This window comes from Streptomyces sp. SID8352, from assembly GCF_009862265.1.
Taxonomy (GTDB): Bacteria; Actinomycetota; Actinomycetes; order Streptomycetales; family Streptomycetaceae; genus Streptomyces.
The window spans coordinates 1-57,671 of record NZ_WWGX01000006.1 but is presented as its reverse complement, the minus strand read 5'-3'; the positions used below and the strand labels follow the sequence as shown (position 1 = coordinate 57,671).

The 57,671-nt window shown below is 74.3% G+C and carries 45 protein-coding genes and 4 riboswitches (1 of these 49 running past the window's edge); of the genes, 17 read left to right on the top strand and 28 right to left on the bottom strand.

Annotated features, from left to right (window positions below):
- The 4 genes from GTY84_RS01435 to GTY84_RS01420 all read left to right on the top strand — a co-directional run.
- Nucleotides 1-1,036, top strand: the 3' end of a protein-coding gene (locus GTY84_RS01435; RefSeq protein ID WP_161224163.1) for a type I polyketide synthase. It extends 2,834 nt beyond the left edge of the window; the window shows 1,036 of its 3,870 coding nt (coding positions 2,835-3,870); the start codon falls outside the window, past its left edge; it ends in the stop codon at nt 1,034-1,036.
- A gap of 47 nt (nt 1,037-1,083) precedes the next feature.
- Nucleotides 1,084-8,493: a non-ribosomal peptide synthetase gene (locus tag GTY84_RS01430; RefSeq protein WP_161224449.1), complete on the top strand. Its 7,410-nt coding sequence runs from the start codon at nt 1,084-1,086 to the stop codon at nt 8,491-8,493.
- A 303-nt stretch (nt 8,494-8,796) separates the two neighbouring features.
- Nucleotides 8,797-9,021 (top strand): hypothetical protein, encoded by a 225-nt coding sequence (locus GTY84_RS01425; protein ID WP_161224162.1) that lies wholly within the window; start codon nt 8,797-8,799, stop codon nt 9,019-9,021.
- Between the two features lie 478 nt (nt 9,022-9,499).
- A complete protein-coding gene (locus GTY84_RS01420) occupies nt 9,500-10,246 on the top strand; it encodes a class I SAM-dependent methyltransferase (protein ID WP_161224161.1) in 747 nt (248 codons plus the stop codon).
- Nucleotides 10,247-10,444: 198 nt separating this feature from the next.
- On the opposite strand, the gene GTY84_RS01415 is transcribed toward GTY84_RS01420, so the two are convergent.
- Entirely contained in the window at nt 10,445-11,083 is a 639-nt protein-coding gene (locus GTY84_RS01415; protein WP_161224160.1) for a response regulator transcription factor, read from the bottom strand.
- Nucleotides 11,080-12,300, bottom strand: coding sequence for a sensor histidine kinase (locus tag GTY84_RS01410; RefSeq protein ID WP_161224159.1), 1,221 nt, complete (start codon nt 12,298-12,300; stop codon nt 11,080-11,082). Before GTY84_RS01410 ends, GTY84_RS01415 begins: the two co-directional genes overlap by 4 nt.
- A gap of 169 nt (nt 12,301-12,469) precedes the next feature.
- Between GTY84_RS01410 and GTY84_RS01405 the strand changes: the two genes are divergently transcribed.
- Nucleotides 12,470-13,744 carry an ABC transporter permease gene (locus tag GTY84_RS01405; RefSeq protein ID WP_161224158.1) on the top strand — a complete coding sequence of 425 codons (1,275 nt, stop codon included), beginning with the start codon at nt 12,470-12,472 and terminating at the stop codon, nt 13,742-13,744.
- Complete coding sequence (locus GTY84_RS01400; protein WP_161224157.1) at nt 13,741-14,424, top strand: ABC transporter ATP-binding protein; 684 nt, start codon at nt 13,741-13,743, stop codon at nt 14,422-14,424. The genes GTY84_RS01405 and GTY84_RS01400 overlap by 4 nt, the downstream gene beginning before the upstream one ends.
- Before the next feature lie 135 nt (nt 14,425-14,559).
- Here GTY84_RS01400 and GTY84_RS01395 read toward each other — a convergent pair whose 3' ends face one another.
- The 6 genes from GTY84_RS01395 to GTY84_RS01370 all read right to left on the bottom strand — a co-directional run bounded on the left by GTY84_RS01395 (nt 14,560) and on the right by GTY84_RS01370 (nt 22,874).
- Nucleotides 14,560-15,123, bottom strand: coding sequence for an EF-hand domain-containing protein (locus GTY84_RS01395; protein ID WP_161224156.1), 564 nt, complete (start codon nt 15,121-15,123; stop codon nt 14,560-14,562).
- Nucleotides 15,124-15,218: 95 nt separating this feature from the next.
- Complete coding sequence (locus GTY84_RS01390; protein ID WP_345943301.1) at nt 15,219-16,865, bottom strand: aldehyde dehydrogenase family protein; 1,647 nt, start codon at nt 16,863-16,865, stop codon at nt 15,219-15,221.
- 440 nt (nt 16,866-17,305) lie between these two features.
- On the bottom strand, nt 17,306-19,132 hold the full coding sequence (locus tag GTY84_RS01385) for a glycoside hydrolase family 3 protein (RefSeq protein ID WP_161224155.1): 1,827 nt from the start codon (nt 19,130-19,132) through the stop codon (nt 17,306-17,308).
- A 585-nt stretch (nt 19,133-19,717) separates the two neighbouring features.
- Nucleotides 19,718-20,794 (bottom strand): helix-turn-helix transcriptional regulator, encoded by a 1,077-nt coding sequence (locus tag GTY84_RS34830; protein ID WP_161224154.1) that lies wholly within the window; start codon nt 20,792-20,794, stop codon nt 19,718-19,720.
- A 122-nt stretch (nt 20,795-20,916) separates the two neighbouring features.
- The gene (locus GTY84_RS01375) at nt 20,917-21,864 is read right to left on the bottom strand and encodes a ricin-type beta-trefoil lectin domain protein (RefSeq protein WP_161224153.1); all 948 of its coding nucleotides are present in this window, start codon (nt 21,862-21,864) and stop codon (nt 20,917-20,919) included.
- Nucleotides 21,865-22,145: 281 nt separating this feature from the next.
- On the bottom strand, nt 22,146-22,874 hold the full coding sequence (locus GTY84_RS01370; protein ID WP_161224152.1) for an SDR family oxidoreductase: 729 nt from the start codon (nt 22,872-22,874) through the stop codon (nt 22,146-22,148).
- 202 nt (nt 22,875-23,076) lie between these two features.
- On the opposite strand from GTY84_RS01370, the gene GTY84_RS01365 reads away from it, so the two are divergent.
- On the top strand, nt 23,077-23,607 hold the full coding sequence (locus GTY84_RS01365) for a hypothetical protein (protein WP_161224151.1): 531 nt from the start codon (nt 23,077-23,079) through the stop codon (nt 23,605-23,607).
- Nucleotides 23,608-23,675: 68 nt separating this feature from the next.
- On the opposite strand, the gene GTY84_RS01360 is transcribed toward GTY84_RS01365, so the two are convergent.
- Genes GTY84_RS01360 through GTY84_RS01350 form a run of 3 tightly spaced genes read right to left on the bottom strand, consistent with a single transcriptional unit; the run spans nt 23,676 to nt 27,261 of the window.
- A complete protein-coding gene (locus GTY84_RS01360; protein ID WP_161224150.1) occupies nt 23,676-24,812 on the bottom strand; it encodes a bifunctional 2-methylcitrate synthase/citrate synthase in 1,137 nt (378 codons plus the stop codon).
- Between the two features lie 32 nt (nt 24,813-24,844).
- Nucleotides 24,845-25,750 carry a methylisocitrate lyase gene (gene prpB, locus GTY84_RS01355; RefSeq protein ID WP_161224447.1) on the bottom strand — a complete coding sequence of 302 codons (906 nt, stop codon included), beginning with the start codon at nt 25,748-25,750 and terminating at the stop codon, nt 24,845-24,847.
- A 2-nt stretch (nt 25,751-25,752) separates the two neighbouring features.
- Nucleotides 25,753-27,261: an MmgE/PrpD family protein gene (locus GTY84_RS01350; RefSeq protein WP_161224149.1), complete on the bottom strand. Its 1,509-nt coding sequence runs from the start codon at nt 27,259-27,261 to the stop codon at nt 25,753-25,755.
- A 211-nt stretch (nt 27,262-27,472) separates the two neighbouring features.
- Between GTY84_RS01350 and GTY84_RS01345 the strand changes: the two genes are divergently transcribed.
- Nucleotides 27,473-28,960: a helix-turn-helix transcriptional regulator gene (locus GTY84_RS01345; protein ID WP_161224148.1), complete on the top strand. Its 1,488-nt coding sequence runs from the start codon at nt 27,473-27,475 to the stop codon at nt 28,958-28,960.
- On the opposite strand, the gene GTY84_RS33300 is transcribed toward GTY84_RS01345, so the two are convergent.
- The 6 genes from GTY84_RS33300 to GTY84_RS01320 form a co-directional block, all read right to left on the bottom strand.
- Nucleotides 28,928-29,296: a hypothetical protein gene (locus GTY84_RS33300; RefSeq protein WP_237531961.1), complete on the bottom strand. Its 369-nt coding sequence runs from the start codon at nt 29,294-29,296 to the stop codon at nt 28,928-28,930. The genes GTY84_RS01345 and GTY84_RS33300 overlap by 33 nt on opposite strands.
- Before the next feature lie 92 nt (nt 29,297-29,388).
- A complete protein-coding gene (locus GTY84_RS01340; protein ID WP_161224147.1) occupies nt 29,389-30,168 on the bottom strand; it encodes an enoyl-CoA hydratase in 780 nt (259 codons plus the stop codon).
- A complete protein-coding gene (gene mmsB / locus GTY84_RS01335; protein ID WP_161224446.1) occupies nt 30,165-31,061 on the bottom strand; it encodes a 3-hydroxyisobutyrate dehydrogenase in 897 nt (298 codons plus the stop codon). The genes GTY84_RS01340 and mmsB overlap by 4 nt, the downstream gene beginning before the upstream one ends.
- Nucleotides 31,058-32,122 (bottom strand): enoyl-CoA hydratase/isomerase family protein, encoded by a 1,065-nt coding sequence (locus tag GTY84_RS01330; RefSeq protein WP_161224146.1) that lies wholly within the window; start codon nt 32,120-32,122, stop codon nt 31,058-31,060. Before GTY84_RS01330 ends, mmsB begins: the two co-directional genes overlap by 4 nt.
- Nucleotides 32,119-33,267, bottom strand: coding sequence for an acyl-CoA dehydrogenase family protein (locus GTY84_RS01325; RefSeq protein ID WP_161224145.1), 1,149 nt, complete (start codon nt 33,265-33,267; stop codon nt 32,119-32,121). The genes GTY84_RS01330 and GTY84_RS01325 overlap by 4 nt, the downstream gene beginning before the upstream one ends.
- Nucleotides 33,268-33,272: 5 nt before the next feature.
- The gene (locus GTY84_RS01320; RefSeq protein WP_161224144.1) at nt 33,273-34,796 is read right to left on the bottom strand and encodes a CoA-acylating methylmalonate-semialdehyde dehydrogenase; all 1,524 of its coding nucleotides are present in this window, start codon (nt 34,794-34,796) and stop codon (nt 33,273-33,275) included.
- Between the two features lie 180 nt (nt 34,797-34,976).
- Nucleotides 34,977-35,166, bottom strand: a riboswitch (cobalamin riboswitch).
- Nucleotides 35,167-35,442: 276 nt separating this feature from the next.
- Nucleotides 35,443-35,514: riboswitch (cobalamin riboswitch) on the top strand.
- Nucleotides 35,515-35,695: 181 nt separating this feature from the next.
- On the opposite strand from GTY84_RS01320, the gene GTY84_RS01315 reads away from it, so the two are divergent.
- Complete coding sequence (locus GTY84_RS01315) at nt 35,696-36,199, top strand: DUF4430 domain-containing protein (protein WP_161224143.1); 504 nt, start codon at nt 35,696-35,698, stop codon at nt 36,197-36,199.
- Between the two features lie 121 nt (nt 36,200-36,320).
- Here GTY84_RS01315 and GTY84_RS01310 read toward each other — a convergent pair whose 3' ends face one another.
- Nucleotides 36,321-37,739 (bottom strand): hypothetical protein, encoded by a 1,419-nt coding sequence (locus tag GTY84_RS01310; RefSeq protein WP_161224142.1) that lies wholly within the window; start codon nt 37,737-37,739, stop codon nt 36,321-36,323.
- Between the two features lie 130 nt (nt 37,740-37,869).
- A riboswitch (cobalamin riboswitch) is annotated at nt 37,870-37,945 on the bottom strand.
- Between the two features lie 93 nt (nt 37,946-38,038).
- Nucleotides 38,039-38,174: riboswitch (cobalamin riboswitch) on the top strand.
- A 212-nt stretch (nt 38,175-38,386) separates the two neighbouring features.
- On the opposite strand from GTY84_RS01310, the gene GTY84_RS01305 reads away from it, so the two are divergent.
- Genes GTY84_RS01305 through GTY84_RS01285 form a run of 5 tightly spaced genes read left to right on the top strand, consistent with a single transcriptional unit; the run spans nt 38,387 to nt 45,753 of the window.
- Nucleotides 38,387-41,140 (top strand): prenyltransferase/squalene oxidase repeat-containing protein, encoded by a 2,754-nt coding sequence (locus GTY84_RS01305; protein WP_345943320.1) that lies wholly within the window; start codon nt 38,387-38,389, stop codon nt 41,138-41,140.
- Entirely contained in the window at nt 41,137-42,132 is a 996-nt protein-coding gene (locus GTY84_RS01300; protein WP_345943300.1) for a hypothetical protein, read from the top strand. The genes GTY84_RS01305 and GTY84_RS01300 overlap by 4 nt, the downstream gene beginning before the upstream one ends.
- A 38-nt stretch (nt 42,133-42,170) precedes the next feature.
- On the top strand, nt 42,171-43,307 hold the full coding sequence (locus GTY84_RS01295) for a CbiQ family ECF transporter T component (protein ID WP_345943299.1): 1,137 nt from the start codon (nt 42,171-42,173) through the stop codon (nt 43,305-43,307).
- Nucleotides 43,304-44,941, top strand: a complete 1,638-nt coding sequence (locus tag GTY84_RS01290; protein ID WP_161224140.1) for an ATP-binding cassette domain-containing protein — start codon at nt 43,304-43,306, stop codon at nt 44,939-44,941. Before GTY84_RS01295 ends, GTY84_RS01290 begins: the two co-directional genes overlap by 4 nt.
- Nucleotides 44,938-45,753: an ECF transporter S component gene (locus GTY84_RS01285; RefSeq protein ID WP_161224139.1), complete on the top strand. Its 816-nt coding sequence runs from the start codon at nt 44,938-44,940 to the stop codon at nt 45,751-45,753. Before GTY84_RS01290 ends, GTY84_RS01285 begins: the two co-directional genes overlap by 4 nt.
- A gap of 176 nt (nt 45,754-45,929) precedes the next feature.
- On the opposite strand, the gene GTY84_RS01280 is transcribed toward GTY84_RS01285, so the two are convergent.
- The 10 genes from GTY84_RS01280 to lysW all read right to left on the bottom strand — a co-directional run bounded on the left by GTY84_RS01280 (nt 45,930) and on the right by lysW (nt 55,501).
- A complete protein-coding gene (locus GTY84_RS01280; RefSeq protein WP_161224138.1) occupies nt 45,930-46,220 on the bottom strand; it encodes a DUF3040 domain-containing protein in 291 nt (96 codons plus the stop codon).
- 150 nt (nt 46,221-46,370) lie between these two features.
- Nucleotides 46,371-47,669 carry an ArsB/NhaD family transporter gene (locus GTY84_RS01275; protein ID WP_161224137.1) on the bottom strand — a complete coding sequence of 433 codons (1,299 nt, stop codon included), beginning with the start codon at nt 47,667-47,669 and terminating at the stop codon, nt 46,371-46,373.
- Between the two features lie 663 nt (nt 47,670-48,332).
- Nucleotides 48,333-48,809, bottom strand: coding sequence for a hypothetical protein (locus tag GTY84_RS01270; RefSeq protein ID WP_161224442.1), 477 nt, complete (start codon nt 48,807-48,809; stop codon nt 48,333-48,335).
- 769 nt (nt 48,810-49,578) lie between these two features.
- Nucleotides 49,579-50,559 carry a transketolase C-terminal domain-containing protein gene (locus GTY84_RS01265; RefSeq protein WP_161224136.1) on the bottom strand — a complete coding sequence of 327 codons (981 nt, stop codon included), beginning with the start codon at nt 50,557-50,559 and terminating at the stop codon, nt 49,579-49,581.
- Nucleotides 50,556-51,428, bottom strand: a complete 873-nt coding sequence (locus GTY84_RS01260; protein ID WP_161224135.1) for a transketolase — start codon at nt 51,426-51,428, stop codon at nt 50,556-50,558. Before GTY84_RS01260 ends, GTY84_RS01265 begins: the two co-directional genes overlap by 4 nt.
- On the bottom strand, nt 51,421-52,572 hold the full coding sequence (locus GTY84_RS01255; RefSeq protein WP_161224134.1) for a M20/M25/M40 family metallo-hydrolase: 1,152 nt from the start codon (nt 52,570-52,572) through the stop codon (nt 51,421-51,423). Before GTY84_RS01255 ends, GTY84_RS01260 begins: the two co-directional genes overlap by 8 nt.
- Nucleotides 52,569-53,402, bottom strand: a complete 834-nt coding sequence (locus GTY84_RS01250) for a [LysW]-aminoadipate kinase (protein ID WP_161224133.1) — start codon at nt 53,400-53,402, stop codon at nt 52,569-52,571. Before GTY84_RS01250 ends, GTY84_RS01255 begins: the two co-directional genes overlap by 4 nt.
- 37 nt (nt 53,403-53,439) lie before the next feature.
- Entirely contained in the window at nt 53,440-54,477 is a 1,038-nt protein-coding gene (gene argC / locus GTY84_RS01245) for an N-acetyl-gamma-glutamyl-phosphate reductase (protein ID WP_161224132.1), read from the bottom strand.
- Nucleotides 54,465-55,340: a RimK family alpha-L-glutamate ligase gene (locus tag GTY84_RS01240; RefSeq protein WP_345943298.1), complete on the bottom strand. Its 876-nt coding sequence runs from the start codon at nt 55,338-55,340 to the stop codon at nt 54,465-54,467. The genes argC and GTY84_RS01240 overlap by 13 nt, the downstream gene beginning before the upstream one ends.
- On the bottom strand, nt 55,337-55,501 hold the full coding sequence (lysW, locus tag GTY84_RS01235) for a lysine biosynthesis protein LysW (RefSeq protein ID WP_161224131.1): 165 nt from the start codon (nt 55,499-55,501) through the stop codon (nt 55,337-55,339). Before lysW ends, GTY84_RS01240 begins: the two co-directional genes overlap by 4 nt.
- A 326-nt stretch (nt 55,502-55,827) precedes the next feature.
- Here lysW and GTY84_RS01230 point away from each other — a divergent pair, with 326 nt between their 5' ends.
- From GTY84_RS01230 to cysD, 3 genes are all read left to right on the top strand, one after another.
- A complete protein-coding gene (locus tag GTY84_RS01230; protein ID WP_161224130.1) occupies nt 55,828-56,556 on the top strand; it encodes a sulfotransferase family protein in 729 nt (242 codons plus the stop codon).
- A gap of 39 nt (nt 56,557-56,595) precedes the next feature.
- Complete coding sequence (cysC, locus tag GTY84_RS01225) at nt 56,596-57,165, top strand: adenylyl-sulfate kinase (protein ID WP_161224129.1); 570 nt, start codon at nt 56,596-56,598, stop codon at nt 57,163-57,165.
- Nucleotides 57,162-57,671 (top strand): sulfate adenylyltransferase subunit CysD (cysD, locus tag GTY84_RS01220; protein ID WP_161224128.1); only part of this gene is annotated, 510 nt, incomplete at its 3' end. The genes cysC and cysD, both read left to right, overlap by 4 nt.

Here is a 57,671-nt window from a genome sequence, read left to right as displayed (position 1 = left end):
CCGGGCACTCGCCGCCCCGGAGGTCACGAGCGCATCCGTCACGCCACAATTCCGCACAGGCCCGGGGGCCACGAGCGCACCCGGCACGGCCCCGAGGCCCGTGGTCGCACCGCTCAGGCAGCAGGCCCTCGCGAGTCCGTCGGTCACGGACGCCCCACCCGGGATTCCGGCACCCCGGGAGCTCTCCCCCGAGAACCCCTCCCCCGCACCACCGCCCCCCGCAGGACCCTCGTCAGGGCCCTTCCCGGCCCCGGGTCCGGCTGCCCCTCCCCCGTATCCCGCACCGCCCGCACCCCCTGCCCCGCACGCTTCCCCTTCCCCGACCCTGAACCCATCCCCGCCCGCCGCGGTGCCCGCACCGCCGGCCCCGGCGAGAGAGGAACCCACCATGACGACGGCCGACACGAGGACAGCCCCGGAGACCGAGGGCCACCTTCTGGACGGCATCCTGCGGGTGCTCGCCCGGGGCATCGGCGAGGACCCCGCGTCCATCCCGGCGGACACCCCCTTCTTCGACCTGGGCGCGGACTCGCTGCTCATGATCAATGTGCTGCGGGAGATCGAGGAGGAGCACCGGGTCCGCGTCACGATGCGCGAGTTGTTCGAGGAGACGGGGACCGCGCGGCTACTGGCCCGGCTGATCGCCTCCCGGTTACCGGAGGGGCCGGGTCCGGCACCGGAACCCGTCGCGGAGCCGGTCCCGGAAGCCCCCGCCCCGGCCCCCGTGGCGACGGCCCGGACGGCGCCCCGCCCACCGGGGCCACCGGCCGCCCCCGCGCCCCGGCCCGCCCATCCCTTCCCGGCGGAGCCCGCACCCCCCGTCGGACCACCCGTTCCAGCAGCCCCCGCCGCTCCGGCGCTCCCGGCCGTCGATGCGTCCGACCCGTGTGCGACCCGTGCGGAGCTGCGGGAACTGGCGCTGCGAGTCCAGCAGTTGTCGCAGATCCAGCTCCAGTTGATGACCCAGCTCACCCAGTTGCTCGCCCTCCAGGGCGCGGCGACGGCGGACCGGCCGCACGACGGGGCGGCCCGGTGACCGCGCCGCGGGACCTCGCCCTCGCCCTGGACCGGGACCTCACGGAGATGGCCGGGCTGGCCCGGCGCATCGGCGAGCAGATCGACGCGGTGCGGGGCGCCGGACCGGGCGCCCCGGCGGAGGAGCGGCCGAGGACGCACGGCCCCCGGGTCGAGATCGCCCCCGGCGGCGGCATGGTCCGCGCCGGCTCGCCCCGCGCCCAGCGGGAGCACCTGGACGACCTCGTCCGCCGCTACACCGCCCGCACCGCCGCCTCCAAGCGTCTCGCCCAGCGGCACCGGAGGCGGCTGGCCGACAGCCGGGCGGTGGTGGGCTTCCGCAGGTCGACCAAGGAGATGCTGTACCCGGTGGCGGCGCGCCGGGCGGCCGGGGCCCGGATCGAGGACATCGACGGCAACGCCTACACGGACATCACCATGGGCTTCGGTGTGCTCCTCTTCGGCCACGAGCCGGAGTTCGTCGGCGAGGCCGTGCGCGAGCACCTGTCCCGGGGCATCCGGCTGGGCCCCCGGGGCGCCGAGACCGGCGAGGCGGCCGAACTGCTGGCCGAGCTGACCGGGCTGGAGCGGGTCGCCTTCGCCAACTCGGGAACGGAGGCGAACGCGGCGGCGATCCGGCTGGCCCGCGCCGCCACCGGACGGGACCGGATCGTCACCTTCGAGGGCGCCTACCACGGCCATGCCGACCAGGTGCTGGGCCGGGTCGCGGGCCGCGGGGCCGGGGCGCGGACGGTGCCCGTCTCCCGGGGCGTCCCGGAGAGCGCCGTGGCCGAGCTGACCGTGCTCACCTACGGCAGCGAGGAGTCGCTGCACGCCATCGAGCGGGACGCCGGGCGGATCGCGGCGGTCGTGGTGGAGCCGGTGCAGAGCCGCAACCCGGCGCTCCAGCCGGTGGAGTTCGTGCGCGCACTGCGCGAACTGACCCGCCGCCACGGCATCGTGCTGCTGTTCGACGAGATGCTGACCGGGTTCCGCCCCGCGCTCCGGGGCGCCCAGGAGCTGTACGGCGTCGTCCCGGACCTCGCCACCTACGGCAAGGTGCTCGGCGGCGGCTTCCCGATCGGCGCCATCGCGGGCCGCGCCGACATCCTCGACGGCGTCGACGGCGGCCACTGGTCGTACGGCGACGACAGCGTCCCGCCCGCCGACACCACCTTCTTCGGCGGCACCTACCTCCAGCACCCCGTCTCCATGACGGCCGCCCGCGCGGTCCTCACCCACCTCAAGGAGCAGGGACCGGATCTCCAGCGGAGACTCAACGCCCGTACAGAACAGCTTGGTTCGGAACTCAATGGATTCTTCGAGGCGGAGGGCTTCCCGCTGCGGACGCGCTGGTTCGGCTCCCAGTTCCGCTTCGAGCACCACGCCGACATGGAGCTGCTCTACTACCACCTGATGCTGCGCGGGGTGCACGTCTGGGAGTGGCGCAACTTCTTCCTGTCCACCGCCCACGGCGACGACGACGTGCGGCGGGTGGCGGAGGCCGTACGCGGGTCGCTCACGGAGCTGCGGGAGGCCGGGTTCTTCCCCGCCGACCGGCCCGCGCCCGCCGTCGGCGGCGGGCTCCGGCACCGCACCGGCCCCCGGGACCGGCCCCGTCCCCCAAACCGCGCCGCGCCCGCCGCGCCCGCCGGGCCGGGCGGGCCCCGGACGGCCGCACCGCCCGCGCCGCCGGCGGCCGTGCCCGCACCGTCGGTGACCGCGCCCGCCGCCCCGCGCCGCGCGGACTTCGGGCTCTACTTCTTCGGCGACTACCCCGAGGAAGGCGGGGCGCCCCGGGAGGGCCGCTACGAACTCCTCATGGAGGCGGCCCGGTTCGCCGACCGCAACGGCTTCCGGTCGCTGTGGATGCCCGAGCGCCACTTCGACTCCTTCGGCGGCCTCTTCCCCAACCCCGCCGTGCTGGCCGCCGCGCTGGCCCGCGAGACGGAGCACGTCCGGCTCAACGCCGGTTCCGTGGTGCTCCCGCTGCACGACCCGGTCCGGGTGGCGGAGGAGTGGTCGATGGCCGACAACCTCTCCGGCGGCCGGATCGGCCTCGGGGTGGCCCGCGGCTGGAACGCCGACGACTTCGTGTTCTTCCCCGACCGCTTCGCACACCGCAAGCAGGAGATGTACGACCGGCTGGCGGAGGTGCGGGCGCTGTGGCGGGGCGACGCGCTGCGCCGCACCACCGGGGACGGCGAGCGGGACATCCGGCTCTTCCCGCGCCCGGTGCAGGCCGCGCCGCCCTGCTACACGGCGGTGGTCGCCGATCCGGAGTCGTACGAGCTGGCCGCCCGGCACGACCTGGGCATCGTCACCAACCTGATGACCCAGGACGTCGACCGGCTCCGGGAGAACGTCGACCGCTACCGGCGGGCCCGGGCACGCCACGGGCTCGACCCGGCGGCGGGCCGGGTGGCCGTCCTGCTGCACACCTATCTGGGCGCGGACCGCGAGAAGGCGCGGGCGGAGGCGTACGAGCCGATGGCCCGGTACATGCGGGCGTCGCTCTCGCTGTTCAGCGGGACCGCCGGCAGCCTCGGCGTCGCCACCGGCCCGGGCGCCCTCAGCGAGGACGACCTGGACGTGGTGTTCCGGCGGGCCTACGGACGCTACTGCGACCGGCGCGCCCTGATCGGCGACGCGGACTCGGCGCTGCCGGTGGTGGAGGCGGTGGCCGACGCGGGCGCCGACGAGATCGTGGCCCTGGTCGACTTCGGGGTCACCGCCGAGCAACTGCGCGCCGGACTGCCCAGGTTGGACGCGCTGCGGCGACGCCACGGCGAGCGCGCGGCACCGCCCGCCGCCGCGCCGCCTTCCGCGCCGCCGCCCGGGCCCCTCCCCGTCGCCGTGCCCGCGCCGCCGCCCGTCGTGCCCGCGCCGCCGCCCTCCGTCGCCCCGGCGCCCACGCCCCGGGGGGACGCTCCGCTCTCGGCGGGACAGGAACAGATCTGGTTCCTGGAACGGCTCCTCCCGGGGCGTCCCGCCTACAACGAGATGAAGGCGATCCGGCTGCGCGGTCCGCTCGACACCGGGGCGCTGCGCACGGCCCTGCGCGGACTCGTGGCCCGTCACGAGGGGCTGCGCACCGTCTTCCCGCCGTCGGGCGGGACGGCCGTGCAGCGAGTACTGGAGGAGGCCGAACCGGACTTCACCGTGGTGGACGGTACCGGGAGCCCCGGGACGGCCGTCGACGCGGTGCTGGCGGCCGAGAACGCCCGGCGCTTCGACCTGGAACACGGCCCGCTGTTCGTGAGCCGCCTCGTCCGCACCGGCGCCGACGAGCACGTGCTGGTGATGTCCTTCCACCACATCGTGGTGGACGCGGCCTCCGCCGCCGTGCTGACCCGGGACCTCTCCGCCCTCTACCGCGCCGGACTCGACGGCACCCCGCCCGTGCTGCCCCAACCCGCCTGGAGCTACGCGGAGTACGCGCGGGAGCGGCGGGCGGCCGGGGACGGCCCCGGCACCGCGCGGGACCTGGACCACTGGCGGCGGGTGCTCGGCGGCGGGCTTCCGGAGCTCGGCCTGCCCGCGGACCGGCCCCGGCCGGAGCGGATGACCGCCGGGGGCCGCGCGGTCTTCCGCCCGCTGGGCCCGGAGCTGTCCGCGGGGCTCCGGGAGCTGGGGCGGGACCGGCGCGCCACCCTGTTCATGACCCTGGTGGCCGGATGGGCGGCGATGCTCCACCGGGTCACGGGACAGGAGGACGTGATCATCGGCGTCCCGGTGTCGGACCGGCCCCGGCGGGCGGCGGAAGTGGTCGGCTTCTTCGTCAACACCGTCGCCCTGCGGGTCGACCTGTCCGGCGATCCCGCGTTCACGACGCTGCTGGACCGGGTGCGGGGCACGGCTCTGGACGCCTACGACCACGCCGGGACGCCGTTCGAGCGGGTGGTGCGCGAGCTGGCGCCGCCCCGCCGGACGGACCGGACACCGGTGTTCCAAACGGGCGCGGAGTTCCAGTCGGCGGAGCCCTTCCGCCTCGAACTGCCGGGCGTCACGGCCGAACCGCTGGACGCGGGCCCCGACAAGGCGCTCACGGACCTGACGGTCCACTTCACGGACGGCCCGGAGGGCGTCGGCTGCCATCTGGAGTACAGCACGGACCTGTTCGACGCCGACACCGTCGACGGGTTCTTCGCGGTCTTCCGGGATCTCCTCGCCGCCGCCACCGCCGCGCCCGGCGCACCGCTGTCACGGCTCGCGCCGCCGGTGGCGGAGGGCGACGCGGTGCCGGAGCACTGGGAGCGGGGCCGCAGTCGCCCCGTGGCCGACACCACCCTGCCCGACTGGGTCGCCCGGCGCGCGGCGGAGCGCCCCGGGCACCCGGCCGTGACGGCCGGGGACGAGGTGCTGACCTACGGGGAACTGGAGGAACGCGCCGACCGGCTCGCCGCCGCGCTCCGCGCGCACGGGAGCGGCGGACCGGACGAGGTGGTGGCGGTGTGGCTGCCGCGCTCGGCGGACCTGGTCGTGGCGGTGCTGGCGGTGACGCGGGCGGGCCGCGCCTACGTACCGCTCGACCCGTCCCTGGGGGCGGCCCGCGCGGCTCAGGTGATCGCCGAGAGCCGGGCCGGGGCGGTGGTCTGCGACCCCGCGGCCTCGGCGGAGCTGGGGCTGCCCGGGTCGGTGGCCGTCGTCGCCCCCGACGCGGCCGGTCCCGCCGCCGGTTCCGCGACCGGTGGCGCGCGGCCCGCGGGCGCCGATCCGGCCTGTGTCATCTACACCTCGGGCAGCACCGGTGTGCCCAAGGGCGTCGTGCTCACCCACCGGGGCCTGGTCGACCTCTGCCAGTGGAACCACGAACGCTTCGGGCTGACCGCCCGGGACCGGGTCTCCATGGTGTGCGGGCAGAGCTTCGACGGCTCGCTCATGGAGATCTGGCCGACCCTCACGGCGGGCGCCACCCTGGTGGTGGCCGATGAGGAGGCGCGCAGGGACCCGTCGGCGCTGGCCCGCTGGTACGCCGGCCACGGCGTCTCCGTAGCCGTCCTGCCCACGGTGCTGGCCGAGCAACTGCTGCGGCTGCCCGCGGAGGAACAGCCGGGGCTGCGCCATCTGCTGCTGGGCGGCGAGCAGTTGCGGGTGCGTCCCCTGCCCGGGGTCTCCTACGGGACGGTCAACGTCTACGGTCCGGCCGAGACGACGGTGGCCTGTGCCGCCGGTGCGGTGGCGCCGTCCGGGCCCGGGGAACCGGAGCTGATCCCCGTCGGCCGCCCCCGGGACAACGTCCGGCTGCGGGTGGTGGACGAGGCGGGCGTGCCCGTACGCGTGGGCGCCGTGGGCGAGTTGCTGGTCTCCGGCCCCGGTGTGGCCCGGGGCTATCTGCACCGCCCGGACCTCACCGCCCAGCGCTTCCGCACCGGCCCGGGGGACGGTCCGGAGGACGCCTGCTACCGGACGGGCGATCTGGTGCGCTGGAGCACGGACGGACGGCTCTCCTTCGTGGGCCGCTCGGACGAGCAGGTGAAGATCCGCGGTTTCCGGGTGGAACCGGAGGAGGTGGCCCGGGTGCTGGGCACCCTGGACGGGGTGCTCCGGGCGGCGGTGGTGGGGCGGCACCGGGAGGGCGGCGAGCCGGTCCTCGACGCGTACGTGGTCCCGGTGGAGCCCGGCGGCGCGGACTCCGCCGGGCAGCGGCTCCTGGCCGAACGGCTGGCCGCCCGGCTGGCCGCGCGGCTGGCCGCGCGACTGCCGGAGTACATGGTGCCGCGTTCCTGGGCCGTCCTCGCCGATCTGCCGATGACCGCCAACGGCAAGCTGGACCGCGGGCGGCTCCCGTCGGCGCGGCTCCGGGTGGCGGTGGACACGGCTTCCGGCACTGCGGCCGGCCCGACGGCCCCGGCCCCCGCGGAGGACGTACGGGAGGCACGGCTGCGGGAGGCACGGCTGCGGGAGGTGTGGGCGGCCGAGCTGGACCTCGACCCGGCGGACGTCGCCGCGGACTCCTCGCTCTTCGACCTGGGCGGGCATTCGCTCACGGCGATGCGGCTGGTGAACCGGTTCCGGGAGGAGTGGGGGGTGGAGTACCCGCTCTCCCGCCTCTACCAGGAGCCGACGCCGCGGGCGGTGGCGGACTTCCTGTCCGGCGCGGCGGGCACCGCGACGGGCACGGCGGCGAGCACCGCGGCGGACCTCCCGCCCGGCGCCGCGACCGTCCCCGGCGCGCGGGTGGTCCGCGGCGGGCCCGCGACCGACCAGCAGGCCAGGTTCGCCCTGCTGCACTCCCGGCAGGGCAGGCCGCAGGTCCTCAACGTGGCCCTGCGGTTCACCTTCTCCGGCCGCCTGGACACCGGGGCCCTGACCGCCTCGCTGACCCAACTGACGGAACGCCATGAAGCCCTGCGCACACGGCTGGTGCGGGAGGAGTCCGGCTCCTGGCGGCAGGAGGTGCTGGAGCCGCGCCCCCTGGCGCTGCCGGTCCGGGACCTGACCTCCCTGCCGGAGGGAGAACGCGCGGAGGAGGTGCGTCGGCTCTCCCTTGAGCTGGCGGACACCCCGCTGGACCCCTTCACAGGGCATGTCCTCGTGCCCCGGCTGCTGCGCACCGGCACCGGGGAGTGGGTGCTGCTGCTGGTGCTGCACCACTGCACCTGCGACGGGTGGGCCCTGACGGTGCTGCTGGAGGAGCTGTCGGCCCTGTACCGGGCGGCCGTCGAGGGCACGGACCCGGGGCTGCCCCCGGACCCCCCGCAGCAGGTGGAGTACGCGCGCTGGCAGGCCGGACACCAGCGGGCCACCGGTCCGCGCCGCCTGGAGTACTGGCTCAAGGAACTGGACGGCGCGCCCTTCACGGCGGACCTGCCGCTGGACCGGCCCCGGCCGGCGGCGCTGAGCGGCCGGGGCGGGGTCGTCCCGTTCACCGTGCCGTCCGAGGTCCGCTCGGCAGTGGACCGGCTGGCCGCCGAGCGGTCAACGACACCGTTCGTGGTGGCCGCGGCGGCACTCGGACGGCTGCTGGCCCGCAAGGCGGGGCAGGCCGACATGGTGCTGAACATCTCGTACGCCGGCCGGGAGAGCAGGGAGTTCGAATCCCTGGTCGGCTGTACGGCGACCGGCTTCGCCCTGCGCGTGCGCGACGCCCGGACCGGCCCGTTCGCCGAGCTGGCGGACCGGGTCGCCGGGGCCCTCGTCCAGGGCATGGAGCACGCCCTGCCCGCCCGCCGGGTGGCCCCGGCGATGCGGGAGCGCACGGGCACCGGGATGCCCGACGCACTGCCCTTCGGTCTGGCCTACGAGACCCCGCCGGGCACCGGCGCCGACCTGCCCGGGGTGACCACGGTGGTGGAGGACGTGGCGCCGGCCGCCTCCCGGGCGGAGTTCATCATGGTGCTGACCCCGGCCGGAGACGTCCTGGAGGGCGCCGTGGAGTACTCGGCGGACCTGTGGGACCGGGAGACGGTGGCGGCGTGGGCCGAGGAGTACGTGGCCCTGCTGCGGTCCGTGACCCTGGAGGGCCCGGGCTCCTGATCCCGGGCCCGGGGTGTCCCGCACGCCGGCGGGGCACCCCGGGCGTCACCGAGCCCCCGGGGGCCAGACGGCGGCCCGGCGCGGGGCGAGGGTTCCCGCGCGGGGCGCGGGTTCCGGAGCCGGACGCGGGTTCCGGAGCCGGTTCGGTTTCACCGCTCTCACCCGAACGGGGCCGCCTGGGCCCGGGGGAATCCGTGACGCACGGTGCACGGTGGCCGACCGCCGGGTCACCACGGCACTTGCCCAGGCCGCGACGGCGGACGCCGGAACGCCCTACGGCCCGAAACGGGGCACCCTGGAACCGTGAGCACCTCCCCGATCGTCGTGCACCGGCCCTCCCCCAGCGGCGGCCGGAGGGTCACCGCGCACCGTGCCGGGCGGGACGAGATCCTCGGCACCGCCTACAGCGACCACGATCTGGTCGTCTTCCTGGAGAACGCGGGCGTGGCGGACCCCGAGGCCCTGCTGGACGATCCCCGGTGGGTGGAATGGCGCGGTGCGCCCGCCCATGAGTTCGGCTCCGTCTGACGGCGGCACGATGCCCCGGCCGTACCGCACCCGGCCGCACGGCCGCCCGTTCCCGATCCGTCCCGCGTCGGGGCGCGGCGGGGCGCGGATCACGGCGGCGGCCCCGGCGGACCCCTCGCCCGGGAGTCCCACCGGGGCCGCCGCCGCGGCCGGCGCCGAGGCGGACTGTTACCGTGGGCGGCGCGGCGGCGTACGGGCCCGCCGCGGAGAGCGACGCAGGAGGTGAGTCGATGACTGTCACGGAGATCACCGCCCTGCGCGGTGCCCGCATCATCCTCACCCCCCGGGCCTCGTCCTGACGGACGACTGAACCGTGCCTCCCCGGTGGGAGTCGCCGGTGCAGCAGGCCGTCCGGAGGGGCCCTTTTCCAGAGGATGCCTTGTGCCGTCCCGTCGTCGCTCCGTTCCGCGACCGTCCCGTACCCCCCCTTCCCCCGGGTCCTCCGGCCACCGCCGGGCACGACCGAGAGGAAGCCGCCATGGATCTCCCCCGCATCTTCACCGTCCGTGAGAGCAGCCACCGCACCCACAACCCGCTGACGCCCGGGAAGCTCGACGCCCTGGGCCGGGCACTGCACCTGCCCGCCGGGACCCGTGTCCTCGACCTGGCCAGCGGCTCGGGCGAGATGCTCTGCACCTGGGCCCGCGACCTGGGCTTCACGGGCACGGGCGTGGACATCAGCACCGTCTTCACCGCACAGGCCGGGTCCCGCGTCGCCGAACTCGGCGTCACCGACCGGGTGGAGTTCGTCCACGGCGACGCCGACGGCCACGTCGCGGACGAGCCGGTCGACCTCGCCACCCGCCTCGGCGCGACCTGGATCGGCGACGGCTTCGCCGGTACGGCCGCGCTGCTCCGCCGCAGCCTCCGGCCCGGGGGCCTGATGCTGATCGGCGAGCCCTACTGGCTCCGTGTCCCCCGGGACCAGGAGACCGCCGAGGAGTGCCACGTCACGAGCCCGGACGACTTCCTGACCCTGCCCGGACTGATCGGGCGGTTCGGGGAGTTGGGCTACGACGTGGTCGAGATGATGCCGGCCGATCAGGACAGCTGGGACCGGTACCGCGCGGCGCAGTGGCTCAACCTCCGCCGCTGGCTCGACCGGAACCCGGACGACGAACTGGCCCCCGAGGTACGGGCCGAGCTGGCCGTCGAGCCGGTGCGGTACGCGCGCTCCATGCGCGAGCACCTCGGCTGGGGAGTCTTCGCCCTGATGGAGCGCTGACCCGGGCTCCCTGACGGGGACGGGCGCACCACCGCCCTTCCCCGCGGGGGACCGTGGTCCCGACCGCCCGGCCCGGTCCTGCCCGCAACCGGCGCTGATGCAGAGGGGGTTGCTCACCGGGGGCCGTCTTTCACTCCGCGCGACCGCCCCGGGGGTCGGCACCCGGTGGGTCCGCTCCCGGCCTGACGGCGCCGCCGGTCAGCGGCGGATCAGTCCGAGGGCGGTGGCCGACGCCACGGCGGCCGTGCGCGAGTCGACGCCCAGCTTCAGGTAGACGCGGGCCAGATGGGACTTGACGGTGCCTTCGGTCAGATGGAGACGGGCGCCGACGGCCTGGTTGGACAGCCCCTCCGCGACCAGGGCGAGGACTTCGGTCTCGCGCCGGGTCAGGGTCGTGCCCGGTGTGCGCAGCCGGTTCATCAGCCGGTCCGCGACGGCGGGCGCCAGCGCGGTCCGGCCCGCGGCGGCGGTGCGCACGGCGGCGGCCAGGTCCTCGGGCGGGGCGTCCTTGAGGAGATAGCCGGTGGCCCCGGCCTCGATGGCGGGCAGGGTGTCCGCGTCGGAGTCGTAGGTGGTGACGATCAGCACCCGCGGCGCGCCCGGCCGGGCGGTGATCAGCGCGGTCGCCTCGGCCCCGCCCATGCCCCCGCCGAACTGCAGGTCCATGAGCACGACGTCGATGTCGCCCCCGGCGGCGCGGGCGACGGCCTCCTCGGCGGTGGCGGCCTCGGCCGTGATCACCAGGCCGGGTTCGGTCTCCAGTACGGCGCGCAGCCCGGCCCGTACGACGGGGTGGTCGTCGGCCAGGAGGAGGCGGATGGGGGCGGCGTGGGTCACGGGCGGGCCTCGGGATCGTTCTCGGTCGGCGGGGTGAGGGGCAGACTGACGGTCAGGGCGGTGCCGCGGCCCGGGGCGGACTCGACGGCCAGGGCGCCGCCGAGGGCGCGCACCCGGGCTCGCATCGCCGCCAGCCCGAAGCCGCCGCTCTCCGGGTCCGGGGCGGGCAGCCCTCCGGGGTCGAAGCCCTGCCCGTCGTCGGTGACGGACAGGGTGACCCGGCCGTCGGAGTGGCCGAGGGTGACGTCGGCGCGGGTGGCCCCGGCGTGGCGGACGGTGTTGGCGAGGGCGGACTGGGCGACGCGCAGGAGCGCGACCTCGTACGCGGTCGGCAGCGGCACGGACGCCCCGGTCAGGTGGAAGCGGGTGGTGGGGCCGTGCCGGGCGGAGGTGGTGGCGCACAGCCGTTCCAGGGCGCCGGCCAGGGTGGTGTCCTCCAGCGCGGGCGGGGTGAGCGCGGCGACGAAGCGGCGCGCCTCGGCGAGGTTGTCCACGGCGGCCTGGCGGGCCGCGTCGACGTGGCGGGCGGCGGTGTCGGGCCGGGCGGGCAGGGCGCGTTCGGCGGCCCGCAGCAGAAGCTGGATGCTGGACAGGCCCTGGGCGAGGGTGTCGTGGATCTCGCGGGCCAGCCGTTCGCGCTCGGCGAGCACGCCCGCGGTGTGCTCGGCGCGGGCCAGGTCGGCCCGGGTGGCGGTCAGCTCCTCGATCAGCCGTCGGCGCTGTTCGCTCTCCCGGTACAGGGCCTGGTAGCCGCGTACGACGGCGACGGCGACGGCGGCGCCGAGCGCGGGACCGAGCGCCATGGCCGGGCCGAACGACCCGGCGTGGGCGGCGAAGGCGACGACGGCCGCGACGGCGGTCGCCGCCACGGCGGCCGGTCCGGCGCGCCGGGGCAGCAGGTGGAGCTGGAGGAAGTACAGCGGGAAGGCCACCCAGACGGCGTCCGGGGTCAGGGCCAGCAGGAGCAGCCACGCGGCGCCCACGGCGGCCAGCCACCAGGCCGCGGCGGAGCGGGAGCGGCGGACCCTCGGCAGCAGCGGACCGGCGGCGTACACCAGGCCGCAGACCACGGCCGCGACGGCGGTCCGCCCGGCGTCGGGGCGGCCGTCGGCCAGGGTCCGGCCGGCGGTGAGGGCGAGCAGCCCGGCGATCAGCAGGTGCAGGCACCACGCCAGGGCCCGGGTGGTCGGGATCGGAGCGGGGGCGGCGGTGTTCACAGTGCCTCCCAGGTTACGGAGGCGGACGCTCCGGGGCCTCCGTCGAAAGGTGCAAGCCGCCTGCCCTCTTCCGGCCCGGGAAGTGCTCTCCTGTGCCGGACGCGGCCGAGCGGGTCCGGCGGCGAGGGTGGAGCCGTAACGTTCGCCGAGGGAGAGGACGGGCCGGGCCGTGTTCGTCGCCTGGAGAGACCTGAAGTTCGCCAAGGGGCGCTTCGGCCTGATGGGAAGCGTGATCGTGCTGATCACGCTGCTGGTCGGGCTGCTGTCCGGGCTGACGGCCGGGCTGGGCCGGGAGAACACCTCGGCGATCACCGGGCTCCCCGCCGATCTGATCGCCTTCGGTGCGCCCGGCGGCGGGGGCGGCCTGTCGTACGCCGACTCCGCGGTGACCGAGCGGCAGTGGCGCCAGTGGGCCGGGGCGCCCGGGGTGGAGAGCGCCGAGCCGCTGGGGATCACCATGACCAGGGCCGCCGCCGGGGACCGGAGCGGCGGGGTCTCGGTCTTCGGTGTCCGGCCCGGCTCCCGCCTGGCCCCGGAGGGCGCCCTGCTGGGTGGTGGCGCCGCGGTGCTGTCCGCCCCGGCCGCCGACGAACTGGGTGTGCGCCCGGGTGACGCGTTCACGCTGGCGGGGCACCGGCTCACGGTGGCCGCGGTGCGGGGCGACGCGTACTTCAGCCACACCCCGGTGGTGTGGACGGGGCTGGACCTCTGGCGGCGGATCGCACCCCCGTCCGGTCCGGACGCATCGACGGCCACGGCCCCGGGCACCGGCGGCGACGGGGGGCCGGGCGGGGGCGCCGGTGCGCCCGGGGGCGGTGGCACGGGCCCGGATGTGAACGGGCGCGCCGCGGCGCCGGGCGCCGCGGGCGGCGCCGCCGGGGGCACCGCCGCGGGGGCCGGTGACGCCGTCTCCGAGGGTGCCGGTGGCGGCGGTGCCACCGCCACGGTCATCGCCCTGACCACGGCCTCCGGCACGGATGTGGCCGGGACCGACCGGCGGGCCGGCACGCGAACGGTGACCGTCGGGGACTCGCTGTCCGCGATCGGCTCCTACACCTCGGAGAACGGCTCCCTGCAACTGATGCGCGGCTTCCTGTTCGCCATCTCCGCCCTGGTCATCGGGGCCTTCTTCACCGTGTGGACCATCCAGCGCGCCGGTGACGTCGCCGTCCTCAAGGCCCTGGGCGCCTCGACCGGGACCCTGATGCGGGACGCCCTGGGCCAGGCCGCCGTCCTGCTGGTGGGCGGCACGCTGATCGGCACCGGGCTCGCCGCGGCCCTCGGCGCCCTGGTGTCCGGCTCCGCCGTGCCGTTCCTCCTCACACCCGCCACCGTTCTCGTCCCGGCCGCGGTGATGATCCTGCTCGGCGTGCTCGGAGCGGCGCTGGCCGTCCGCCGGATCACCGCCGTCGACCCGCTGACCGCCCTGGGGAGCGTCCGATGAGCCTCGACCTGACCGATGTCACCCTCACCTACCCCGACGGGGACTCCCGGCTGACCGCCCTCGACCGGGTCAGTCTGGAGGTCCCGAAGGGCACCCTGACCGCCGTGGTCGGGCCCTCCGGCTCCGGCAAGTCCAGCCTGCTGGCGGTCGCCGCCACCCTGGTGGCCCCGGACTCCGGCACCGTCACCGTCGACGGCGTGCGCACCACCGGCATGTCCCGCGGTGAGCTGTCAACCCTGCGCCGCCGCAGGATCGGCATCGTCTTCCAGCAGCCCAACCTGCTGCCCTCCCTGACGGCCGCGGAGCAGCTCCAGGTGATGGCCCGGATCGACGGCCGCGCCCCCCGGACGGCGCGGGCCCGCGCGGGTGAGCTGCTGGACGCGGTCGGGCTCGCGGACCTGGCGCACCGCCGCCCCCACCAGCTCTCCGGCGGCCAGCGCCAGCGCGTCGGCATCGCCCGTGCCCTGATGAACGGCCCCACGGTGCTCCTGGTCGACGAGCCCACCAGCGCCCTGGACCACGAACGCGGCGCCGCCGTCGTCGCCCTGCTGACCCGTCTCACCCGTCAGCGGGCCATGGCCACCGTCCTGGTCACGCACGACCGCGTCCATCTCACCACCGCCGACCGGATCGCCGAGGTCCGCGACGGGCGCCTCCACCCGCCCGGGGCGGCGAGCTGACCCGGGCGGGCTCCGGTGCGGCGGACCGCGTCGGGCCCGGCCACGCGGGAACGTGGCCGGGCCGGACGGTGGCGCCCCCGGGGTGGCCGGGCGCGGGCCGGGGACGGGGTGCTCCGCGCCGGGTGGCGCGTTGGATCAGGCGACGGGGCCGTAAAGCCAGTTGCCCGCCGCGTCGGGGTCCGGACTGACGTAGAACTCGCGTACGGCGGTGAGGAGTTCGTCGACGGTGAGCTTTCCGCTGCCGTCGGCGTCGAGCTTGCGGAAGGCAACGGCCCGGTCCTCCGGCGCGGTGCGGAAGACGTCCTGCCACGCCTGGAACTCCCGCTCGTCGACCTCGCCGTCACCGTCGGTGTCGAGGAGTCCGACGACCGCCTCGGCCAGGGGCCGGAGGGAGTTCTCGAAGCCGTCGGGCGAGGTGACGAAGGCCCCGGTCATACATGTCCGGTACTCCTCGCGGGAGAGCACCCCGTCGCCGTTCTCGTCGGCGACGGCCACGAGGGCGTCCCAGAAGCGGGCCATGCCGTCCATCAGGGCGGTGCCCTTCGGGGAGGTGGCGGGCTCGCCGAAGCGGGACAGCAGGAGGGAGCCGAGGGTGAGCAGGTCCTCCCGGTCGACCGAGCCGTTGTCGTCGGTGTCGAAGTGGTGGAAGCAGACGTCGATCTTGTGGTGCAGCAGGTCGGTGCCGGACAGCGTGGTCATGGTGTGCCTTTCTTCGGGCGTCGCGGTGCCGCGACGGCGCGGTGGGAGGGGGGAACGCGGACGCGGCGCCGGGGGCGCTCGCGCGGGGGCCGGGCTCACGGGTGGCGCGGCGGCCCGGCGGTGGCGAGGTGGTCGAAGTGGTCCGGCCGCCCGGTGCCGATGCTGATGCCCTGGAGCCGGGTGGTCCGGAGGAAGGGAATGTTGGCCTCGCCGAAGACGCCGCCGGTGAGCCCGGTGCCGCCGATGATGGGCAGCACGGGGAGGGTGCCGATGTGGCTGTCGTTGACCTTGAGGACTCCCCCGTTGGTCACCTCGTCCGCGAACCGGTCGATCACCTGCGGGTCGCGGGCCCAGAGGGAGTTGCGCAGCCCGTAGGGGTTGGCGTTGACAAAGGAGAGGACGGTGTCCAGCAGTTCGCCGTCCGCGTACGGCCCCTCGGGGGTCTCCTCCGGCACGATCACGCACATCAGGGGGAAGAAGGTCTCCTCGGCGACGGCCCGCATCCGTGCCGCCGCGTCCAGGCCGCGCACGCGCAGCAGCACCGGTCGGACGAAGGGGCCCCGGCGCGACGGGGCGCCGTGCACGTCGACCGGTTCGCCGCCGCAGAGCAGCTCGGCCCCGTGCGCGAGGGCGTCGTCGAGGACGTCCTGGCACTGGGACCGCTTGACCACGGGGGTGAGCACCACGTCCGGGTCCTCGGGCGGCCCCACCCTGAGCGCCGCGACCCGCTCGTGCAGCAGACGGGTGAACTCGTCGGCAGCCGCCGGGTGGACCAGGGCGAACTTGGGGGCGAAGCAGAGCTGCCCGGAGCCGTGGTAGCGCTCCAGCGCCGCGTCGACGGCACGGGGCAGGTCGGCGTCCCGCCAGACGACGAGGGCGTCGTTGCCGGCCATCTCCATGATCGGCTTCTTGCCGTGGTCGATGCAGGACCGGGTGAGTTCGGCGCCCTCCCGGGAGCCGCCGAAGAAGAAGACGTCGTCGCAGTCGGGCGAGGCGAGCCAGGCGCGCAGCACGGGCCGGGCCGGGGCGCACAGGACGCTGAGGGTGCCGGGCGGTGCCCCGTGCTCCGCGAGGAGCGGGGCGATCACCGTGTGGAAGACATGGACGGTGCCGAGCGGTACGGAGGGCGGGGCGTTGAGGACGACCGCGTTGCCCGCGGCCAGGGTGGGGACGGCCGCGAGGGCGGTGAGCAGGGGGGCGTTGCGCGCCGGGTCGAGGCAGACGACGCCGTCCGGCTTGCGCACGAGGCGTATGCGGCGGCCGGACCGTTCGCCCTCCCAGCGCAGGAGCGGGCGGGCGTGGTCGACGGTGTCGGGGTGGGTGAGGGCGAGGGCGGCCGACAGGGCCCACTCCGCGACCCGTAAGGGATGCCCCTCGGCGACGAGGACGCCGGTGAAGTCGTCGGCCCGCTCGCGCAGCCGCCGGTGGACGGCGAGGACGAAGTCGAGCCGTCTCTCCAGCGGCACCCCGGCCCAGACCGGCTGGGCGGCGCGGGCCTCGGCGAGGGCGGCGGTGACCTGCTCGGGCGTGGAGCGGGCGACCCTCCCGGCGAGACGGGGGTCGGTCCCGTCGCCGGGGACGGCGCGGCCGTGGTCGAGGCGTGCCTTGAGCGCGAGCACGTCGTAGGTGTCCTGGAGCAGGGCGCTGCCGCGGGGCCAGTGGACCCAGCCCTCGCCGGGCACGGGAACACCCCCCAGCAGAACGGGATAGGTCGGCGGCGGTGCGCCGGTGGGACGGGTCACGGCAGCATTCTTGGACCGGTGCGCCCGCTTCACCCGTCCGGCCCTCCCGAATCACCGGAAAGAAGGAAGTCGAGCGTGTGGAGGTTTATTCCGGGGACGAGGGAACGGCCCGTGCGGGAGGTGCTGCCGGAGGCCGCGGTCACCGGATCGGGGCGACCGGAGGCAGGGGCTGTGACGGCGGCGGAGCGACTCCCCGGTGTCACCCTTCGTCCGGCGGGGGCGGCGCGGCACCGGGTCCCGCGAGGTGCCCCGGCCCCGCCGTCCCGCCCGCTCGTCGGGTTCAACGGCCCGGCCCGGCCCACGACGCCCGTCGCCGACCGCTGCTCGCCGACCGCCGCCCGGAAGGGGTGCCCGTCCGGAGGGGCGCCCGCCGCGACCGGACGGCCCCGGTGCTCCCCTGCGGGAGGCACCGGGGCCGGGGGCGCGGGCGGGCGCGGGCGTCAGTCGCAGTACGACAGGCCGTGCCCGGCCCGGAAGAGGACCTTGGCCGGATCGTCGGCCCGCTGGATCGGAACGGGCAGCTTGCCGCGCGGCTCGACCCGGCCGGCGATCACCCGGGCCGCGGCGCGCAGTTCGACCTCGGTCCAGCAGTAGGAGACCAGGGAGGCCCGGACACCGGGGAGGTGGGCGATGTCGTAGGGGTTGCGCACCGCGAGGTGGATGACGGGGACACCGGTGGCGAGGAGTCGGGCCACCAGGGTGCGCTGGGCGCTGGTGGCGTTGACGTTGTCGGTGGTGACGACCACCGCGTCCCGTCCGCGCGCGGCGGCCACGGCCGCGTCGATCGCCGCAGCGTCGGGCGTCCGGCCGGTGGCGAGCCGGGTGGTGCTGTAGCCCAGCTCGTCGAAGGCCCTGGCCAGTTCGGGCACGGTGGTGCGGGTGCTGTCGGTCGGGAAGGCCGGGCTGGCGCCGACCACGAGCAGCTTCTTCTGCTTGCGGCGCAGCGGGAGCGTCTCGCGCTGGTTGACGAGCAGGGTGGTGGTGCGCTCGGCGATCCGGGCGGCCTCGTTCAGGTGCTTGCGGGCGCCGACGACCCGGTCGACCTGCTTCGCGGAGACATAGGGGCTGCCGTCGAGCAGGCCGGCCTTGTCCTTGAGCCGCAGGATGCGCAGGACCGACTCGTCGAGCCGGGCCTCGGTGATCTCGCCGGCGCGGACGGCTGCGAGGACGCCGTGGTAGGCGACGTCGATGTTCGGCGGGAACAGCAACTGGTCGGCGCCCGCCTTGAGGGCGAGGACGGGCACCCGGTCGTCGCCGTACTTGGTGCGCACGCCCCGCATGTTGAGCGCGTCGGTCACGATCACGCCGTCGAAGCCGAGTTCGCCGCGCAGCACGCCCTGGAGGATGGTGGGCGAGAGGGTGGCCGGGTCGTTGCTGGGGTCGAGCGCGGGGACCTGGAGGTGCGCCGTCATGATCGAGTCGACGCCCGCGGCGATCGCGGCCCGGAAGGGCGGGGCGTCGATGCGCTCCCACTCCTCGCGGGTGTGGGTGATCACGGGCAGTCCGGTGTGGCTGTCCTCCCCGGTGTCCCCGTGGCCCGGGAAGTGCTTGGCGCAGGCCACCACGCCGGCCTGCTGGTAGCCCGTCACCTGGGCCGCCACCATGCGGCCGACATCGCGGGCGTCGGCGCCGAAGGAGCGGACGTTGATGATGGGGTTGGCCGGGTTGACGTTCACGTCGGCGACCGGGGCGAAGTTCTGGTGGATGCCCAGGGCGGCGAGTTCGGTGCCCGATATCCGTCCGGCGGCGCGCGCGTCGGAGAGCGAGCGGCCGGCGCCGAGCGCCATCGCCCCGGGGAGCTGGGTGGCGCCACTGCCGATGCGGACGTTGGCCCCGTGCTCCTGATCGATGGAGATCAGCGAGGGGATGGGGGTGGGAAGGGCGAGCGAGGCCCGCTGCACGCCGTTGGTCAGGTCCGCTATCTGGTGCGGGTCCTGGATGTTGTTGGCCCAGCCGGAGAAGTAGATGACGCCGCCGATGTGGTACTTGGCGATCAGCTCGGCCAGGGTGCGGACCCCGAGCTCGGCGAGGTTGCGCTCCTGGTCGAACTGGTTGGGGGACGTCGCCGACGTGCCGTAGAAGTACGGGACGAACAGCTGGCCGATCTTCGCCTCGACGCTCATCCTGGAGATGATCTTCTTGAGGCGGTCGTCGCGCTTCCGCGCGACCGCGGGGGTCGCCGCCACCCCGACGACGCCCGTCGCGCCCGCGGCCACCACGGTCGCCGAGGCGAGGACGGATCGTCTGGAAAGGCTCCGCTGCTGCATGGGGACATGCTCCTTCCGGCCTTGCAGGTCAAGGGAGTTGAAGGAAACGTGAAGGACTCCCAACAGCGCGAAACGTAGCCCGCCGATCACGGGCGGGGCAAGAGGTCCAGACTAATGGGATGCGGAGGGGGCGAGACCTCCCGCCCCGACTGCACGAGCGCCCTGAACTGGGCCGACGCAGGAGCCACGCGAATACTCAAGTCCCTTTGCGTGCATAGGTGTTGATCCTCCTCCACCGCTTCTGCGGATCACCCGGCCCGGCGGGGCCGGGTGCGCCCGCCGCGCGCCGTCCGGTGCAGGGCGTCCGGTGCGGGGCGTCCGGTGCGCGGCGCGAATGAACCCGGACTCCGGGTGCGCGCACCGCCCGTGGCCGGTCCGCGCACCCGCCGTGGCCGGGCGGCATCCCTTCCGGGGCGGGGGCGCCCGGCATCGGCGGGGCCTCGCGGTGCCGGCCGTCACGGCAGCGGGCGCCCCACCGGTGTGAGGGGCGGGCCGGCACCTCGGCGGTCCGCCGTCCACCCGGCCCGGACTGCGGCATCCCCGGGCACCCCGCCGGAGAGGGCCGCGGCGCCACACGTCCCGCGGCTACTCCGGGGGGAGGCCCAGGGTCGGCAGATGGTCCGTCATCAGGAGGGCGACGAGTTCGCGGCGGTTGCGCACACCGGTCTTGTCGAGGATCGCGGTGACGTGCTGCTGGACGGTGGGCACGCTGAGGTGGAGCAGGGCGGCGATGGCCTTGGTGCTGGCGCCGCGCACCGCGTGCAGGGCGACCTGCCGCTCGCGCGGGGACAGTCCGTGGGCGAGGATGGCCAGCGGCAGCCGCTGGGCCGGGGAGGCGGGTGCGGCGACGACGGCGACGCCCCCGCCGGGTCCCTCCAGCGGGGCGGCGTGCAGGGTGAGCCACTGCCCGTCGGGGGTGCGCACCCGCACCTCGGCGGGGCCGTCGGCCCACGCGGCCTGACGGGCGACGGTGAGGAAGCCGCTGGGCACACCGCCGGTGTGGGCGGTGGGTTCGGCCATCCGGCCGATCAGTTCGCGGGCGGCGGCGTCGGTGTGGAGCAGCCGTCCGTGCCGGTCGAGCACCACCACGGCCGGAGCGTCCAGGGGCCGTGTGCCCGGGGCGCGGCGCAGCGCGGCGAGGTGGACGCCGCGCAGAGCGGCGCCGATGGGGGCGGCGACCCGTTCGGCCAGCCGCAGTTCGGGCCGGTCGAAACGGCCCCGGGCGCGTTCGCGCATGAAGGCGGCGCTCGCCCACCGGCCGCCGCCGAGGTCGAAGTTGATCCGCAGTTCGTCGCCGTAGCCGCTGGGACGGAGCAGTTCCCGGTAGCGCACGCTCCGCTCGGGGCGGCCCTCGGTGGCGCGGCCGACGCTCTGGGCGCGATGTCCGGCGGTGCGGATCGCGGTGAAGGTGGTGGTGTCCCCGCTCAGCAGTTCCAGGTGGACGGCCTGTTCGAAGAGGGCGGGGTCGAGGCCGTCGGAGACGGTGGAGGTGGGGAAGCCGGTGACCGGGTCGTTGCCGTGCCAGCAGCCGCCGTCGAATCCGAGGGGGCCCGCGAGCAACCGGTGCAGCTCGTGGAACAGCTCGACCGGACGCAGCCCGCCGGTCGCCAACTCCGCTATGGAACCGAGGACTTCCCGCTCGGTGTCACGTCGTCCGGCCACGGACCGCAAGCCTACGGATTCCGGTGGGCGCCCAGGAGCCGGGCCGGACGAAACGCCCGAGAATGGCCGGAAGACCGGGGTGGACACCGCTCCCGGCGCCCACCCCGGTCCTCCGGGTGCGATCAGTTCCAGGGGTTGGCCCGCTGGTCGTCGATGGCGGTCCAGAAGCGGGTGTTGGCGGGCAGGGTGCCGTTGGCCCAGAGGCCCCAGCCCTCGCCGTCGTGGAACTCGGCCATGCGGAACCCGGCGCCGAAGTGGCCGGCGCAGAGCTGGTCGGCGGCGGCGCGGCTGGAGAGCTGCGTCCCGGAAACGGGGACGGTGGCCCTCACCTCACCACCGGCCCAGCTGTGGTAGCCGCCGACGGGCACTCCCGCCGGGGCGGGGCGGCCGTCCTGGCGGATGCACAGCACGGGCAGCACGGAGGAGGCGGGGCTGTCGCCGGAGTACGGGTCGCTGCTGGTGTCGTAGCCGACGTGCACGACGTCGTCGGGGCGCTGCTCCAGGGTGGCCCAGGTCATGCCGTTGTGGGTGGCGACGCCGCCGAACAGGGCCTCGTAGGTGGAGCGGTAGATGTTCCACTGCTGGTAGGTGCCGCTGTTGCAGGGGTACATGTAGAGCTTGTAGCCGCCGAAGTTCTTCTTGGTGTTGTCCAGGCACTGGGAGTCGGCGATGTTCTGCAGCCGTACCCCGAGCATGTCGTACTTCGGCGCCTGGCCGGTGGCGTTGAAGGGGGTGACCTTCCACATCTGCTTGGTCTCGCCCGTGCACTGCGCGCCGGTCGGGCCGTCGTGGTTCGTCAGGCAGGAACGCTGGTCAGCGGCGTAGTTGAGGGTGTAGACGCTCGGCATGCCCGCGACGGGCGTGAACACCCACTGGACGGGGTTGTCGGAGGGAGCGCAGGGGCGCAGGTCCAGTGAGCCCCAGGTGGCGCCGTTGGGACAGCGCTCGGACGCCTGGTTGAACAGGACCGAGGAGGGGGCGGCGGCCGCCTGGGCGCCGGTGGGCGCCAGCAGCAGGCCCGCCAGGGCGAGCACGGCCGAGAGGACGATGCGCCGGACGGATGAACGCATGGGATCTCCAGGTGAGGAGACGGCAGGGGGCGTGAACGGATGGCCCACACGGCGCGAGGGGGACGGACACCTCCGCCCGGTCGGCCGCGCCCAGCTTGTCAGCGTCCGGACGGCCGCCGGTATCCGAGATTCCTAGGACCCCGCCCGCCGCCCGCCGTCGCGCCCCCCGTCCCGCGCCCCTCACCGCTCCTCGCCGTCTTCTCGGCCCATCGGCCGCAGGGTGGGCATGATTTGATGGGTGGTCAGTTGATTTCCAGCGGCGCTAGGGCACCGCGGGCCGGTCACACCTGCTCGAAGTGGAACGCCTTGATGAAGCAGTCGCGGGGCTGGGCGACGGCGAAGAAGACGCAATCCACGAGCGACTGCGCGGTGAGGTTGTCCTCGCTTCCGCGCGGGGTGGTCTCCCACTGCCCGGAGAGCGGATCGCAGTTGTCGAAGTCGGGCGGGTAGAGGGAGATCACCCGCACTCCCCGGGGCCGCAGGCGCTTGGAGAGGATCTCCACGAATCCCGCCTGGGCGCTCTTGGCCGCGTAGAAGGCGTCGTGGGCCTCGGAGCGGTGGTGGTTGGCGGTCCCGCAGGCGGAGACCATGGTCACCACGTCCGGCCGCTCCGAACGGAGCAGCAGGGGAAGGAAGTTCTTGACGGTCAGCACGGTTCCGGTGGCGCCGGACGCGATGGTGTCGACGACGTCGGTGTCGGACGCGGACCCGAGGTCCGGTCCTTCGAGGTAGCGGGCGCCGTTGTTGACCAGGATGTCGACGCGGTCGGTGTGCCCGGCCACGTCGTCGGCGAAGGCGCGGATCGAGGCCGGATCGGTCAGATCGCAGGCGAAGGCGTGGGCCTTGGCGTTACCCCGGTCGTGGATCTCGTCGCGGACGCGTTCCGCGGCGGCGAGGGTCCGCGCCGAGAGGAGGACTTCGGCGCCGAGGTCGGCGAAGCGGAGGGCCAGGGTGCGGCCGAAGTCGCGGCCGGCCGCGGTGATGACCACGCGGTGATCGTCAAATCGCATAACACTGCTCCTGGTTCACGTACCGGATCGATCCCGCGGTGCCCTTCGGCGACCGCCTCCGGCAGCGTATGCGGCCGCCCCGGGCGCGGGCCGCCGCCACGGCACGGCACATCCGTACGGGTGATGACGAGAGCGGCGGGGGCGACGGCGGCGGGCGGGGCGGCATGCGGACCGGGGCGGGGCGGCCCCCGGCCGGGTTGAGGTGATCGTTCGGTTCGGTCCGCCGATCTCCGGTTCCACCAACGGGTGTTCGATCGCGCCCCTGACGGAAGACGGTTCCGCCCTCACCACCCTGCCGGAGACCATCGGCGGGCTGACCGGTCTCGTCGAACTCAGGGCCCGGCACAACCGGCTCACCACCCTGCCCGATGCCGTCGGCGGGCTCCGGACCCCGCGCGAGCCGCGGCTGCGGCTGCGGCTGCGGCTGCGGCTGCGGCTGCGGCTGCGGCTGCGGGGGAACGCGATCGGGTCCGTCCCGGCGCCGGTGGCCGGGCCGCGCGAGCTGCGCCACCCGGACCTGCGGGAGAACGCCCTGGCCGAGGCGGCGGAGCCGCCGGCGGACCTTCCCCTGCTGCACCGGATCGACCTGCGGAGCAACCACCTGGGCCGCCTGCCCGGCCGGCTCGCCCGGATGCTCTCGCCGGAGAAGCTGGACCTGCGGTGGAACGGAACCGACCCCTCGCTGCCGCTGCTCGCCCGGCTGGAGGAGCGGGGGTGCGTCGCCCTGACGTGACCGGACGGGCTCTACGGCGGTGAGCCGCCGTCCGGCCGGAAGGGGTGCCCGGGCCGTCTGGCGCAGGACTACGCGGCGCCCGGCACCGTCCGCTGTCCGGGACCGTCGTAGGAGGCCAGGGGGCGGATCAGCGCGTTGTGGGCCAGTTGCTCGGTGATGTGGGCGGTCCAGCCGGTGATGCGGCTCATCACGAAGACCGGGGTGAAGACGGGGATGTCGAAGCCCATGAGGTGGTAGGCGAGGCCGGCCGGGTAGTCCAGGTTGGGGTGGATGCCCTTGCGGTCGGCCATGGCGTGGCGCAGGGCGGCGTGCAGGGTGGCGAGCCGGGTGACCTCGGGGTCGGCGGCGCGGGCCACGAGCCGGTCGAGGGCGTCCTGCATGATCGGGACGCGCGAGTCGCCGTGCTTGTAGACGCGGTGACCGAAGCCCATGATCTTCCGCTTGGACGCCAGCGCCTCGTCCAGCCACTCCCCGGCGCGCGCCGGGTCGCCGATCTCCAGGAGCATGTGCATCACGGCCTCGTTGGCGCCGCCGTGCAGCGGTCCCTTGAGGGCGCCGATGGCCGCGGTGACGGCGCTGTAGAGGTCGGAGAGGGTGGAGGTGACCACGCGGGCGGTGAACGTCGAGGCGTTGAAGCTGTGTTCGGCGTACAGCGTCAGGGAGATCTCGAAGCAGCGGACCACGTCCGGGTCGGGCACGCTGCCGAAGCACATGTGGAAGAAGTTCTCGGCGTACCCGAGAGAGGCGTCCGGCGGGATCGGGTCCAGGCCCCGGCGGCGGCGCTGGTCCGCGGCCACGACGGTGGGCAGCCTGGCCAGCAGGGTGAGGGACTTGGCGCGGTTGGCGGCCGGGCTGCCGTCGTCCTCGGTGGGGTCCTCGGCGCCGAAGAAGCTGACGGCGGTGCGGAGCACGTCCATGGGGTGGCAGGTCTCGGGCAGTCGGGCCAGCAGTTCCAGCGTGGTGCGGTCCAGTGCGCGCAGGGCGCGTTCACGGGCCTGGAAGTCGCGGAGTTGTCCGGTGTCGGGGAGTTCGCCGTACCAGAGGAGGTGGGCGACCTCCTCGAAGGAGCGGCGGGCGGCCAGGTCCTGGACGGGATAGCCCCGGTAGGTGAGGGAGTTGGTCTCCTGGATGACAGTGGAGATCTCCGTGGTGTCGACGACGACACCGGTGAGGCCGCGGTGGATCGCGGGCGCGGGGGTGATCATGGGGTGCCTGCCTTCGTGGGTCAGGTACCGGGTCAGTTCCCGGGCGGAAGGGTGAAGTCGAAGACGGCCGAGTCGAAGGCCGAGTACTCCTCGTAGCCGAGGAGTTCGTACAGGCGGGAGCGGGTCTGCATGCGGGGCAGCAGGGACTCCTGGGTGCCCTCCGCGGCGATGGTGCGCAGTCCGTCCTCGATGGCGCCCATGGCGATGCGCAGCAGCGTCACCGGGTAGAGGGCGATGTTGTAGCCGAGGTTCTCCAGGGTCACCGCGTCCAGCAGCGGGGTCTTGCCGAACTCGGTGAGGTTCGCGAGCAGCGGCACGTCGACCGCCTTGCGGAACGCCTCGTACTCGGAGACGTCGGCGAGTGCTTCGGGGAAGACCGCGTCGGCACCGACGTCGACGTACGCCTTGGCACGGTCGATCGCCGCGTCCAGGCCCTCGACCGAGCGGGCGTCGGTGCGGGCCATGAGGAGGAAGTCCGGGTCCCGGCGGGCGTCGACGGCGGCACGGAGGCGGCGGACCATCTCCTCGCGGGGCGTGACGGTCTTGCCGTCCAGGTGGCCGCAGCGCTTGGGGTTGACCTGGTCCTCCAGGTGCAGGCCGGCCAGGCCGGCGTCCTCCATCAGCTGCACGGTGCGGGCCGCGTTCATCGGCTCGCCGAAGCCGGTGTCGGCGTCGATGAGGACGGGCAGGTCGGTGGCCCGGGTGGTCTGCTGGGCGCGGGCCGCGATCTCGGTGGACGTGGTCAGGCCGATGTCGGGCAGCCCCAGGTCGGCGGCCAGCACCGCGCCGGACAAGTAGACCGCGTCGAAGCCGGTGTCCTGGATGAGGCGGGCGGAGAGCGGGTTGATCGCGCCGGGGACGCGCAGCAGACGGCCGGAGGCCAGTTGCTCGCGGAAGGTCCGGCGGCGCTCGGCGGGCATGGTCCGCGTGTGCAGCACCATCAGAACAGTCCCTTCGGCAGGCCCGCGTCGTACGCGGCCACGGCCTCGGTGTCGACGGCCGGAAACAGGCCGTCCAGGTCGGCGACGGTCAGCTCGGCGAGACGGGCGGCGGTATCCATGAACGCGTCCTGCGCGGACTCAGTGACGATGCCCTCGGCAAGGGTGCGGAACTTGCCGACGTATCCGGCGCGGTCGAAGGGACGGGCGCCCGCCGGATGGGCATCGGCCACCGCCAGCTCGTCCTCGATGACGGAGCCGTCGTCGAGGGTGATCACCGCGCGTCCGCCGAAGGCCCGGCGGTCCGGGTCGGGGTCGTGGTAGCGGCGGGTCCACTCCGGGTCCTCGACCGTCGTGATCCTCCGCCAGAGCTCGACGGTCTCCGGGCGCCGGGCGCGTTCGGGGGCGTAGGAGCGCTCGTGGTGCCAGGTCCCGTCCTCCAGGGCCACGGCGAAGATGTACGGCACCGAGTGGTCGAGGGTCTCCCGGCTGGCGGTGGGATCGTACTTCTGCGGATCGTTCGCACCGGAGCCGATGACATGGTGGGTGTGGTGGCTGGTGTGCAGGACGATCGAACGCACCTTGTCCAGCGCACCGGCCTTCTCCCGCAGCCGCCGGGCCAGGTCGATGATCGCCTGCGCCTGGTACTCGGCGGAGTGCTCCTTCGTATACGTGTCGAGGATCGCGCGGCGCGGCTCGCCCGCCGCCGGAAGCGGAACCGTGTAGTCGGAGCCCGGGCCGTTCAGCATCCAGGCGAGGAAGCCGTCCTCGCCCTCGTAGACCGGCGACGGGGATGTCTCGCCGCGCATGGCCCGGTCGACGGCTTCGATCGCCGCCTTCCCGGCGAACGCCGGCGCGTACGCCTTCCAGCTGGAGATCTCGCCCTTGCGGGACTGCCGGGTGGCGGTGGTGGTGTGCACGGCCTGCTGGATCGCCTGGTACACCGTCGCCGTGGGCAGCCGCAGCATCGATCCCAGGCCACCGGCGGTGGCGGCGCTGAGGTGGGCCACATGGTCGATGCGGTGCTCGTGCAGGCAGATGCCCCTGACCAGCGCGACGTGGATCTCGTAGGCGGCGGTGATCCCGCGCAGCAGGTCGGCGCCGGTGCGGCCGGTGTGCTGGGCGACGGCGAGCAGCGGCGGGATGTTGTCGCCGGGGTGGGAGTAGTCGGCGGCGAGGTAGGTGTCGTGGAAGTCCAGCTCGCGCACGGCCGTGCCGTTCGCCCAGGCGGCCCACTCCGGGGAGACCCGGGTCGCCGCGCCGAAGACCGAGGCGCCGTGGGCGGCGGCGCCGTGGGCGGCGGCCTGGGCACGGGCGACCGCGACCGGGCGGCGCAGCAGGGAGGCGACGGCCACCGCGGCGTTGTCGATCACCCGGTTGACGACCATGGCGGCGCTGTCGGGATCCGGTTCCCCGGTGCCGGTGGCGACGTCCGCCAGTTTCCAGGCGAGCTGGTCCTCGCGCGCAAGCCGGTCGGCGCTGGGGTGGACACGGACGTGGTGCTCGATCACGGGGCTCCTCGCGGGGTGCGGACGGTCCTTGCCGGTGCTGACGTGATCGACGGTGCCCGTTCCGCACCGGTCCGGCCACCTCTCCAATCTGTGGAATCCCGCCATCCGGGAGCTGTGAATCTGCGAATTCTGCGAATGCCGCGGATGCTATGTTCGCAAACAGGCCCCCACCGGAACGCCTCCCTTCCCGGCTGCGACAAGGATGTGCGCCGTGCCCCGAGAAGCAGCAGACCGCAAGGTCTACGCCCATGCGAAGCTGCGGCGGCTGCGCCGCGAGCACGGCATGAACCAGGTCGACATGGCCCGCGCCCTCTCCATCTCCACGAGCTATGCCAACCAGATCGAGCAGAGCAGGCGCCCGCTGACCGCGTCGGTGCTGCTGCGGATCGCGGAGGTCTTCGGGGTCGACGCGGAGTTCTTCTCCGAGGCCGAGGAGGACCGGCTCGCCACCGACCTGCGGGCCGCGGTCGCGGACGAGGCGTGCGGAGCGGCGCCGCTCGCTTCCGAGGAGATCACCGAGGCAGCCCGCGACCACCCCGAGGTGGCGCGCGCCCTGGTCGCCCTGCACCGGCGCTACCGGGACACGGTGGAGCGGGCCGCCGCCCTGGGTTCGCCCGGAGCCGCCGACGGGCTGCTGCCCGCCGCCGAGCCGCACGACGAGGTGCGGGACTTCTTCTACACGCACCACAACCACTTCGAGCCACTCGACACCGAGGCGGAACGCCTCGCCGCGGCCATGCGCCTGCGTCCGGGCCGCGTCTCCGACGCCCTCGTTGCGCACCTGGGCGAGAAGCACGGGATCAGGGTGGTCCGGTCGGCTCCCGGGCGTTCGGGGGACGCCCGCAGGCTCGACCCGGACACCGGTCTGCTGTTCCTGTCGCCCTGGCTCCGCGAGGGCCAGCGGGCCTTCCAGCTCGCCACCCAGCTCGCCCTGCTGGAGCACGGGCCGCTCCTCGGCCTGCTGGCGGACAGCGCGGGCCTGACCTCACCGGAGTCCCCAGCGCTGGCCCGCATCGGCCTGGCGAACTACTTCGCGGGCGCCCTCCTCATGCCGTACACCGTCTTCCACACGGTGGCCGAGGAGGTGCGCTACGACATCGAGCTGCTCTCGGCCCGCTTCGGTGTCGGCTTCGAGACCGTCTGCCACCGCCTCAGCACCCTCCAGCGGACCGGGCGGCGCGGAGTCCCCTTCTCCTTCCTCCGCGTCGACCGGGCCGGGAACATCTCCAAGCGGCAGTCGGCGACCGACTTCCACTTCTCCCGGCTCGGCGGCACCTGCCCGCTCTGGACCGTCTACGAGGCGTTCTCCGCGCCCGGCAGGATCCTCACCCAGGTCGCGGAGATGCCGGACGGCAAGCGGTACTTCTGGGTGGCGCGGACCATCACCCGGGGCGGCTTCGGCCACCGCGCCCCGCGCGCCGAGTTCGCCGTGGCCCTCGGCTGCGAGTTGCGCCACGCCCACCGGCTCGTCTACGCCGAGGGCATCGCCCTCGACGACTCCCGCGCCGCCACCCCGATCGGGCTGGGCTGCCGGATCTGCGAACGCCGCGACTGCGCGCAGCGGGCGCGCCCCCCGGCGGGCGAGCGGCTGGCCGTCGACCCCGACCGGCGGACGTATGTGCCGTATCCGGTCGAGAGCGGTCCGGGGCCGGCGGCGGGGCCCGGATCAGCCGGATTCGACGCGGTGCCTGCGCAGTAGCACGGAGATGGCACGGCGCAGGCGCGCCGCCTCCCCTTCCGGGTCCTCCCCGGTGTCCGGCGGTTCGTCCGCGCGGCCGGTTCGTCCATGGCCCGTCGGGGGTGCCCCGGGCGCCGGCGGTGCCGGACGGCCGTCCGGCGGGCCGTCCACCAGTTCCGCCAGGTCCTCCAGGAGCCGCTCGGTGCGGCGCATCCGGTCGCCGAGGGCCCGGAGCCGGGCGCTCTGGCCGCCGACCTGCCTTCTGCACGCGAGGAGTTGCTCGTACTCCGCCACGGTCAGGGCGACCGCCTCCACCCCTTCCACGGTGATGCGCGGCGGCTGCCGACGTCTGGCCATTCCGGTACCCCGTCCTCCCGTTCCGCCGGTCGTACGTGCCGGAACGCGAGCGGCCCCGGGATCGGTTCCCGGGGCCCCGCGTTCCGGGTGGATCAACGGTGCCGGAAGACCGGCGCCCGCTTGCCGGTGAAGGCGGCCATGCCCTCCTTCTGGTCGCCCGTGGCGAACACGGCGTGGAACAGGCGGCGTTCGAAGCGGACCCCCTCGGCGAGGCTGGTCTCGAAGGCGCGGTTGACGGCCTCCTTCGCCATCATCGCCACCGGCAGCGACATCTCCGCCACCGTCCCGGCGACCGCCAGCGCCTCCGCGAGGAGTTCACCGGCCGGCACGATCCGGGAGACCAGTCCGGCCCGCTCGGCCTCGGCGGCGTCCATGGTGCGCCCGGTCAGGCACAGTTCCATGGCCTTGGCCTTGCCGACGGCCCGGGTCAGCCGCTGGGAGCCGCCGATGCCCGGGATCACCCCGAGCTTGATCTCCGGCTGCCCGAAGACGGCGGTGTCGGCGGCGAGCAGGATGTCGCAGAGCATGGCCAGTTCGCAGCCTCCCCCGAGCGCGTGGCCGGCGACCGCGGCCACGGTGGGCGTCCGGAGCTGTCCGAGCCGGTCCCATGCGGCGAACCAGTCGGTGAGGTACATGTCCATGTACCCCCGCGGTGCCATCTCCTTGATGTCGGCACCGGCCGCGAAGGCCCTCGCCGAGCCGGTGATGACGAGGCAGCCGATGTCCGGGTCCCGGTCGAGGGCCTCGGCGGCGGCGACGACCTCGTTCATCACCCGGAGGTTCAGCGCGTTGAGCGCCTTGGGCCGGTCGATGGTGAGGAGGGCGGTGCGGCCCTTGCGTTCGACCAGGATGGTCTCGTACTCATCGCTCATGTGGCGTCTCCGCTCCGTTCCCTGATGGTGCCGACGATGGCCGAGAAGTCCCGCGCGCCACCGGCGCCCTCGGCGTACTCGGCGTACAACTCCGCTGCCCGGATCCCGAGTTCCGTGTGCACACCGCCCGCCTTCGCGGCGCCGACGGCCAGCCGCAGGTCCTTGGCCATCAGCGCGGCGGCGAAGCCCGGCCGGTAGTCCCGGTTGGCGGGGCTGGACGGAACGGGCCCGGGGACGGGGCAGTTGACGCTGAGCGCCCAGCACTGGCCGGAGGCCGTGGAGGCCACGTCGTACAGCGCCTGGTGGGACAGCCCGAGGCTCTCGCCGAGGACGAACGCCTCGCTGACGGCGATCATGGAGACGCCGAGGATCATGTTGTTGCAGATCTTGGCGGCCTGCCCGGCGCCCGGCCCGCCGCAGTGCACGGCCCTCCGGCCCATGGCCTCCAGCAGGGGGCGCGCCTCGGTGAACTCCTCTTCGCCACCGCCCGTCATGAAGGTCAGGGTGGCGGCCTCGGCACCGACCACTCCGCCGGACACGGGCGCGTCCAGCGAGCGCATCCCGGCGGTGCGGGCCCGTTCGTGGGCCGTCCGCGCGTCGGCGACGTCGACGGTGGAGCAGTCGACGAAAAGGGTGCCGGGGCGGGCGGCGGTCAGGGCCTCGTCGTAGAGGTCCAGCACATGGCGTCCGGCGGGGAGCATGCTGATGACCACGTCCGCCTCCCGTACGGCCGCGGTCGCGGACCCGGCGGGTTCGGCCCCGGCCCGGCCGGCGGCCTCCACCGCTTCGGGGACGAGGTCGTGGCCGAGCACGCGGTGGCCCGCCCGGGCCAGGTTGGCGGCCATGGGGCCGCCCATGTGGCCGAGTCCGACGAACGCGACGGTCCGGGTCACCACGCGATCTCCTCCAGGGCTCCCGAGGGGTTCGGGACGGGTCCGGGCCCGTCGGCCGGGGCGAAGAACCGCTCCACGTCGGCGTCGGTGACCTCCTCCAGGGTGGCGGGCGACCAGTGCGGCGTCCGGTCCTTGTCGATGACCTGGGCCCGGATGCCCTCGATCAGGTCGGGGCCGCGGAGACAGGCGAGGGAGACGCGGTACTCCTGTTCGAGGACACGCTCCAGCGGCCCGAGCCGCCGGGCGCGGCGCAGCGCGGCCAGCGTCACCTTGAGCGCGGTCGGGGACTTGGTGAGCAGGATCGCGGCGGTCTCCTCGGCCGCCGTGCCGCCGTGGGCGCGGAGCCGGTGGACGATCTCCTCGACGGTGTCCGCGGCGAAGCAGGCGTCGATCCAGTCCCGCCGGGCGGCCAGTCCACCCGGCGGCGGGTCCTGGACGTGCCGCCCGAGTGCCTCGCGCACCGGCAGCCGGTCGAGGTCCTCCACGAAGGAGGTCAGGGAGGCGGAGGGCACGTGGTGGTCGGCCAGTCCGCAGAGCAGGGCGTCCGCGGCACCGACCGCCGCGCCGGTGAGGGCGAGGTGGGTGCCCAGTTCGCCGGGGGCGAGGGCGAGGAGGTGGGTGCCGCCGACGTCGGGGACGAAGCCGATGCCGGTCTCGGGCATGGCGACACGGGAGCGTTCGGTGACGATCCGCACGCCGCCGTGGGCGGAGACGCCGACGCCGCCGCCCATCACGATGCCGTCCATGACGGCGACATAGGGCTTGGGATAGCGGGCGATGCGGGCGTTGAGGCGGTACTCGTCGCGCCAGAAGGCCGCGGTCGCGCTGCCGTCGCCGTCCCGGGCGTCCTCGTGGATGGCGCGGATGTCGCCGCCCGCGCACAGGCCCCGCTCCCCCGCCCCGGTGAGGACCACCACCTCCACCGCAGGATCGCTCTCCCACTCCGTGAGCGCCTCCTCGATGGCGAGCACCATCCCCCGGGTGAGGGAGTTCAGGGCCCTCGGGCGGTTGAGGACGATGTGGGCGGCCCGGCCCCCGGTCCGGAACAGGACGTCGCTCATCCGAACGCCTCCGTCAGACCGCGGGCCACGATGACGCGCATGATCTCGTTGGTTCCTTCCAGGATCTGGTGGACCCGCAGGTCCCGGACGATCTTCTCGATCCCGTACTCGCTGAGATAGCCGTACCCGCCGTGGAGCTGGAGGGCGCGGTCGGCGACCGAGTAGCCGGTGTCGGTGGCGAACCGCTTGGCCATCGCGCACAGGTACGGCGCCTGCGGATCGCCCCGGTCCAGTGCCTGCGCGGCCTGCTGGACCAGGGCGCGGGCGGCGGTCAGCTCGGTCGCCATGTCGGCGAGCCGGAACCGCAGGGCCTGGGCGTCGAGGAGCCGGGTGCCGAACGCCTCGCGGTCGGCGAGGTGGACGAGGCTGCGGTCGAGGGCGCTGCGGGCGCCGCCCAGGGAGCAGGCGGCGATGCCGAGACGGCCGCCGTTGAGGCCGCTCATGGCGATCCGGAAGCCGTCACCCTCACGGCCGAGGAGCCGGTCGGCGGGCAGGCGGACACCGTCCATGACCACCTGACGGGTGGGCTGGGCGTTCCAGCCCATCTTCCGTTCGTTCGGCCCGAAGCCGAGACCCGGGTCGTCCCGGTCGAGGACGAACGCGGAGATCCCGCCGGGCCCCTCGCCGCCGGTGCGGGCCATCACGACGTAGAGCTGGGAGGCGCCGGCACCGGAGATGAACTGCTTGACGCCGGAGAGCACCCAGTCGTCGCCGTCCCGTACGGCACGGCTGGTCAGGGCAGCCGCGTCCGATCCGGCGCCGGGCTCGGTGAGGCAGTAGCTGGCGAGGTCCTCCATGGCGCACAGGCGCGGCAACCACCGTTCGCGCTGGGCGCCGTCGCCGTAACTGTCGATCATCCAGGCGACCATGTTGTGGATGGAGAGGTATCCGGCGATGGACGGGCAGCCGGAGGCGAGCGTCTCGAAGACGAGGACTCCGTCGGCACGGCCGAGGCCGGAGCCGCCGGACTCCTCACGGACGTAGACGCCGCCGAGGCCGAGACCGGCCGCCTTGCGCAGCACGTCCACGGGGAAGTGCTTGTCGCGGTCCCAGTCGAGGGCCTGCGGGGCGAGGTGGTCCTGGGCGAAGTCGAACGTGGTCTCCACCAGGGCCTGCTGGTCCTCGGTGAGCAGAGTGCTGGTCATGTGGCTCAGCCCATCGTGGGGAGGGTGAAGCTGGCGCCTTCGCGCCGGCCGGCGGGCCAGCGCGAGGTGACCGTCTTCGTCCGGGTGTAGAAGCGGATGGCGTCCGGGCCGTGCTGGTTGAGGTCGCCGAAGCCGGAGCGCTTCCAGCCACCGAAGGTGTGGTAGGCGACGGGCACCGGGATGGGCACGTTGACACCGACCATGCCGGTGGTCACGCGTCGGCTGAAGTCGCGGGCGGTGTCCCCGTCCCGGGTGAAGATGGACACGCCGTTGCCGTAGGCGTGCTCGCTGGGCAGGCGCAGGGCCTCCTCGTAGTCCGCGGCGCGGACGACGCACAGGACGGGACCGAAGATCTCCTCCTGGTGGATGCGCATGCCGGGGGTGACCCGGTCGAAGAGGCTGGCCCCGGCGAAGAAGCCTCCCTCGTGTCCCGGAAGGGTGAAGTCGCGGCCGTCGACCACGAGTTCGGCCCCCTCCTGCACTCCGAGGTCCACATAGGAGCGGACCCGCTCGACGGCCTCCGGGCCCACCATCGGGCCGAAGTCGGCCCCGGGGTCGTCGCTGCGGCCGATACGCAGCGCGGTGACGCGCTCCTTGAGCCGGGCCACGAGGGCGTCGGCGGTCGCCTCACCGACGGGGACGGCGACCGAGATGGCCATGCAGCGCTCGCCCGCCGAGCCGTACCCGGAGCCGACCAGGGCGTCGGCGGCCTGATCGAGGTCGGCGTCGGGCATCACGATCATGTGGTTCTTGGCACCGCCGAAGCACTGGGCGCGCTTGCCGCGGGCGGCGGCGGTGGCGTAGACGTGCGCGGCGACGGGGGTGGAGCCGACGAAGCCGAGGGCGGCGACGCGCGGGTCCTCCAGCAGGGTGTCGACCGCCTCCCGTCCCCCGTTGACGACGTTGAGGACACCCGGCGGGAGCCCCGCCTCCAGGAACAGCTCGGCGAGCCGGAGCGGAACGGACGGGTCGCGTTCCGACGGCTTGAGGATGAAGGCGTTGCCGCAGGCGAGGGCTGGCGCGGCCTTCCACAGGGGGATCATGGCGGGGAAGTTGAACGGCGTGATGCCCGCGACCACGCCGAGCGGGGCGCGCAGGGAGTGGACGTCGATGCCGGTGCCGGCGTTGTCGGTGAACTCCCCCTTGAGCAGGTGCGGGATGCCCGCCGCGAACTCGACGACCTCCAGGCCGCGCTGGATGTCGCCGTGCGCGTCGGCCACCGTCTTGCCGTGCTCGGCGGAGAGCAGCCGGGCCAGGGCGTCCTTCTCACCTTCCACCAGGCGCAGGAACGCCAGCAGGACACGGGCGCGGCGCTGGGGGTTCCACTCCGCCCAGCCCGGCTGCGCCGAAGCGGCGTCGGTGATCGCCGCCTCGGTCTCCGCCCGGTCGGCGAGCGGTACCAGGGCCTGGACCCGGCCGGTGTTGGGGTCGTACACGTCGCCGAAGGCCCCCGAGGTTCCCGGGGTGTGCTTGCCGCCGACGAAGTGCGTCAACTCGCGCACGGAGGCGCGTTCGTGCTCACGGACCATGACTGCCTGCTCTCGTCAGGAGGGATCCGGGGATGGCGCACCGGTCCGGCGTCCGAGCGCGGTCGGCAAACGGAGACCGGGGGCGCGAGATCGCGTGGGGCCGCGGCCTCGTCAGAGGGAGGGCTCACCAGGGTCATGGGTGCACACCGGTGCCATGCGTGTCGGCTCCATCCTCGTGGAAAACACGGAACGTCCCGCGGCCGGTATCCTGACTCCCGGATCAGCGCGCGCCGTCCGCCTTCCCGACATCCAGCTCGTCAGTGGCGTCCTGCTCGACGGCGTACTCCCCGGTCACAGTGGCGGGACCGTGCCGGAATCACACCGGCTTCCCTGCACCGCGGGCCTTGTGTCCGCGACTATATAGTCGGGCGTCCTAGTAAATCCAGCGACACACGAACACTGTCCGGAGCGGCGTCCGCCGGCACCGTGCTCCGGGGGCCCGGCCCCCGGGACGAGGGGCGACCGCCGGCCCCGGCAAGGAGCCCGGCAGCGGGCCCGGCACCCCGCCCCGCACAGGAGCCGCCTGTGGCGTCTTCTCCTCAACAGGCCCTAGACTGCGCTGACTTCGGCACCCGTCGGCCAGGTTCGGCGGACCGCCGAAGGGCGTCACCGCGTACGGCACGACAACCGCATACGCGCGTGACCGGGGGAAGCCGGTGGGAATCCGGCGCTGACCTGCAACCGTGTGCGGCCCGTCGGGCCGCGAGTCGGGGAACCCGGCACGTGCTCCGTACCGCTTCCCACTGCCATGGTCTGCAGCGTGAAGCCGAGAGCCCCCGTGCCGCCACGGCCCGGTGCCCGCCCCCGCCCTGCGGCAGGCGGCGCCGCAGCGCCCGCCCGGACACGGTCCGGCGGCCCGGCGGCGCAGCCGCGGACCGCCCGATCAGGAAGGCTCCGCCATGCGCCGCACATCCGTCCACCGTCACCTGGCCGCCTTGGCCGTACTCGGTCTGGCCCTGTCCTCAGGGACGGCCGTCGCCCACGCCGACGGCGCCGCCACGGCCGCGACGACCGGCACCAACGCCCCCGTCAGAGTGTCCCTGACGGTGCAGGGGCCGGACGGGCTCCTGTTCAAGGGCAGGATCCGGACGCGGGGCCACGACGTCACCACCGCGACCGGCGGCACCCACACGTGCGACGGCACCAACGGCGGTGCCCACGCCAGTGCCGTGCCGACGCCGACCGCGGCGCTCGACGACGCCGCCCACCGGAGGGGCTTCACCTGGGACGGCACGTGGTACCCGTCCTTCGACGACTTCTCGGTGGACACCATCAGGAACGTCAGTGGTGGGGGCAGCGCCTACTGGAACATCTCCGTCAACGGCACGCCGACACCGGTCGGCGGCTGCCAGTTCGGGCTCGTCGCCGGGGACGAGGTCGCCTTCACCTGGACGGCCTTCTGACGAACCGTCGCTCTGCCGGGGCGCGCGTACGGGGGGCCGGTGACGGTCCCGCCGTACGGCGCGCCCCGGGCGGGGCCGCGGGCCGGTCCGGGCACTGCACTTGCCCGCGGCCCCGCCGGTGTCAGGCCCCCCAGCGCAGGGCGATCGTGTCGCCCACGCCCACGGCGGTACCCCGGGCCGCGGCGGCGAAGGACGAGCCGTCGAGGCTGGCCTTCCACGTACCGGAGCCGCTGTTGGCCTTGCCGTTGAGGGAGGTGACGGCCCCCGTGCCGGACGACGGCGCCACGGAGGTCACACAGCCCGCCGGGGTGGCCGCCGTCCGGGCCGCGTCGAGGACCGCGCCCAGGGTGGTCGTCGGTCCGGTCGGCGTGAGGGTGACGGAGCACACCCCGAGCCCCCCCGCGCCGTCGTCCACGGTCAGTGCGAGCGTCGCCGCCGTACCGGAGGTGAAGGAGCCCTCACCGACCCACTGCGGCGCCCCCGGGGTGACCGGTACGGGCGGTGCGGCGGTGAATCCCGCGCCGGCCACGGCCCGCATCCCGTCGCTGGAGGCGTAGGCGGACGGGCCCGTGTCACTGGGCAGGTACCTGAAACCGCCGCCCGGGTTGAACTGCTGGGCGATCAGGAAGTCCAGCGGGGTCTTGCCCATGGCGGTGAGGAAGTCACCGGTCTGCGCGTTGATGCCGCAGGCGTTCAGTCCGGAGACCGCCCAGCCGTTGGAGTTGGTGTTGACACCGAACATGGCGTTGAAGGCACCGCTGCCGGCCACCAGCTTGCTCTTGAGGAAGGCCCTGGCCCGGACGATGTCGGCGTCGGTGTTCGGCACCCCCGACACACAGAGCGCGGCCATGGCCGCACCGGTCATGTCGATGTCCGAGGTCTTGGCGAGTTCGGTGGCGCTGCCTTCCGCCTTGCCGTGGTTCCAGCCGCCGTCGTTGTGCTGGTTGGCCCGGATCCGGGTGGCCATCGCGTTGCGGAGCGTTTGCGGGACACGGAGCTGACCGGAGGGGGTCCTTGCGCCGTTGAGGGCCAGGGCGGCGAAGACGGTGCCGTTGAAGTTCCCGGGCGGGCCGAAGTAGCCGGGTTCGGCGGTCTGCCAGTAGCGGTGGATGTCGGCGATCAGGTTGCGGGAGGCGGAGACCCGGGCCGGGTCGACACCGGCGGCGTAGGCGTTGAGGGCGGCGCGCTCGTAGTCGGTGACGACCGGGGAGGCGGACGGCCATCCGCCGGTGGACAGGAGGTCGCGGTAGACCGTTCTCGCGTTCTTGCTCGGGTCACCGCCGGGCGCCACGTCCACGGCGGCGGTTCCGGCGGCGGCGAGCGCGCTGAACGCCCACTCGTTGGAGAGTCCCGGACCGGCGTACGAACCGTCCGCCGCCTGAAGGGACTTGAGGTAGGCGACGCCGTTGGTCTTCGAGGTGGCGATCTGGGCGGGTGTCGTGGTCGCGGCGGCCGGCGGCGCCGTCAGCGCGAGGGCGCCGACAGCGGCCACCGCGGCCAGGGCCGAGCGGCGGAGGACGGGAGAAGAGGTACGGGACAAGGGCCTGCTCCTGGGACGGGGACGCCGACCGGTCCCCGCGCTGTCGCCGGGCAGCGCTGTGCGCGGGCGGAAGCAGCGGGTGTGGCCGCCGTCCGGGACGCGTGGATCGGCTTCCAGTGCTGTGCCGCCTGGGCATTCGGGCTCGGAACGGCCCCCTGCCGTTCCACACCGCTGCGCGTCAGCCCCGGATTCCCACCGGGTTCCCCCATTCGGCAGACCGGGACGGTACCCGACGGGCGTCCGGGCCGCCACAGCGGCTCACGAGAACCGCCGCACCGGCCCGCGGGTGTCTTGACGCGTTCGGTGATGCATGCTCAAATCCCGCTGATACGCCTTGAGTTCCAGGGGAAGCCGGTGAGAATCCGGCGCTGACCCGCAACCGTGGGCCCGGCAGACGCCGGGCGAGCCGGAACACCTGGAGCGTTCATCAGCAACAGACGCCGTCGCGGACTACGGCGTGGTGCGACCGGCTTCCGTACGCGGGGACTCCCCTGCCCGGGAGTCCTCACCCACGTTCACCGTCCGCGCCGGAAGGCAACGAGGGGGCCGCGGTGGGGAGCCAGCGACGACACGACGCACGGGCGGGCACGGCACCCGGGCCGGTGACCGCGCTGGCCGTCGCCCTCCTGGTGCTGGTGACCGCCTCCGTGGCCTTCCTCACCACGACGTCCGCCGTCGCGGGGCCGGGTCGGGCGGAAACGTGCACGGCGGCCCGGGGCGCGGTCGTCGCCGTCGACTTCGGGCCGTTCGGCGGTGATGTCGTGCGGGGCTGCGATCCGGCGCCGACCACCGGCTACGACCTCCTCCACGAGGGCGGATTCGGCACCGCCGGGACCGAGCACGACGGTCCGGCGTTCATCTGCCGCATCGGCCACGGCTCCTTCAACGGCGGTGCCCGGTACCCGACTCCGGCTCAGGAGGACTGCGTCCTCACTCCGCCCGCGAACGCCTACTGGTCCTACTGGACCGCCTCGCCCGGCCAGGACGACTGGTCGTACAGCCGGTACGGAGCCATGGACCGCAGGCTCAAGGACGGCGACGTGGACGCCTGGGTGTACGGCGGCACGGGCAGGCCGGACTTCAGCCCCGACGACGTCCGGCCGGGTACCGGTGGCACCCCCGGCCCCGGAACTCCGACGGGAGCGCCGGGAGCGATCGACGTGGCCGCCGCGGCGGACTGGCTGGAGAGCCGGCTGACCGAGGGTGACCGCGTCGTCCCCGAGGGCGGTGACACCCCCGACCACCTCCTCACCACGGAGGTGGCCTACGGACTCGCCGCGGCCGGAAGCGGCCCCGCCCTGCGCAGGGTCACCGCCTTCCTCACCTCCCACGCGGGCGAGTACGCCTATCCGGAGGGCACGGGCGGGGCACCGGACGCCACCGCCGCCGCCCGCCTGGCCCTCCTCGCCTCCAGCACGGAGGCGGACCCCCGCGACGTCGGCGGCCACGACCTGATCCGCGACCTGTCGGCGCATGTGTGCGCCGCGGGCCCCGAATCCGGCGAACCGACACCCGGCTGCACCGCCAGGGGCGACTTCCGCAACGCCGGATACACCGACGGGCAGGCGCTGTCGGTCCTGGCCCTGCTGCGCGCCGGGGTCACCCCGGCGGCCGAGGCGGTGCGGCGGCTCACCCAGGTCCAGTGCCGGGACGGCGGGGTCACCGGCATCCTCATCCGCCCCGGCGAGTACTGCGACGGCGATCCCGCCACCACCGCCCTCGTCGCCCTCGTCCTGCACAGGGCGGGCGGACACGACGACGCCGTGGCCAAGGCCCGTGCCTATCTGGCCGGGGCCCAGCGCCAGGACGGCTCCTTCCCCGGGTACACCGGCGCCACCACCGGCGCCGTCCACTCCACGGCGTACGCGGCACAGGCCCTGCGCGTCCTCGGCGACGGGGACCGCGCCGACGCGGCCGTCGCCTGGCTCTCCCGCGAGCAGCTCGCCGGCGGCGGCTTCGGCTTCGAGGAGGGCGCGACCGATCCGGCGCTCTACCCGACGCCTGCCGCCGTCCTGGCGGGAACCGGCGCCAGCCTGGTCACCCTGACCACCGAACGGACCGGTCCGACCGACCCCCCGACGTCACCTCCCCCCGCCACGCAGCCGCCGACGTCACCGCCCCCGGCCACGCAGCCCCCGACGTCGCCGCCCCCGGCCACGGACCCGGTCACCCCGCCGGAGGGTGACGGTCCCGACCTCGCGAAGGGGGTCGCCTACCTCACCGGCGCCGCCCTCCTGAAGCAGGGCCGGTACTACACCTCCGGCCCCGGCTCCGTCCGTGCCGACTTCGGCCTGACCATCGACGGCGCCTACGCGCTGGCCGCGACCGGACTGTCCGACGGCAGGCTGCGCGGCATCGTCGACTTCCTCGACAACCGGGGCACCGACGGCGAGGGGCGCACCCTCCACGACTGGACCGGCATCGGCACGCCCCACGTGCTGGGCGGTTCCCTGGGGAAGACCGCCCTGCTCGCCGAGACCGTCGGCCGCGACCCGCGGCACTTCGGCGGTCAGGATCTCGTCGCGGCGCTCGGCAGGTCGGTGTGCGCCGGGCCGAGCACCGCACCCGACCGCAGTTGCGCCGCCAAGGGCGCCTACACCTACACGCCCTCCGTCTTCGGACAGTCCCTCGCCGTCATGGCCCAGCTCCGCGCGGGCGAGACCGGAGCGGCCCGCGAACCGCTCGCCTATCTCACGGCTCTCCAGCGGGACGACGGCGCCTGGCCCAGCCTGGTCCCGGCCACCGACGACTCCGACGTGGACTCCACCGCGATCGCCGCCATGGCCCTCAGCCTGGCCGACGGCAGCGGGGCGGACCGGGCCGTGGACAGGGCACTGGCCTGGATCGCGTCCCAGCAGCTCCCCGACGGCGGCTTCCCCGGCGCGGCCGGGAACTCGGTCAACTCGGCCGCCCTCGCGGTGCAGGGCCTCTCCCTGGACGCGTCCGCCTACACCGGCGAGATCGCCCGGGCGCGCGCCTTCCTCGCCTCCCAGCAGAACCCCGACGGCGGCTTCAACGTGGCCAGGGACGGGCAGCGCGGTTCCGACCTGCGTGCCTCCGCCCAGGCGGTGAGCGGAGCCACCGGCATCTCCTTCGGCACTCTGGAACGCGATCTGAGCGGTACGTCACCGCAGCCCACGCCGGGGCCCGGTGACGGCGGACCGGAGATCGTCATCCCGGAGACCGTCACGCCGGGCGGCACGGGAGGCGCCGGGGCACCGGACATCGTCACCCCGGGCGGTCCCGGAGGCGGGTACGGCGCGTCCGGAGGCGAGGGCGCCCTCGCCTCCACGGGGGCGCGGGCCAGGCTCCTGGCCGTCCTCGCCGCCCTGATGGTGCTGGCCGGATGGCGCTGCACGGTGCTGGCGCGCCGCAGGGCCCCGGCGGGGAGTGATCGGTGATCCGCTCGCGCTCCGTACGGACGACGGCACGGGCGGCGGCGGCCCTCGGCCTGGCCGCCGCCGCGGTCGGCGGCGGCCAGGCCCCGGCGGGAGCCGCGCCGCAGCCCATGGGCCGCTGCACCACCACCTCAGGCGTCGTCCTCGCCGTCGACTTCAGCGACTGGGGCGGTCCCCTCTTCCGGTCCTGCGGAACGACGCCCACGACCGGCTACGAACTGCTCAACCAGGGCGGCTGGCGCACCACCGGCACCGGACACGACGGACCGGCGTTCGTCTGCCGCATCGGCTACAGCGGTTACCGGGACGGCAGGCAGTTCCCGACCCCGGCCGAGGACGACTGCGTGCTCACCCCTCCCGCCTCCGCCTACTGGTCGTACTGGCACGCCGGTCCCGGACAGAGCGACTGGGAGTACAGCCAACTCGGCGCCATGCTCTACCGGCCCCGGCCCGGCAGCGTCGACCTGTGGGTCTTCGGGGGCACCGACATCGGGGGGACCCGGGGCAGACCCACGGTGACCCCGGACCAGTTGCGCGCCCACAACACCCAGCCGATCGGCGACACCGGTCGGCCGCCCTCCACCGACCGGGCACCCGCACCTCCACCGGGGGCCGGTACGGGCCCGGCACCGGAGCGGCGCCCGCCCACGCCCCCCGAGCCGGCGCCCCCCGCCCGCACGGAGCACGTGCCGGCCTCCACGGAGCCGAGGGCTTCGGAGACCCGGCCGGAGCCGGCGGAATCCGGACCAGCCCGCCCCGCGCCGAGCCGGAGCGCGGCCCCCACGCCCTCCCCCTCTCCCTCTCCCACCGACCCGGAGACTCCCTCCGAGGTCGCGGCGCCCGGACGGGACACCGAGGTCGTCGACGCGGCTCCGGCCACCGACGCCCCGCATGACTCCGGGTCGATCGTGCCGGTGGTCGCCGGAGCCTCGCTCGTCGCCCTGATCGGCGGCGCGGCCGTCCACGCGGCCCGCAGGCGCCGCGGCACCCGGTGAGCGCGACGGCCCGGGCCGCGTCGCGGCCACCCACCGCGGTGTCCGGCCCGCCGCCGCGCAAGGGGGTCCGTCGCCTGCCGCGCACGCTGCATCCGATGGCCTGGTGGGTCTGGGCCCTCGCCCTCGCCACCGCCGTCAGCCGCACCAACAACCCGCTGCTGCTGCTCCTCGTCCTCGCCGTCCTGGGCCATGTCGTCACGGTCCGCCGCACCGAGGCCCCCTGGGCGCGCGGCTTCGCGTACTACCTGTACCTCGCGCTCACCGTCGTCGCGGTCCGCGTCGTCTTCCGTGCCGTGTTCGCCACCGGCATCACCCCCCGGGACCACTTCCTCTTCTCCCTCCCCCGCGTCCCCACGCCCGACTGGTACGCGGGCATCCGGATCGGCGGTCCGGTCTCCCTGGAAGCGGTGCTGTCGGCCGCGACCGACGGGCTGCGGCTCGCCTGCATGCTGTGCTGCATCGGCGCCGCCAACACCCTGGCCAACCCCAAGCGCGCGCTGCGTGTCCTCCCCGGCGCACTGTACGAACTCGGGGTCGCCGTCACGGTCGCCATCAGTGTGGCGCCGCAGTTGGTGCAGAGCGTGCAGCGCGTCGCCCGCGCCCGTAGGCTCAGGGCGGGCCGGTCCCGGGGGCTGAAGGCGCTGCGCGGGATCGTGGTTCCCGTCCTGGAGGACGCCCTCGAACGCTCGCTGCGCCTGGCGTCCGCCATGGACTCCCGGGGCTACGGCCGGGCCGGCTCCGCGACGCCCCGCTCGCGCCGGATCACGGGCGCGCTGATGCTGCTCGGCATGTGCGGTCTGTGCGCGGGAGCGTACGGGCTGCTCGACGCCACCGCGCCCGCCCTCCTCGGGCTGCCGGCCATGGGGGCCGGCGCCGTGCTGTGTCTCGCGGGCCTGCGGCTGGGCGGCCGGCGCGTCACCCGCACCGCCTACCGCCCCGATCCGTGGCGCCTGCCGGAATGGGCCGTGGCCGGCAGCGGAGTCCTCGCCGCCGCGCTCCTGTTCACCGGCCTCGGCTACGACCCCGCACAGCTGAACCCGGTGTTCTACCCGCTCACCTGGCCCGGCCTGCCACTGGTGCCGACCGCCGCGATCCTGCTCGCCGGTACCGCCGGGTTCCTCTCCCCGCCGCCCGCGGCGCACCGACCCCCCGACCGGAAGGCCGCCCCCGCGTGATCATCTTCGACCGGGTCACCATCGAGTACGAAGACGCGCCCGGGCCCGCGCTGCGCGATGTGAGCCTCACCGTGGAGGAGGGCGAACTCTGCCTCGTCGTCGGGCACACCGGCGTCGGCAAGTCCACGCTTCTCGGCGCGGTGAACGGACTGGTGCCGCACTTCACCGGCGGAACCCTGTACGGCCGTGTGACGGTCGACGGCCGGGACACCGCCCACCACCCGCCGCGGGAACTCGCCGATGTCGTCGGCGTGGTCGGCCAGGACCCCGCCGACGGCTTCGTCACCGACACCGTCGAAGAGGAACTCGCCTATTCCATGGAGCAGTTGGCGATTCCTCCGGCAACCATGCGCAAGAGGGTCGAGGAGACCCTGGATCTGCTCGGTCTCGCCGATCTGCGGCACCGCCCCCTCCACGCGCTCTCCGGCGGCCAGCAGCAGCGGGTCGCCATCGGCTCCGTCCTCACCGCCCACCCCCGAGTCCTGGTCCTGGACGAACCCACCTCCGCCCTCGACCCGACCGCGGCCGAGGAGGTGCTGTCCGCCGTCACCCGCCTCGTCCACGACCTCGGCGTCACCGTTCTCATGGCCGAGCACCGCCTCGAACGCGTCGTCCAGTACGCGGACCGTGTGATCCACCTCTCCGGCGACGGCCGTGCCCGCATCGGTCCGCCCGCCGACGTCCTGCGCACGTCCACGATCGCCCCGCCCATCGTGGAACTGGGGCGCGTCGCCGGCTGGTCGCCGCTGCCGCTGTCCGTGCGCGACGCACGCCGCGCGGCGGCGCCCCTGCGCGCGACGCTGACGGGACGCCCGCCCGTGCCGGTCCGGGAGCGCGGGACGCAGGAGCGGCCGCGGTTGCTGGCGGCGCGCGGCGTGAGCGTCGTCCACGGTGACGTCGCCGCCGTCCGGGAGGCCGACCTGGACCTGGCCGCGGGCGAGGTGTCGGCGCTGATGGGACGCAACGGCTCGGGCAAGTCCTCGCTGCTCTGGGCCCTTCAGGGATCGGGACCGCGCCGGGCCGGAACGGTGAAGGTGGACGGCGGGGACGGTGGACGGACCGCGGACCCCCGCACCGTCTCCGCCGTCCGGGCCCGCCGACTGGTCGGCCTGGTGCCGCAGACCCCGTCCGACCTGCTCTACCTGGAGAGCGTGGAGCAGGAACTGGCGCAGGCGGACGCGGAGTCGGGAACCGTCGCACGGGCCCGCGCCCTCCTGGACCGTCTCGCCCCGGGCATCCGCGGCACCACGCACCCGCGGGACCTCTCGGAAGGGCAGAAGCTCGCGCTCGTCCTCGCCATCCAGCTCTCCGCCGCCCCCCGGGTGATCCTCCTGGACGAGCCGACCCGGGGACTGGACTACCGGGCGAAGGCCCAGCTCGTCGGCATCGTCACCGCCCTGGCGGACGAGGGCCGCAGCGTGGTCGTCTCCACGCACGACGTCGAGTTCGCCGCCCGCGCCGCCGACCGCGTCATCGTGATGGCGGAGGGCGACATCGTCGCCGACGGACCCGCGGAGGAGATCATCGTGGCGTCCCCGGTCTTCGCCCCGCAGACGGCCAAGATCCTCGCCCCGCTGCCGTACCTGACCGTGGCGCAGGTCGAGGCGGAACTGGCGGCCGGGAGGCGGACATGAACCGAGCTGTCACCGCCATCCGGCTGACGCCGCGCACGGGTGTGGTCATGACCCTGGCCGCCTTCCTGGGCCTGGTCGCCTTCTTCTGGCCGTTCGTCGTCGCACCGGGCACCTTCGGATCGAACTACGCTCCCCCGCTCGTCTTCGGCGTCCTGCTGATCCTCGTCCTGTGCGTGATCCTCTCCGAGATCGCCGAGGGCGGCATCGACTCCAAGGCCCTCGCCATGCTCGGAGTGCTGTCCGCGGTCAACGCGGCCCTGCGCCCGCTGGGCGCGGGCACCGCCGGGATCGAGACGGTGTTCTTCGTCCTGGTCCTGGCCGGACGGGTCTACGGCCCCGGCTTCGGCTTCACCCTCGGCTGCACCTCCCTGTTCGCCTCAGCCCTGATCACCGGCGGAGTCGGTCCCTGGATGCCGTACCAGATGTTCGGCTGCGCCTTCGTCGGCATGCTCGCGGGCTTCCTTCCCCGGGCGGACGGACGGCTGGAGGTGATGCTGCTCGCCGTCTACGGCTCCCTGTCCGGCTACCTCTTCGGCTTCCTGCTCAACCTCTCCTTCTGGCCGTTCTCCCTGGCCCCGGGCAGTTCCATCGCCTACCTGCCCGGCCTGCCCTTCACCGAGCAGTGGCAGCGCTACGTCGCGTTCGACATCGCCACGTCCCTGGGCTGGGACACCGGCCGCGCGGTCACCAACTTCGTCTGCGTCGCGCTCGCCGGACCCGCGGTGCTCACCACCTTCCGGCGCGCCGCCCGCCGCGCCCGGTTCCGCGCCACCGGCCGCTTCGAGGGGCCCCGCCGACCGGCGGAGGGGTGAGGCGCTCCCCAGGGCCGCCGGGGCCGGACCGTACGCGACGGCCCGGCCCGTGGGGGCACGATGCTCCCACGGGCCGGGCCGGGGCCCGTCCGGAGCGGGGCGGTGAGCGCGCCGGTGGGGAGTCCTCATCGGCGCGTCCCGCGCGGCGGGCCGCTCAGGGTCTGCCGCACCCCCGCTCAGCGGCGCCGCCGGGAGGTACCCCCGGGCGGCGTGTCCGGTCCCGGCGCCAGCAGCTCCCCCGCCACACCGGCCAGGACGAGGCCGGCGGCGATGAGCAGCCCGTGCGGCAGCGCGATGCCGAGGCCAAGCAGGGCGAGCGCGACGGCCGGCAGCAGCCGGAGCCACCGGCGGCGCCGGTCACGGGAACGGCGGGGCAGGCCGCGCGCCAGGGCGCGGGCGAGACGGGGATCCTCGCGGCGCAGTCGCGCCTCGATCTCGGCGAGCCGGTCGTCGGGTGATCGGGGCACGGCTCCTCCCTTCCGGCACGGGGCCGCAGGCAGGCGGAACGGGTGAGGCGAGTGGAGCGGACGGAACCGGTGGGGTGCGCAGGACGGGCCGAACGGCCGGGGCGGTCCTGTCCGCGGGCCGTCGTTCTCCTCGTGGTGGGCGGCGTCACGTCACACCAGCACGAAGTAGCGCAGCCACACATAGGCCGCCGCGATGGTGACCGTGGTGGCGGTGACCACCAGGCCGTAGCGGCTGAACTGCCAGAAGGAGATGTGGTGCCCCTCCCGCGCGGCGATCCCGACGACCACGACGTTGGCCGAGGAGGCGATGATCGTGGCGTTCCCGCCGAGGTCCGCGCCGAGTGCGAAGGCCCACCACAGCATCCCCGCCTCCTCCAGGCCGCCGGCCGACTCCACGATCTCGGCGACGATCGGACTGACCGACGCGACGAACGGGATGTTGTCGATGAGGCCGGAGGGGATGACGGAGCCGAAGACCAGGGCCATGGCGGTGCCGAGCAGCCGCCCGTCGGCGGCCTCGGCCGCCGCCCGCCCCAGGTCGCCGATCACGCCGGTCTGCACCAGCGCGCCGACCATGACGAAGAGACCGGCGAAGAAGGCCAGCGTGTCCCACTCCACGTCCTTGGCGACCTCGGTGGGGTTCAGCCGGGACGCGGCCAGCAGCACCAGACCGCCGCAGATCGCGACGACGGAGGGTTCCATGCCCAGGGTGGTGTGGAGGACGAAGCCGACGATCACCAGGGCCATCACCACACCGCTGAGGATCAGCAGCCGGACGTCCTTGATGGCCTCACGCGGATTCATCTCCATGACGGCAGCCGCGCGTTCGGGGTCGTGCCGGAAGGCGTGGCGGAACAGGAAGCGGCTCATCACGATGAACACGATCGTCAGCACGATGACGATCGGCGTCATGTGGTAGAGGAAATCGTTGAAGGACAGCCCCGCCCGGGAACCGATCATGATGTTGGGCGGGTCGCCGATCAGGGTGGCGGCTCCGGCGATGTTGCAGGTCATCACCTCGGCGATCAGATAGGGGATGACGGGCAGACCGAGCTGCCGGCAGACCGAGATCGTCACCGGCACGATCAGCAGGACCGTCGTCACGTTGTCCAGCCACGGTGACGGGATCGCGGTCGCCAGGATCAGCAGGACCATCAGCCGGTACGGTCTGCCGCGGGCCTTGCGGGCGGCCCAGATGGCGATGAACTCGAAGAGACCGGTGCGCTTCAGCACGGCGACGATCAGCATCATGCCGAGCAGCAGGAAGATGACGTCCCAGTCGATGCCGGAGTCGGCGGAGAAGAAGGCGTGATCGGGTTCGGTCGCGCCGATGAGCAGCATGGCGACCGCGCCGCCCAGTGCGGCGGCGACCCGGTGCACCCACTCGGTCGCGATCAGGACGAAGACGACGGTGAACACCGCCACGGCGAGCCATGTGGTGATGTTCACCCAGTGTCCTCCCCCGCGCGGGCCCTGTTCGGGCCGGCCGTCCGGACACCGGCCGGACGCGCCCCGGACGCGGCGACGGCACAGGGGGACCCCGCGCGGCGCGGCCCCGGTTCGTCTACCGCCTCGGTCCACCCCAGTTTCTGCGGCGTTGTCGACATGGCCCAGCTCCTCTCGTGAACGACCGGCCGACGGCGTCTCACGCCCGCCGGCGAGCCGCGCCCGCGCGCCTCCCGCGAGGGGAGGCGGGCCGCGAGCGGTACGGCCGTCGAAACCGGGGAGCACCAGACGAGGCGTCACGAGGCGGCGGAGCCGCGACGACGCTCACTGGGCCGGAAAGGGGGAATGCCTACACCCTCGTCCGAAACCCCCCGCCCCGGCCATCGGGGACGCCACCCAATTCCGGGTGGGCCCGACCTGTAGATCAGGGCCGTGATCGGCGGAGAGAGAAAGCGCCGGGCACCGGGCGGCGGGACCCCGGCCGCTCCCCGGGCCGCTCCCCGGGCCGAGCCGGGGCCGAGCCGGGGCGGGCTCCGCCGCCCGGGGCGCGTGGGGTGGACGGACGGGGGCCGGACCCGGTCCCCCCGTCGGGGAGTCCGGGCCCGGCCCTGGTCGTGTCTCCGTTACGCGTGTCGTGTCTCCGTTACACGTGGCCTCCCGTCCCGGTCAGCACGGGCGGATGTAGTACACCGGGGTCCATGACGCGGTGCCGGTGTCCTTGGCGGTGTTGCTCCACCGCAGGCTGCCGTCGGAGTTGTAGAACTTGGCGACGGTGCCCGAGGTCTGGTTGTTGTTGAACGTGCCGTCGCCCACTCCGGCGAAGGAGTAGTAGCCGCAGTGGTAGTAGTCGTACGTGGCGCCGGTGCCGTCCTGGATACACAGGTGCCCGTTGCTGCACGCGAGTGCGGACGCGGCGCTCTCGCGGCCGGGGGCGGCGAACGTCAGGCTTCCCCCGGGGATCGCGATCTCGTTGGGGGCGATCCGGCGTGCCTCCGGGTGGGCGGCCAGATAGGCGTCCACCCGCTGCTGGAGCCGGACCGACCGGGCCTGTCCGGGCTCCGCCGACGCGGTGCCGGCCAGGGCCAGGCCCGCGATCAGCGCCACCGCCGTGGTCAGGGCGGCCAGCATCCTCCGTGGTGACATGGTCACTCTTGCCTCCTGATGGTCTCTGCGGCGTCCCTCTTCCTTCATGGACACCGCGCAGGAGCACTCATCATGATGTGGTTACAAGAGGTAACAAAGGCTAGTAAAAGGACAATCACCCCCAGGCAGGCGCTGCCCATGCCTTCGCGCCTTCCGCCCCTTCGTTTCGGAGCGCGGGATCCTGTGGCCGGATTCCATGTGCCGGCGCGGGGATTCCGCCGCGGACTGACGGCAATTGACCCGTTAGATGAGAGGGTTGTCCCGCCGGAGGACCGGGGTGCGGAACGGGTCGGACCGCCCGAACGGTCGGGTTCCGGAGCGAAGGGCTTCGGAAGCCGGCCGTTCCGGGGCGGTTCCTGTCGGAGCCGATGCGCCCCACGGCGCTTCCTGACACCGGAATACGCTGCTCCGCTGGCATCGGCCGAGACGCCCGGGCCTGGCCGGATTTCACCCCTCGCACGGTGCCGCCTGCTACCGAACGGCTTTCGGGCAGCGGGACACCGGGGCAGCCGGACACGGGGGCACCCGGTGGGCATCCCGCCCCACGGCACCGGCATCGCGCACCTGCCTGCCGCGCCTGCCGCCCCGGTTGCCCACGGCGCGCGGCACCCGGGGCGGCACCCGGACACCCGCAAAGGCTCCGGGGACCCAGCCTCGGCTCCCGCACTCCGGGTTCCCGGGACCGCCCGCCCGTACCCCGCCGAACCGCCCACCGCGTACCCGCCGGACCGCCCGCGTCGCGCCCGCGCCGGGAGGCCCGTCCTGCGGGCTACAGCCCGAGCGCCTCCGTGGCCGCAGCGATGACGGCCTCCGCCGTGATGCCGTTGCGCCGGAGCAGATGCCGGTGGCCGCCGGTGCCCGCGGCGAAGCCGTCGCCGACGCCGACGCGGCGGACCGGCACCGGCAGGCCCAGCTCCGCGACCACCTCGGCCACCGCCGAGCCGAGACCGCCGCTCGCCCAGTGCTCCTCCACCGTCACCACCGCCCGGCCGGTGCGGGCCGCGGCCACCAGGGCACCGGTGTCCAGGGGTTTGACGGTGTGCAGGTTCAGCACCGTGGTGGCCACTCCCGCGCTCTCCAGCGCGGAGGCCGCCTCCAGGGCCAGGTGGACCGGGAGCGGACCGGTGGCCACCAGCGTCAGGGCGTCCCCCTCGCGCAGGCGCTGGGCCCTGCCCAGGCGCACCGGCGGGGCGCCCGGAGGCAGGTCCGGGGTGGCGTCGCGGCCGAGCCGGATGTACACCGGGCCGGGCAGTTCCTGCGCCTGGCGCAGCAGTTCCGCGGTGGTGGCCGCGTCGGTCGGGACCACCACGGTCAGGTTCGGCAGCAGCCGGGTGACGGCCAGGTCCTCCAGCGCGTGGTGGGTGGCCCCGAGGTGCCCGGCCGACAGCCCGCCGTGGGTGGCGGCGACGCGCACCGGCAGACCGTTGAGCGCGATGTCCAGCTTGAGCTGTTCCAGGGCCCGGGTGGTGGCGAACGTCGCCATCGTGTTGACGTACGGAATCCGGCCCGAGCGGGCCAGTCCGGCCGCGGCGCCCATCAGGTTCTGCTCGGCGATGCCGAGGTTGACGTAGCGCTCGGCGCCCTTGCCGAAGTCGACGCCGTTGAACAGGCCGGTGTCGCTGTCGAGGCAGACGACCCGCTCGTCGGCGCCGAGGAACTCGACCAGCAGGTCGCGGTACACCTCGCGGCCGGAGGGGATCGGCGCCGCGTCCGGTCGGGGGGCGGTGGTCGCGGTGACGGGGCCGGTCATGTCTGGGCCGCCTTCCTGTACTGGGCGCGCAGGGTCGCCAGCGCCCGTTTCCTCGGACGCTCGGTGAGCCGGGCGAAGTGGCTGCGGGTCTGGCCCTCGATGTAGGGCAGGCCGCGCCCCTTGACGGTGTGGGCGATCACCACGGTCGGCCGGTCGGCGTCGGCGGGGATCGCGTCGAGGACGGCGCGCAGGGCGTCGATGTCGTGGCCGTCGGTCTCGTGGACCGTCCAGCCGAAGCTGCGCCAGCGGTCGGCCAGCGGCTCCAGGCCCACGGCGTCCTCGGTGGGGCCGGTGATCTGGAGGGTGTTGCGGTCGACGACGGCGACGAGTCCGCCGAGGCCCAGGGAGCCGGCCGCCATGGCGGCCTCCCACACCGAGCCCTCCTGGAGTTCGCCGTCCCCGAGGACCACGAAGCAGCGCCGCCCGCTGCGGTCGAAGCGCGAGGCCAGCGCGAATCCGACGCCCTGGGGCAGCCCGTGCCCCAGGGACCCGGTCGGCATCTCCACGCCGGGCACCGCCGGGTTGGGGTGCGCGGAGTAGGGGCTGTCGGGCTGCCCGTAGGCGGCCAGTTCCTCCTCGGGGAAGAAGCCGCGCTCGGCGAGGACGGCGTACAGGCAGATCGCCCCGTGCCCCTTGCTGAGCAGCAGGATGTCCCGGCCCGGGTCGTCCGGCGCCGTCGGGTCGATCCGCAGCGCGGACCGGTAGAGCGTCACCAGGATCTCCACCAGGGACATGGAGCCGCCGAGGTGGCCGCCGCCCGCCGACCCGCACATCTCCACGATGAGTTCGCGCACCCGGAGGGTGTGTTCCGCGGGCGGGCCGCCGTGCCAGGCACCGGCGGCCGGTGCGGTGTCGGTCGGTTCAGTCATCGTCGTCCCCGGGGGTGGGCTCGGATCGGGCCGCGCCGGGCGGCGCGGGCCGCAGCGTCTCGCTCAGTTCGTGGAGCGCGTCGGTCAGCACCCCGATGGCCCGGAGGTAGTCGCTCAGGACGACATGCTCCCGGTCGGAGTGGTCGAGCCTGCTGTCCCCGGGGCCGTAGGTCGCCATGGGGATGTGCCAGCCTTCGGCCAGGGTGTTCATGTCGGACGTCGCCGTCTTCACCTTGGCCCCGGGCCGGACGCCCCGGCGGCGGACGGCGGCGGCCAGGGCCCGCGCCACCGGGTCCGTCCGGCGGACCCGGACGGCCCGGACGGCGTTGACGACCTCGACGCGGCCGAGGGGCACCCGCTCGGTCAGCCGGGCGACCAGGTCCTCGTGGTCGAAGCCGGGCGGGACGCGGACGCTGATCTCGGCGCGCGCGGTCACCAGGTCGCCGGTGACCGACTCCAGGGTCGGGCCGGGGGTGTCGAAGGAGCCGTGCCCCGCGCCGGGTCCGAGCAGGTCCAGCAGCTCCGCCCAGCAGGCGGCGGCCAGTTCGGACGCCTTCGGTTCGGGGTTGCTCCCGTGGGTGGCGGGGACCTCCACCTCGTAGACGAGGTCCAGCTTGCCCTTGTAGCCGAGCACGGTCGTGTCCCAGCCGCTCGGCTCGCCGATGACCAGCGCGTCCGGCCGGGGGTGGGTGCGGCCGATGTGGACGGCGCCGCGGGAGAGAGGGGTCTCCTCCTCCACCGCGCCGACGACGACGATCCGGCCGCGGAAGCGGTCGGCCGCCGCGGCGGCGCAGACCATGGCGGCCAGCGGTCCCTTGGCATCGACCGCTCCCCGCCCGTACAGCAGCCCGTCGCGGGCCTGCACCGGCACCTCGCCGGGGACCGTGTCGAGGTGGCCCAGCAGCATCACCGTCGGCCCGTCGGCGGCCCCGGGGCCGCCGCGGTCGATCCGGCCGACGGCGTTGCCCGCCTCGTCGACCCGGGCGTCCAGCCCCAGTTCGCGCATGCTGTGCACGAGGAAGTCGGCGAGCGGCCCCTCCTCGTACGACGGCGAGGGGATCTCCAGCATGCGGCGCAGCAGTCCCACCGCGAAGGACTCGGTGGGCCGGGGCGGCACCGCGGTGCACACCGTCAGCGGGGTCATGCGTCGTCCTCCTCGGGCAGCAGGGTGACCTCGGTGGCCCGGCCGGACAGTGCCGCGCGCACCGGGCCGGGCCGCCGTCCGTCGGCGATGAGCACCCGGCGGGCCCCGCCGAGCAGCGCCTCGCGGGCCGCGACGAGTTTCAGGCCCATGCCGCCACCGGTGTACGGCGGCGGTCCCGAGCGGGGCATCGCGCACACCGGCAGCACGGAGTCCTCGTCGGCCGGGTCGGCGAGCACCCCGGGGGCGCCCGTGAGCAGCACCAGGGTGCGGGCGCCCAGGGCACCGGCGACCGCGGCGGCCACCCGGTCGGCGTCGGCGTTGACGGGCCGTCCGTCCTCGGCGAGCGCGGGCGGCGAGACGACCGGGACCGCGCCGGACGACAGCAGCGTGCCGAGCAGCTCGGTGTTCACCGAGTCCACCCGCCCGCTGTGGTCGTCGCGGACCAGCACCCGGCGGCCGTCCACCAGGGCGCGGTGGACGCCCTTGCGCCGGGCCCGCAGCAGGCCGCCGTCCAGGCCGGTCAGCCCGACGGCCGGGACCCCGGCCGAGACGAGTGCCCGCACCAGGCGCGGCTTGACCAGTCCGGCCAGTGCCAGGTGGACCACCTCCAGGGTGGCGGGGTCGGTGTGCCGCGCGGACACGCCGTCCGGTGAGACCAGTCTGCGCGTCGGCACGCCCAGCCGCCCGGCCAGGGCGTCGATGTCGGCGGAGCCTCCGTGCACCAGCACCACCCGTTCGCCGTCGCCCGCCATGCCGGCGACATCGGAACAGACGGCCAGGGGGTCGACCGCGGCGTTGCCGCCGCACTTGACCACCGTGATGTCCTGCATCTGTGCCCTCTCGGATGTCGTCGTGCCCGCCCCGGCCTCAGTTCGGGTGCAGGCCGGTGAACTCCAGGCCGAGCCGCTCCGGCCAGCCCTGCCGGACGTTGAGGCACTGCACCGCGTTGCCGGAACCGCCCTTGACGAGGTTGTCCAGGGCTCCCACGACCAGTGCCGTGCGCGACTCCGCGTCGACCGCGAAGCCGACGTCGCAGTAGTTGGAACCGGAGAGGATCTTGGGTTCGGGCAGCCGGTACAGCCCGCGCTTCTGCGCCACCACGCGGACGAACGGCTCGTCGGCGTACGCCTCGCGGTAGGCCCGGCGCACCGCGCGCTCGTCGGTGCCGTCGGTGAGCGCGACCCGGCAGAGCACCTGGATGCCGCGCACGGCCTCGATCCCGGTGGCGGTCATCCGCACCGGCAGTCCGGTGGACTGGGTGACCTCGGCCTGGTGCCGGTGCTCGTTGGGGGCGAAGATCCGCAGGGCGCCGCTGCGTTCCGCGTGCAGGTTGGCGGACCCGGCCGACACGCCCGAACCGCTCGATCCGGTGCGGGCGTCCACCTGGACCTCCCCGTGGACCAGCCCGGCCTCGGACAGCGGGCGCAGCGCCAGTACGGCGGCCGTCGCCATGCAGCCCGGCACCGAGATCCGGTCCGCTTCCCGGAGCTCCTTGCGGTGCCACTCGGGAAGCCCGGTGACGAATCCGGGGATCAGCCCGGGTGCGGTGTGCGGCACCTGGTAGTGGTGCTCGTACACACGGGGGTCGCGCAGCCGGAAGTCTCCGGACAGGTCGATCACCTGGCCGGCCAGTGCCAGGTACTCCGGCATCCGTCCCATGGTCTCGGTGTGCGGGGTGGCCAGGAACAGGACGTCGAACTGGTCCCGGGCCTCCGCGAGACGGGCGGGGTCGAGGAAGGTCAGGTCGGTGGTGCCGCGCAGGTTGGGGTGCGGGCCGTCCACCCGTTTGCCGGCGTACCGGCCGGATGTGGCGACGGCGACCGTCACCCGGGGGTGCCCCAGCAGGAGCCTTAGAAGTTCGCCGCCGATGTACCCGGAGGCACCGACGACCGCTACTCGAAGCATGTTTGGGCCCTTGTCATCAGAAACTCGGCGATGCGGTCCGCCACGTCGACGCGTTCGCCCACGGCGCGCTGGAAGCCCGAGAACTCCACGCCGTGGTTGACCTCCAGTACCAGGGGACGCCCGTCGGCGTCCTCGATCAGGTCGACCCCGGCGATGTCCGCGCCGACCGCCCGGGCGGCCGCGAGGGCGAGGTCGACGACGTCCTCGGACGGCTCGAACGCCTCCGTGGCGGCGCCGCGGGCCACGTTGGTGCGCCACTGCTCGCCACGCCGGTGGACGGCGCCGAGGACCTCGCCGCCGACCACGATCGCGCGGATGTCGCGTCCGGGCTTAGCGACCATCTCCTGCACGTACACGATGTGCGACTGCGGGGAGGGCAGTGCGGCGACGTACTCCATGACGGTCTCGGCGGTGCGCCGGTCGGGCAGCGGTGTCACCAGCCGGCCCCAGGAGCCGACGAGCGGTTTGACCACCGCCGGGTAGCCGAGGGTCTCCAGGGCCTCCAGCGCAGCCTCGGGGGTCAGGCCGAGCGCGGTGCGCGGAGTGGGCAGTCCGGCGGCGCCGATCGCCACGGAGGTCTGCCACTTGTCGCCGCACACGTCGGTCGCCGCCGCCGAGTTGACCACGAGGTGGCCGGCCGCCTCCAGGGCGCGGGCCGCGTACAGGGCGCGGGCGTGGCCGATCTCCCGGTTGAGCACCAGGCGCCGCCGCGGTGCCCGGACGAGCGGGGTCCACGCCGTCCGGCTGTCCACGTGCTCGTAGCGCACGCCCCGCCGGTCGAACGCGTCGAGCAGGCGCTTCTCGTCGGCGCGGACCCGGGAGGCGAGCAGGAGCAGGGACGCCAGTGGCCCGGCCGGCCTCACTCGCCCCAGTCCTCCTCGACCTCCGGCGCGATGGCCAGTTCGAGCGGGTCGACCGAGAGGATCTCCAGTTCGGCGGCGCACTCGCCGCACTCGACGATCTCGTTCACCCTGGGGTTCTCCTCCAGGGCGACGGAGCCCTCGCAGCCCGGACAGTTCGGCATTGGTCTCTTCCCATCGGTTCCGCGGACTCCTGGGCGGGACCGCGCCAGGAAGCGAGCCGTAACGCTAGGCGGGCGGGGCCGGACGGCGCATCCACCCCACTGATGAACCGGTCCGGGGCCGCCGGTGAACGTGGCGCTGAGTCCGGCAACGCCATGCCGAGGCGCGTTGACGCCGTCTCAACGGCACGCTGACAAAAGCGTTTCACTACCCGGATTGACGGCGGTCCGGGGCCGGTCCGGCATTGCTCTCCGGGGGTCGGCTGTGTCTAAGGTGAACCGCTCTTGAGGCGATCGGCACATCCCGCGCATCCCGGTTGGAGAGTCAGATGAGCCAGGCGCACCTCCCGCACCTTCTCGCGTTGTGGAGCGCGCCGCGCTGCCGTTCCACCGCGTTCTTCCGGATGATGGCGGAGCGCGGGGACTTCCAGCTCCTGCACGAACCCTTCTCCTACCTCGCGGAGTTCGGCTCCGTCGAGGTGGCGGGAGAGCTGGTGGACTCCGAGTCGGAGCTGCTCGCGGCGGTCCGCCGCCGGGCCGCCGAACGGCCGTTGTTCTTCAAGGACACCACCGACGAGCGCTACCCCGGGGTGCTCGCCGACACGGACTTCCTGCGGGAGGCGCGGCACACGTTCATCGTGCGCGACCCCGAGGAGACGATCGCGTCGTACTACGCCGTCAACCCCGCCGTGAAGATGCACCAGATCGGCTTCGAGGCGCAGTACGAGCTCTTCCGGCGGGTCTGGGAGGTCACCGGGGAGCGCCCCGTGGTGGTGGAGGCCGCCGACCTCGTGGCAGCACCGGAGCGCACCGTGCGGGCGTACTGCGAGGCGCTGTCCCTTCCCTATGTCGCCGAGGCGCTGAGCTGGAGCGAGGGCAGCCGCAGCGAGTGGGCGCCGAGCGAGAAGTGGCACCGGGACGTCAGCAGCAGCCGCGGCTTCGAGGCGAGGTCCGGCGGCGACCGGGTGGAGGTGCGCGGCCATCCGGTGCTCGCCTCCTACCTGGAGCACCATCTCCCGTTCTACCGGGAGCTGAGCCGGCACCGGCTGGGTGCCTGAGCGGAGCCCCCGGCCCACCGCAGCGAGGAGCAGACGGGTATGACAGACATACGGTGCACCTGTCGGACACCGCGGAACGCCGGGGCCACGATCTGGCTGACCGGGCTGCCGAGCGCGGGGAAGTCGACGATCGCGAGAACGCTGGCCGAGCGGCTGCGCGCGGAAGGACACCGTGCCGAGGTGCTGGACGGGGACGAGATCCGCCGGTTCCTCTCGGCCGGCCTCGGCTTCTCCCGGGCGGACCGGGAGGCGAACGTACGGCGCGTCGGCCTGGTCGCGGAGGTCCTCGCCCGCAACGGGGTGAAGGCGGTGGTGCCGGTGATCGCGCCCTACGCGGACAGCCGGGACGCCGTGCGGGAGCGGCACGCGGCGTCCGGCGCGGACTACGTGGAGGTCCATGTGGCGGCGCCGGTGGAGGTGTGCAGACAGCGGGACGTGAAGGGCCTGTACGCCAGGCAGGCCGCCGGTGAACTGACCGGCCTCACCGGGGTCGACGACCCCTACGAGGAGCCCGTCTCGCCGGATCTGCGCATCGAGTCGGGGCACCGGAGCGTGCCGGAGTCGGCGGACGCCGTGTACGCGGTCCTGGCGGAGCGGGGGCTGGTGTGAGCGACCACGGCCTCTCCCACCTGGACGCGCTGGAGTCCGAGGCGGTGCACATCTTCCGTGAGGTGGCGGGTGAGTTCGAGCGGCCGGTGATCCTGTTCTCCGGCGGCAAGGACTCCATCCTGATGCTGCACCTCGCGCTGAAGGCGTTCGCCCCCGCCCCGGTCCCCTTCTCCCTGCTCCACGTCGACACCGGCCACAACTTCCCCGAGGTCCTCGCCCACCGCGACCGCACCGCCGAACGCCACCAACTGCGCCTGCACGTCGCCTCCGTCCAGGACTACATCGACCGCGGTGTCCTGCGCGAACGCCCCGACGGCACCCGCAACCCCCTCCAGACCCTCCCCCTCACCGAGAGGATCCAGGCCGAACGCTTCGACGCCGTCTTCGGCGGCGGACGCCGCGACGAGGAGAAGGCCCGCGCCAAGGAACGCGTCTTCTCCCTGCGCGACGAGTTCTCCCAGTGGGACCCCCGCCGCCAGCGCCCCGAACTCTGGAACCTCTACAAC

Coding starts and splice junctions, on each gene's coding strand:
- GTY84_RS01430 (WP_161224449.1), top strand. CDS start 1,084: ATGGCCGGGCTGGCCCGGCGCATCGGCGAGCAGATCGACGCGGTGCGG.
- GTY84_RS01420 (WP_161224161.1), top strand. CDS start 9,500: ATGGATCTCCCCCGCATCTTCACCGTCCGTGAGAGCAGCCACCGCACC.
- GTY84_RS01400 (WP_161224157.1), top strand. CDS start 13,741: ATGAGCCTCGACCTGACCGATGTCACCCTCACCTACCCCGACGGGGAC.
- GTY84_RS01395 (WP_161224156.1), bottom strand. CDS start 15,123: ATGACCACGCTGTCCGGCACCGACCTGCTGCACCACAAGATCGACGTC.
- GTY84_RS01385 (WP_161224155.1), bottom strand. CDS start 19,132: ATGCAGCAGCGGAGCCTTTCCAGACGATCCGTCCTCGCCTCGGCGACC.
- GTY84_RS01375 (WP_161224153.1), bottom strand. CDS start 21,864: ATGCGTTCATCCGTCCGGCGCATCGTCCTCTCGGCCGTGCTCGCCCTG.
- GTY84_RS01370 (WP_161224152.1), bottom strand. CDS start 22,874: ATGCGATTTGACGATCACCGCGTGGTCATCACCGCGGCCGGCCGCGAC.
- GTY84_RS01360 (WP_161224150.1), bottom strand. CDS start 24,812: ATGATCACCCCCGCGCCCGCGATCCACCGCGGCCTCACCGGTGTCGTC.
- GTY84_RS33300 (WP_237531961.1), bottom strand. CDS start 29,296: ATGGCCAGACGTCGGCAGCCGCCGCGCATCACCGTGGAAGGGGTGGAG.
- GTY84_RS01340 (WP_161224147.1), bottom strand. CDS start 30,168: ATGAGCGATGAGTACGAGACCATCCTGGTCGAACGCAAGGGCCGCACC.
- GTY84_RS01330 (WP_161224146.1), bottom strand. CDS start 32,122: ATGAGCGACGTCCTGTTCCGGACCGGGGGCCGGGCCGCCCACATCGTC.
- GTY84_RS01325 (WP_161224145.1), bottom strand. CDS start 33,267: ATGACCAGCACTCTGCTCACCGAGGACCAGCAGGCCCTGGTGGAGACC.
- GTY84_RS01320 (WP_161224144.1), bottom strand. CDS start 34,796: ATGGTCCGTGAGCACGAACGCGCCTCCGTGCGCGAGTTGACGCACTTC.
- GTY84_RS01315 (WP_161224143.1), top strand. CDS start 35,696: ATGCGCCGCACATCCGTCCACCGTCACCTGGCCGCCTTGGCCGTACTC.
- GTY84_RS01285 (WP_161224139.1), top strand. CDS start 44,938: ATGAACCGAGCTGTCACCGCCATCCGGCTGACGCCGCGCACGGGTGTG.
- GTY84_RS01270 (WP_161224442.1), bottom strand. CDS start 48,809: ATGTCACCACGGAGGATGCTGGCCGCCCTGACCACGGCGGTGGCGCTG.
- GTY84_RS01265 (WP_161224136.1), bottom strand. CDS start 50,559: ATGACCGGCCCCGTCACCGCGACCACCGCCCCCCGACCGGACGCGGCG.
- GTY84_RS01260 (WP_161224135.1), bottom strand. CDS start 51,428: ATGACTGAACCGACCGACACCGCACCGGCCGCCGGTGCCTGGCACGGC.
- GTY84_RS01255 (WP_161224134.1), bottom strand. CDS start 52,572: ATGACCCCGCTGACGGTGTGCACCGCGGTGCCGCCCCGGCCCACCGAG.
- GTY84_RS01250 (WP_161224133.1), bottom strand. CDS start 53,402: ATGCAGGACATCACGGTGGTCAAGTGCGGCGGCAACGCCGCGGTCGAC.
- argC (WP_161224132.1), bottom strand. CDS start 54,477: ATGCTTCGAGTAGCGGTCGTCGGTGCCTCCGGGTACATCGGCGGCGAA.
- lysW (WP_161224131.1), bottom strand. CDS start 55,501: ATGCCGAACTGTCCGGGCTGCGAGGGCTCCGTCGCCCTGGAGGAGAAC.
- GTY84_RS01230 (WP_161224130.1), top strand. CDS start 55,828: ATGAGCCAGGCGCACCTCCCGCACCTTCTCGCGTTGTGGAGCGCGCCG.
- cysC (WP_161224129.1), top strand. CDS start 56,596: ATGACAGACATACGGTGCACCTGTCGGACACCGCGGAACGCCGGGGCC.